The sequence below is a fragment of the Soonwooa sp. T0.1_25 genome, assembly GCF_057652215.1.
This window is the reverse complement of sequence record NZ_JBYFBZ010000005.1, coordinates 1-57,671: the sequence shown is the minus strand read 5'-3', so window position 1 is coordinate 57,671 and position 57,671 is coordinate 1. Positions and strand designations below refer to the sequence as shown.

At 35.0% G+C, this 57,671-nt stretch carries 55 protein-coding genes, 4 tRNA genes and 1 riboswitch (1 of these 60 running past the window's edge); of the genes, 26 read left to right on the top strand and 33 right to left on the bottom strand.

Translation table 11 applies throughout. The annotated features are described in order from the left end of the window. The 6 genes from porM to AC23MB_RS08495 all read right to left on the bottom strand — a co-directional run. Nucleotides 1-345: the beginning of a type IX secretion system motor protein PorM/GldM gene (gene porM, locus AC23MB_RS08520; RefSeq protein WP_312321886.1), read on the bottom strand. Its footprint begins 1,230 nt before the window's first position; the window shows 345 of its 1,575 coding nt (coding positions 1-345); its start codon is at nucleotides 343-345; its stop codon lies beyond the left edge, outside the window. 42 nt (nucleotides 346-387) lie between these two features. Beyond that, complete coding sequence (gene porL / locus AC23MB_RS08515; protein WP_313030844.1) at nucleotides 388-1,068, bottom strand: type IX secretion system motor protein PorL/GldL; 681 nt, start codon at nucleotides 1,066-1,068, stop codon at nucleotides 388-390. 48 nt (nucleotides 1,069-1,116) lie between these two features. Continuing rightward, on the bottom strand, nucleotides 1,117-2,544 hold the full coding sequence (porK, locus tag AC23MB_RS08510; protein WP_487786999.1) for a T9SS ring complex lipoprotein PorK/GldK: 1,428 nt from the start codon (nucleotides 2,542-2,544) through the stop codon (nucleotides 1,117-1,119). Between the two features lie 101 nt (nucleotides 2,545-2,645). Further along, the gene (gene glmS, locus AC23MB_RS08505; RefSeq protein ID WP_487786998.1) at nucleotides 2,646-4,499 is read right to left on the bottom strand and encodes a glutamine--fructose-6-phosphate transaminase (isomerizing); all 1,854 of its coding nucleotides are present in this window, start codon (nucleotides 4,497-4,499) and stop codon (nucleotides 2,646-2,648) included. A 25-nt stretch (nucleotides 4,500-4,524) separates the two neighbouring features. Beyond that, the gene (locus tag AC23MB_RS08500) at nucleotides 4,525-6,102 is read right to left on the bottom strand and encodes a DUF4270 family protein (protein ID WP_313030851.1); all 1,578 of its coding nucleotides are present in this window, start codon (nucleotides 6,100-6,102) and stop codon (nucleotides 4,525-4,527) included. Nucleotides 6,103-6,117: 15 nt separating this feature from the next. Then, nucleotides 6,118-6,888, bottom strand: coding sequence for a glycogen/starch synthase (locus AC23MB_RS08495; RefSeq protein WP_313030853.1), 771 nt, complete (start codon nucleotides 6,886-6,888; stop codon nucleotides 6,118-6,120). A 223-nt stretch (nucleotides 6,889-7,111) separates the two neighbouring features. On the opposite strand from AC23MB_RS08495, the gene panC reads away from it, so the two are divergent. Further along, a complete protein-coding gene (gene panC, locus AC23MB_RS08490) occupies nucleotides 7,112-7,960 on the top strand; it encodes a pantoate--beta-alanine ligase (protein ID WP_487786997.1) in 849 nt (282 codons plus the stop codon). Between the two features lie 119 nt (nucleotides 7,961-8,079). On the opposite strand, the gene AC23MB_RS08485 is transcribed toward panC, so the two are convergent. The 3 genes from AC23MB_RS08485 to AC23MB_RS08475 all read right to left on the bottom strand — a co-directional run bounded on the left by AC23MB_RS08485 (nucleotide 8,080) and on the right by AC23MB_RS08475 (nucleotide 8,390). Beyond that, nucleotides 8,080-8,152: transfer RNA gene (locus AC23MB_RS08485), tRNA-Lys, on the bottom strand. Between the two features lie 32 nt (nucleotides 8,153-8,184). Beyond that, nucleotides 8,185-8,267 (bottom strand) — tRNA-Leu (locus AC23MB_RS08480). A 50-nt stretch (nucleotides 8,268-8,317) separates the two neighbouring features. After that, nucleotides 8,318-8,390: transfer RNA gene (locus tag AC23MB_RS08475), tRNA-Lys, on the bottom strand. A gap of 119 nt (nucleotides 8,391-8,509) precedes the next feature. Between AC23MB_RS08475 and AC23MB_RS08470 the strand changes: the two genes are divergently transcribed. Next, on the top strand, nucleotides 8,510-9,028 hold the full coding sequence (locus AC23MB_RS08470; protein WP_487786996.1) for a shikimate kinase: 519 nt from the start codon (nucleotides 8,510-8,512) through the stop codon (nucleotides 9,026-9,028). A 17-nt stretch (nucleotides 9,029-9,045) separates the two neighbouring features. Here AC23MB_RS08470 and AC23MB_RS08465 read toward each other — a convergent pair whose 3' ends face one another. After that, on the bottom strand, nucleotides 9,046-9,489 hold the full coding sequence (locus AC23MB_RS08465) for an RNA-binding S4 domain-containing protein (protein WP_487786995.1): 444 nt from the start codon (nucleotides 9,487-9,489) through the stop codon (nucleotides 9,046-9,048). 55 nt (nucleotides 9,490-9,544) lie between these two features. On the opposite strand from AC23MB_RS08465, the gene AC23MB_RS08460 reads away from it, so the two are divergent. Then, on the top strand, nucleotides 9,545-10,279 hold the full coding sequence (locus AC23MB_RS08460) for a hypothetical protein (RefSeq protein ID WP_312323110.1): 735 nt from the start codon (nucleotides 9,545-9,547) through the stop codon (nucleotides 10,277-10,279). Between the two features lie 74 nt (nucleotides 10,280-10,353). Here the strand turns inward: AC23MB_RS08460 and mtaB are convergent, their stop codons facing one another. The 3 genes from mtaB to AC23MB_RS08445 form a co-directional block, all read right to left on the bottom strand. Continuing rightward, nucleotides 10,354-11,709: a tRNA (N(6)-L-threonylcarbamoyladenosine(37)-C(2))-methylthiotransferase MtaB gene (gene mtaB, locus AC23MB_RS08455; RefSeq protein ID WP_487786994.1), complete on the bottom strand. Its 1,356-nt coding sequence runs from the start codon at nucleotides 11,707-11,709 to the stop codon at nucleotides 10,354-10,356. Nucleotides 11,710-11,792: 83 nt separating this feature from the next. Continuing rightward, nucleotides 11,793-11,987 carry a DUF6496 domain-containing protein gene (locus AC23MB_RS08450; protein ID WP_409508608.1) on the bottom strand — a complete coding sequence of 65 codons (195 nt, stop codon included), beginning with the start codon at nucleotides 11,985-11,987 and terminating at the stop codon, nucleotides 11,793-11,795. Nucleotides 11,988-11,992: 5 nt separating this feature from the next. Beyond that, entirely contained in the window at nucleotides 11,993-12,469 is a 477-nt protein-coding gene (locus AC23MB_RS08445) for a hypothetical protein (RefSeq protein WP_313215340.1), read from the bottom strand. Between the two features lie 128 nt (nucleotides 12,470-12,597). Here AC23MB_RS08445 and AC23MB_RS08440 point away from each other — a divergent pair, with 128 nt between their 5' ends. The 8 genes from AC23MB_RS08440 to AC23MB_RS08405 all read left to right on the top strand — a co-directional run bounded on the left by AC23MB_RS08440 (nucleotide 12,598) and on the right by AC23MB_RS08405 (nucleotide 25,128). Beyond that, nucleotides 12,598-14,727 (top strand): S9 family peptidase, encoded by a 2,130-nt coding sequence (locus AC23MB_RS08440; protein ID WP_487786993.1) that lies wholly within the window; start codon nucleotides 12,598-12,600, stop codon nucleotides 14,725-14,727. Between the two features lie 69 nt (nucleotides 14,728-14,796). Next, nucleotides 14,797-15,444 (top strand): hypothetical protein, encoded by a 648-nt coding sequence (locus AC23MB_RS08435; protein WP_487786992.1) that lies wholly within the window; start codon nucleotides 14,797-14,799, stop codon nucleotides 15,442-15,444. A gap of 159 nt (nucleotides 15,445-15,603) precedes the next feature. Then, nucleotides 15,604-17,274 (top strand): oligopeptide:H+ symporter, encoded by a 1,671-nt coding sequence (locus AC23MB_RS08430; protein WP_409508605.1) that lies wholly within the window; start codon nucleotides 15,604-15,606, stop codon nucleotides 17,272-17,274. Nucleotides 17,275-17,458: 184 nt separating this feature from the next. Further along, on the top strand, nucleotides 17,459-19,171 hold the full coding sequence (locus AC23MB_RS08425) for a peptide MFS transporter (protein WP_487786991.1): 1,713 nt from the start codon (nucleotides 17,459-17,461) through the stop codon (nucleotides 19,169-19,171). A 114-nt stretch (nucleotides 19,172-19,285) separates the two neighbouring features. After that, nucleotides 19,286-20,761 (top strand): peptide MFS transporter, encoded by a 1,476-nt coding sequence (locus AC23MB_RS08420; protein ID WP_487786990.1) that lies wholly within the window; start codon nucleotides 19,286-19,288, stop codon nucleotides 20,759-20,761. 30 nt (nucleotides 20,762-20,791) lie between these two features. Beyond that, on the top strand, nucleotides 20,792-21,310 hold the full coding sequence (locus AC23MB_RS08415) for a thioredoxin family protein (RefSeq protein ID WP_487786989.1): 519 nt from the start codon (nucleotides 20,792-20,794) through the stop codon (nucleotides 21,308-21,310). Nucleotides 21,311-21,562: 252 nt separating this feature from the next. Then, the gene (recG, locus tag AC23MB_RS08410; RefSeq protein ID WP_487786988.1) at nucleotides 21,563-23,650 is read left to right on the top strand and encodes an ATP-dependent DNA helicase RecG; all 2,088 of its coding nucleotides are present in this window, start codon (nucleotides 21,563-21,565) and stop codon (nucleotides 23,648-23,650) included. Nucleotides 23,651-23,688: 38 nt separating this feature from the next. Next, nucleotides 23,689-23,781: riboswitch (SAM-I-IV-variant riboswitch) on the top strand. A 30-nt stretch (nucleotides 23,782-23,811) separates the two neighbouring features. Further along, the gene (locus tag AC23MB_RS08405) at nucleotides 23,812-25,128 is read left to right on the top strand and encodes a Na+/H+ antiporter NhaC family protein (RefSeq protein ID WP_312322682.1); all 1,317 of its coding nucleotides are present in this window, start codon (nucleotides 23,812-23,814) and stop codon (nucleotides 25,126-25,128) included. On the opposite strand, the gene AC23MB_RS08400 is transcribed toward AC23MB_RS08405, so the two are convergent. Both AC23MB_RS08400 and dapA read right to left on the bottom strand, forming a co-directional pair. Then, on the bottom strand, nucleotides 25,104-25,598 hold the full coding sequence (locus AC23MB_RS08400; protein WP_487786987.1) for a GNAT family N-acetyltransferase: 495 nt from the start codon (nucleotides 25,596-25,598) through the stop codon (nucleotides 25,104-25,106). The genes AC23MB_RS08405 and AC23MB_RS08400 overlap by 25 nt on opposite strands. A gap of 34 nt (nucleotides 25,599-25,632) precedes the next feature. Next, the gene (gene dapA, locus AC23MB_RS08395) at nucleotides 25,633-26,505 is read right to left on the bottom strand and encodes a 4-hydroxy-tetrahydrodipicolinate synthase (protein ID WP_374330524.1); all 873 of its coding nucleotides are present in this window, start codon (nucleotides 26,503-26,505) and stop codon (nucleotides 25,633-25,635) included. A 165-nt stretch (nucleotides 26,506-26,670) separates the two neighbouring features. Between dapA and AC23MB_RS08390 the strand changes: the two genes are divergently transcribed. From AC23MB_RS08390 to recO, 4 genes are read left to right on the top strand one after another with little or no spacing between them, the layout of a single operon-like run. Next, a complete protein-coding gene (locus AC23MB_RS08390) occupies nucleotides 26,671-27,414 on the top strand; it encodes a 5'-nucleotidase C-terminal domain-containing protein (protein ID WP_487786986.1) in 744 nt (247 codons plus the stop codon). 7 nt (nucleotides 27,415-27,421) lie between these two features. Further along, on the top strand, nucleotides 27,422-28,372 hold the full coding sequence (locus AC23MB_RS08385) for a bifunctional metallophosphatase/5'-nucleotidase (RefSeq protein ID WP_374330520.1): 951 nt from the start codon (nucleotides 27,422-27,424) through the stop codon (nucleotides 28,370-28,372). A 1-nt stretch (nucleotide 28,373) separates the two neighbouring features. Further along, a complete protein-coding gene (gene porZ / locus AC23MB_RS08380; protein WP_313031375.1) occupies nucleotides 28,374-30,617 on the top strand; it encodes a type IX secretion system anionic LPS delivery protein PorZ in 2,244 nt (747 codons plus the stop codon). After that, nucleotides 30,617-31,306 (top strand): DNA repair protein RecO, encoded by a 690-nt coding sequence (recO, locus tag AC23MB_RS08375; protein WP_313031370.1) that lies wholly within the window; start codon nucleotides 30,617-30,619, stop codon nucleotides 31,304-31,306. Before porZ ends, recO begins: the two co-directional genes overlap by 1 nt. Here recO and AC23MB_RS08370 read toward each other — a convergent pair. The 3 genes from AC23MB_RS08370 to mqo are packed head-to-tail and all read right to left on the bottom strand — an operon-like array spanning nucleotide 31,303 to nucleotide 33,809. Beyond that, nucleotides 31,303-31,920 carry a DUF1684 domain-containing protein gene (locus tag AC23MB_RS08370; protein WP_487786985.1) on the bottom strand — a complete coding sequence of 206 codons (618 nt, stop codon included), beginning with the start codon at nucleotides 31,918-31,920 and terminating at the stop codon, nucleotides 31,303-31,305. The two genes, recO and AC23MB_RS08370, sit on opposite strands and share 4 nt — an antisense overlap. Next, a complete protein-coding gene (locus AC23MB_RS08365; protein WP_313031363.1) occupies nucleotides 31,920-32,315 on the bottom strand; it encodes a hypothetical protein in 396 nt (131 codons plus the stop codon). Before AC23MB_RS08365 ends, AC23MB_RS08370 begins: the two co-directional genes overlap by 1 nt. Further along, nucleotides 32,316-33,809, bottom strand: coding sequence for a malate dehydrogenase (quinone) (gene mqo, locus AC23MB_RS08360; protein WP_313031359.1), 1,494 nt, complete (start codon nucleotides 33,807-33,809; stop codon nucleotides 32,316-32,318). Nucleotides 33,810-33,962: 153 nt separating this feature from the next. On the opposite strand from mqo, the gene AC23MB_RS08355 reads away from it, so the two are divergent. Both AC23MB_RS08355 and AC23MB_RS08350 read left to right on the top strand, forming a co-directional pair. After that, nucleotides 33,963-35,651: an ABC transporter ATP-binding protein gene (locus AC23MB_RS08355; protein WP_487786984.1), complete on the top strand. Its 1,689-nt coding sequence runs from the start codon at nucleotides 33,963-33,965 to the stop codon at nucleotides 35,649-35,651. A gap of 138 nt (nucleotides 35,652-35,789) precedes the next feature. Continuing rightward, nucleotides 35,790-36,125: a DUF3276 family protein gene (locus AC23MB_RS08350; RefSeq protein WP_312324532.1), complete on the top strand. Its 336-nt coding sequence runs from the start codon at nucleotides 35,790-35,792 to the stop codon at nucleotides 36,123-36,125. A 123-nt stretch (nucleotides 36,126-36,248) separates the two neighbouring features. On the opposite strand, the gene AC23MB_RS08345 is transcribed toward AC23MB_RS08350, so the two are convergent. The 7 genes from AC23MB_RS08345 to greA form a co-directional block, all read right to left on the bottom strand. Next, nucleotides 36,249-36,322 (bottom strand) — tRNA-Met (locus AC23MB_RS08345). A 44-nt stretch (nucleotides 36,323-36,366) separates the two neighbouring features. After that, complete coding sequence (locus AC23MB_RS08340; protein WP_374330511.1) at nucleotides 36,367-37,650, bottom strand: TlpA family protein disulfide reductase; 1,284 nt, start codon at nucleotides 37,648-37,650, stop codon at nucleotides 36,367-36,369. 48 nt (nucleotides 37,651-37,698) lie between these two features. Further along, nucleotides 37,699-37,947 (bottom strand): signal peptidase, encoded by a 249-nt coding sequence (locus tag AC23MB_RS08335; RefSeq protein ID WP_312324191.1) that lies wholly within the window; start codon nucleotides 37,945-37,947, stop codon nucleotides 37,699-37,701. Nucleotides 37,948-37,960: 13 nt separating this feature from the next. Beyond that, nucleotides 37,961-39,940 carry a T9SS type A sorting domain-containing protein gene (locus tag AC23MB_RS08330; RefSeq protein ID WP_487786983.1) on the bottom strand — a complete coding sequence of 660 codons (1,980 nt, stop codon included), beginning with the start codon at nucleotides 39,938-39,940 and terminating at the stop codon, nucleotides 37,961-37,963. Nucleotides 39,941-40,040: 100 nt separating this feature from the next. Further along, nucleotides 40,041-41,219 carry an ATP-dependent Clp protease ATP-binding subunit ClpX gene (gene clpX, locus AC23MB_RS08325; RefSeq protein ID WP_313031337.1) on the bottom strand — a complete coding sequence of 393 codons (1,179 nt, stop codon included), beginning with the start codon at nucleotides 41,217-41,219 and terminating at the stop codon, nucleotides 40,041-40,043. A gap of 72 nt (nucleotides 41,220-41,291) precedes the next feature. Then, nucleotides 41,292-41,681: an HIT family protein gene (locus AC23MB_RS08320; RefSeq protein ID WP_313031335.1), complete on the bottom strand. Its 390-nt coding sequence runs from the start codon at nucleotides 41,679-41,681 to the stop codon at nucleotides 41,292-41,294. Between the two features lie 49 nt (nucleotides 41,682-41,730). Continuing rightward, the gene (greA, locus tag AC23MB_RS08315) at nucleotides 41,731-42,198 is read right to left on the bottom strand and encodes a transcription elongation factor GreA (protein WP_079665972.1); all 468 of its coding nucleotides are present in this window, start codon (nucleotides 42,196-42,198) and stop codon (nucleotides 41,731-41,733) included. Nucleotides 42,199-42,302: 104 nt separating this feature from the next. On the opposite strand from greA, the gene AC23MB_RS08310 reads away from it, so the two are divergent. Continuing rightward, entirely contained in the window at nucleotides 42,303-42,761 is a 459-nt protein-coding gene (locus AC23MB_RS08310) for a hypothetical protein (protein WP_079665971.1), read from the top strand. Nucleotides 42,762-42,770: 9 nt separating this feature from the next. Next, entirely contained in the window at nucleotides 42,771-43,220 is a 450-nt protein-coding gene (dtd, locus tag AC23MB_RS08305; protein ID WP_487786982.1) for a D-aminoacyl-tRNA deacylase, read from the top strand. Nucleotides 43,221-43,302: 82 nt separating this feature from the next. On the opposite strand, the gene AC23MB_RS08300 is transcribed toward dtd, so the two are convergent. The 5 genes from AC23MB_RS08300 to AC23MB_RS08280 form a co-directional block, all read right to left on the bottom strand. Beyond that, nucleotides 43,303-44,037, bottom strand: coding sequence for an SIMPL domain-containing protein (locus tag AC23MB_RS08300; RefSeq protein ID WP_487786981.1), 735 nt, complete (start codon nucleotides 44,035-44,037; stop codon nucleotides 43,303-43,305). Nucleotides 44,038-44,097: 60 nt separating this feature from the next. Continuing rightward, nucleotides 44,098-44,460: a dihydroneopterin aldolase gene (folB, locus tag AC23MB_RS08295; protein WP_487786980.1), complete on the bottom strand. Its 363-nt coding sequence runs from the start codon at nucleotides 44,458-44,460 to the stop codon at nucleotides 44,098-44,100. 304 nt (nucleotides 44,461-44,764) lie between these two features. Beyond that, entirely contained in the window at nucleotides 44,765-45,781 is a 1,017-nt protein-coding gene (gene nadA, locus AC23MB_RS08290) for a quinolinate synthase NadA (protein ID WP_487786979.1), read from the bottom strand. Between the two features lie 18 nt (nucleotides 45,782-45,799). Then, nucleotides 45,800-46,363: a guanylate kinase gene (gmk, locus tag AC23MB_RS08285; RefSeq protein WP_487786978.1), complete on the bottom strand. Its 564-nt coding sequence runs from the start codon at nucleotides 46,361-46,363 to the stop codon at nucleotides 45,800-45,802. A 73-nt stretch (nucleotides 46,364-46,436) separates the two neighbouring features. After that, on the bottom strand, nucleotides 46,437-47,294 hold the full coding sequence (locus AC23MB_RS08280) for a YicC/YloC family endoribonuclease (protein WP_487786977.1): 858 nt from the start codon (nucleotides 47,292-47,294) through the stop codon (nucleotides 46,437-46,439). A gap of 248 nt (nucleotides 47,295-47,542) precedes the next feature. Between AC23MB_RS08280 and lpxK the strand changes: the two genes are divergently transcribed. The 4 genes from lpxK (at nucleotide 47,543) to dinB (ending at nucleotide 51,274) form a co-directional block, all read left to right on the top strand. Next, nucleotides 47,543-48,568 (top strand): tetraacyldisaccharide 4'-kinase, encoded by a 1,026-nt coding sequence (gene lpxK / locus AC23MB_RS08275; protein ID WP_487786976.1) that lies wholly within the window; start codon nucleotides 47,543-47,545, stop codon nucleotides 48,566-48,568. Continuing rightward, nucleotides 48,552-49,367 (top strand): purine-nucleoside phosphorylase, encoded by an 816-nt coding sequence (locus AC23MB_RS08270; protein WP_487786975.1) that lies wholly within the window; start codon nucleotides 48,552-48,554, stop codon nucleotides 49,365-49,367. The genes lpxK and AC23MB_RS08270 overlap by 17 nt, the downstream gene beginning before the upstream one ends. A 260-nt stretch (nucleotides 49,368-49,627) precedes the next feature. Continuing rightward, nucleotides 49,628-50,155, top strand: a complete 528-nt coding sequence (locus tag AC23MB_RS08265; RefSeq protein WP_374329578.1) for a TlpA family protein disulfide reductase — start codon at nucleotides 49,628-49,630, stop codon at nucleotides 50,153-50,155. Between the two features lie 33 nt (nucleotides 50,156-50,188). Continuing rightward, entirely contained in the window at nucleotides 50,189-51,274 is a 1,086-nt protein-coding gene (gene dinB, locus AC23MB_RS08260) for a DNA polymerase IV (protein ID WP_313031300.1), read from the top strand. Here dinB and AC23MB_RS08255 read toward each other — a convergent pair whose 3' ends face one another. After that, nucleotides 51,275-51,931 (bottom strand): hypothetical protein, encoded by a 657-nt coding sequence (locus AC23MB_RS08255; RefSeq protein ID WP_313031295.1) that lies wholly within the window; start codon nucleotides 51,929-51,931, stop codon nucleotides 51,275-51,277. It lies immediately after the preceding gene. Nucleotides 51,932-51,981: 50 nt separating this feature from the next. Here AC23MB_RS08255 and AC23MB_RS08250 point away from each other — a divergent pair, with 50 nt between their 5' ends. Together AC23MB_RS08250 and AC23MB_RS08245 are read left to right on the top strand one after the other, a co-directional pair. Further along, complete coding sequence (locus AC23MB_RS08250; protein WP_374329581.1) at nucleotides 51,982-52,428, top strand: hypothetical protein; 447 nt, start codon at nucleotides 51,982-51,984, stop codon at nucleotides 52,426-52,428. 41 nt (nucleotides 52,429-52,469) lie between these two features. Further along, entirely contained in the window at nucleotides 52,470-53,333 is an 864-nt protein-coding gene (locus AC23MB_RS08245; protein WP_312323084.1) for a glycoside hydrolase family 25 protein, read from the top strand. On the opposite strand, the gene AC23MB_RS08240 is transcribed toward AC23MB_RS08245, so the two are convergent. Next, nucleotides 53,310-54,209, bottom strand: coding sequence for a carbohydrate kinase family protein (locus tag AC23MB_RS08240; protein ID WP_374329585.1), 900 nt, complete (start codon nucleotides 54,207-54,209; stop codon nucleotides 53,310-53,312). The two genes, AC23MB_RS08245 and AC23MB_RS08240, sit on opposite strands and share 24 nt — an antisense overlap. Nucleotides 54,210-54,401: 192 nt before the next feature. Here AC23MB_RS08240 and AC23MB_RS08235 point away from each other — a divergent pair, with 192 nt between their 5' ends. Continuing rightward, nucleotides 54,402-56,297: an ABC-F family ATP-binding cassette domain-containing protein gene (locus tag AC23MB_RS08235; protein WP_313031281.1), complete on the top strand. Its 1,896-nt coding sequence runs from the start codon at nucleotides 54,402-54,404 to the stop codon at nucleotides 56,295-56,297. On the opposite strand, the gene AC23MB_RS08230 is transcribed toward AC23MB_RS08235, so the two are convergent. Next, entirely contained in the window at nucleotides 56,294-57,376 is a 1,083-nt protein-coding gene (locus tag AC23MB_RS08230) for a tyrosine-type recombinase/integrase (RefSeq protein WP_374329589.1), read from the bottom strand. The genes AC23MB_RS08235 and AC23MB_RS08230 overlap by 4 nt on opposite strands. Nucleotides 57,377-57,671 lie beyond the last annotated feature (295 nt).

The following is a 57,671-nucleotide window of genomic DNA, read 5'->3' as shown; positions in this document are numbered from 1 at the left end:
TTCTTCTGAAGGTAAGTTTGGATCATACTCCGCAGCAGTGCTCATTTTACCTTTCAATCCGTCGATAAAACTAACAAGATCATCAGTTTTAGCTTCTAGACCTTTGTATTGTTCCTGCAAAGGACCATATACTTCTGGAGAAGCAGCAGCTTTCGCAAATAAAGTTTTTTCGAAGATTTTATCATTCTTTTCTTCAACCATATTTCTTGTATCAGTAAGAGACTGGTTGGTGTCCTTATATGACCTGATGATTTCTTGGTCAATTTGCATCGCAAGCATCGCGATGAAAACCAAGTACATCAGGTTAATCATCTTCTGACGAGGCGTCTGTTTTCCTTGTGCCATTTTTAAAAAATTTTAATAATTAATAAATAAATGAACTGGAAATTAAGACTTCATAGCAGATAGCATTCCGCCGTATACTCTATTAAGACTAGATAAGTTAGAAGTTAAACCTTGTAATTCTTCGTTGAATTTCTCAGATTGCTCAGCAGATTTTTGAATATCTTCAACATATTTTTTGCTAAATTCTGATTGCTTTTTACCATGCTCTAATTGTAGTGCATAAAGCGCATTCATACTTTCCAGGTGACTAGCAGCAAGATTCATTTGCTCATTATACTTATGTGTAGAAGCACCAACATCAACAGTTTGGTTGATTTGATCTACAGAAGCACCGAATTTTTCGATTCCACCTCTCAATCTTTCAAACATGCTTACATCTAATTTAGCATCAGCAAGCATTTTGTCTAATTTATCAGATAAAGATAATTCTAATTCTTTGTTCTCAACAATTTGATTAACAACTTTCCTTGGTTTTCTTTCAGCAGATTCATCTAAAAGTTCAGGGTATACATTTTCCCAATGGTAAGCTTCCTCAGTTTTTGGTGGATCAAATGCGAACACGATAAATACAATCGCTTCCATAATTAGACCAGCCGCAAGAGCTACGTTACCAGAAATTGGACCTAAACTCCAGTGTGTCATTTTAAATAATGCACCTAAGATTACAATCGCTGCGCCAATTGAATAAAAGAAATTCATTCTGGCTTCTTTAGTTTTAAACATGGTAAAAAAATTTTAGTTAGTAATAGTTAGTAGTTGTGTATTTTGAATTTATTTTGTCGATTTCATCTTAAATTTGACTGACCCTTGTGCGATATCTTGAATTGTTCTGAATCCTACATAGCTTCTGGCAGAGTCCTTTCTTTCCCAATCTCTGTAACCTGTCATCAATAAATAACCAGCATCTTTCCAAGAACCTCCTCTTACAGTTTTTTTAACTTCTCTATAAGCTTGGTTGGATAAATTAGGATTTAGTGTTGAAGAAAACTCATACGTAGAATTATTATATGGAGATTCCGTCCATTCCGAAACGTTACCCGCCATGTCATAAAGACCATACCCATTTCTTGGGAATTTCTTCACAGGAGCAGTATATACATATGTACCCTTTTTCTCATCTTCAATATAATTTCCTCTTTTAGGTTTGAAATTAGCTAAATAGCAACCTCTATCATCTTGAAGATACGGCCCTCCCCATGGATATGAAGCATTTTCGATACCTCCTCTTGCAGCAAACTCCCATTCGGCTTCAGTTGGCAAACGGAAGCTCATTGGCTTTTGTTTCTTTTTCTTTAAGCTACTATTAAAATCAGACTTAATCTTAGTTTTAAAATTACAGAAAGCTCTTGCCTGATCCCAAGTAACCCCTACAACCGGATATTGTTTGTATGCTTGGTGCCAAAAATATTGATCAAATAATGGTTCGTTATATGCGTAATTAAAATCTTTAACCCAAACAGTCGTATCTGGATAAACTTTAATACTTTCTTTTTTAAGATAGCTAGCATCTCTGGTTTTATCTTTAACAGCAGAAGATACATCTTCCCACTGATAAGAATACATTAGTTTGTTAGTATCAATTAATCTTTCATTATTAATTCTCTTGTCTGGTGCTACATACATAGATTCTAAAACCTCAGCATATTGCTCATCTGGATATGCAGCTGTATTCCAATGCAAAGGAACTTTCCAATCTAATTTTTTAGATTCGTCATACCCATCTCTACCTCCTTGAGATTCAAGATAAGATTGATAAGGAGTAACATTATCACCGCCTTTTTTTGAAGCATAAGCGTAATCTGAAATACTTGCCCCCGTTGAACTTTCTGATCCGCCTGTTCCAGCAGCTTCAGCTAACAATGTTCTAGCAATAGAATCTCTAACATAGTTAATAAATTCTCTATATTCAGCGTTAGTAACTTCAGTTTCATCCATAAAGAATGATGATACAGTTACAGTTTTTGGATTTGCTTTTTCTGGCATATTGGTAAAATCCATATCTGTCATACCCATAACAAAAGAACCTCCGGGAATTGGAACCATCCCAAATGGACGCTCTGACATGAATGTTTTGGCATTTTTTGCAGGAATTAATTCTCCTTTCGTTTTTGCCCCTGGTCTACCTGCTGATTTACCTCCCCCTTTTGAGCAAGATACAACAACCGATGCAGATAATAATATTAGAAATATCCTTTTCATTCTATACTATGAAATTAAGCGGTAAATATATAATTTTTTTTAAAACTATTAATATTTTCCTTAACGCATTTTTTAAATTAATATTATTTTAATGTCGAAAATTATTCAACTGTTACCGATTTTGCAAGATTTCTAGGTTGATCCACATTTGCACCTCTATAAACTGCAATATAGTAAGATAATAGTTGTAATGGTATCGCAGCTACAATCGGTGAAAAACACTCTGAAGTCTCTGGCATTTCTATTACATGATCAGCCATTAACGCTACCTGTACATCACCTTTATTAACTACTGCAATAACTTGTCCTTTTCTAGCTTTAATCTCTTGGACGTTACTTACAATTTTGTCATAATGCCCTTGTTTAGGTGCAATAATAACGATAGGCATGTTCTCATCAATTAGCGCGATTGGTCCGTGTTTCATTTCTGCAGCTGGATAGCCTTCTGCATGGATGTAAGAAATTTCTTTTAACTTAAGTGCACCTTCTAATGCTGAAGGGAAGTTATATCCTCTACCCAAATATAGGAAATTAGTCGCATCAACGTATTGTTTAGCAATGTTTTTAGCAACTTCATGTGAAGATTGTAAAACCTCTTCCACTTTAGTCGGAATCGCGTCTAATTCTGCAATTAAACTCATAAATTCTGCATTACCAAGATTACCATTATGTTTTCCTAATTTAAGAGCTATTAATGATAAAATTGTTAACTGTGCAGTAAATGCTTTTGTTGAAGCAACACCAATTTCTGGTCCTGCGTGGGTATAAGATCCCGCATCTGTTACTCTCGCTATTGATGAGTCAACAACGTTACAAATACCATATACAAAAGCGCCCTTCTCTTTAGCAAGCTTGATAGCAGCCATTGTGTCGGCTGTTTCACCTGATTGAGAAATAGCAATAACAACATCTTTAGGTCCAATTATTGGATTTCTATATCTAAATTCTGAGGCATATTCTACTTCAACAGGGATTCTTGCAAATTCTTCAATTAGATATTCTCCAATAAGACCTGCATGCCAAGAAGTACCACAAGCGATAATTACAATTCTTTCAGCTTTGTTGATACGCTCAAGATGATCCCAAATACCAGCCATTTTGATGATTCCTTCATTTACAAGAAGGCGTCCTCTCATGGTATCAAGAATAGATTTAGGCTGCTCAAAAATTTCTTTTAGCATGAAATGTTCGTAACCTCCTTTTTCGATTTGCTCAAGATTCAATCTTAATTCTTGTATAGCTGGTTCAACTTTTTCGTTGTCTTTAATCGTGAAAATATTAACACCATTTTCCAAAGAAATAGTAGCCATGTGACCTTCTTCTAAGTAAACAGCCTCTTTTGTAAATTCAACAAAAGGAGAAGCATCAGAAGCAATGAAGAATTCTTTATCCCCAAGACCAATAGCTAAAGGAGACCCTAATCTAGCTACAATAAGTTCTCCTGGGAAATCTTCGTGCATTACAGTAATTGCATATGCACCATAGACTTCGTTAAGAGAAGCTCTAACAGCGCCTGCAAATCCTAACTCTGGATTTTTATCTGTAAAATATTGAATTAAGTTTACTAAAACCTCTGTATCAGTTTCTGAATGAAATTCGAAACCTTTTCCAATAAGCATTGTTTTTATAGTATCATAATTTTCAATAATACCGTTGTGGATTAATGCAATCTTACCATTATTTGATAAATGTGGATGTGAATTTCTATCACTTGGAACACCGTGAGTTGCCCAACGAGTGTGCCCCATCCCCACATGTGCAATACCTTGAAGTCCTATAGAAATCTCTGCTAAGTCATCAACTTTGCCTTTAGTTTTTTTTACTTCAAGCTTATTATTGTTATTATCGATTACAATACCTGCGCTATCATAACCTCTATATTCTAAACGTCTTAATCCGCTAATTACGATATCGTAAGCATCTCTAAAACCTGTATATCCAACAATTCCGCACATAATTTATGTTTTTTGTGTTATTAATTTATTTTATTAATTTTTTTGAATAAGCTACTCTTAACTGAATATTTTTATAGTCCTTAAGTAAGCTAGCTTCAATTTCTTTCCCAACATTATTTGCATCTGTACCTTTTAAAACAATTCTGTTAGGTGTATAAGCACGATCTGTATAATCTAGACCAAGCATCAATCCTGTTGACGAACTCGATAAATAACTTCCTAAATCGATTATTAAATCTTTTGGTTCTTTAGCTTGTTCAATAATGTCTTTTAAGGTTTTTGTAATACCAATATCGTAATATGCATCTTCCTTATCTAAATTATAAGGTCTAATTAAAGTATAAGTTGTATTCGCAAGTGCCGTCATATCACTTAAAAAATCGGTCGCATCTTTTTCCTTAACTGTAAAATAAGAAGGTTTTGCAAACGTATTTTTCCAAATAGATTCATCTGTATATAATCTAATTTTAGCTGTTACAATACCCACTTTTTGATTTTTATTTAAATCTCTTAAAGTCGCAACAGTCTGAGCAGGAATTCTAACCGTAAGACCGCTTCCTCCCATACCTTGAGCAAATAATTGTGATTGTCCAGCTTCAGTGATACCAGCAATTGCATCCGCATAAGGCGTCCCAGTTCTGTTGTATTCAATTTGGTTAAACTTCGCATTAACTCCACCTAAACTCAAATCATATTGCAACAACTCACTTCGCGTTACTGTGCCATCTGTCGCTGTTAGGTCATTTTTGTAATATAATTTAATAGCAACTGAAGAAGGATCAAATTTAAAAATATAACCATCGTTCTCTTCAACAGAAATTTGAACTCCTTTAAAATATCTAATAAAGTTTGCAGCACTCGTTAATTCTAGCTGCTTATTTTTAGCAATAATTTTAGTTTGGAAGAAATCTTTATCCAAAGGAATTCTTAAGCTAACATCTCTATTTAACAATTCGGAATTATCCGATTTTTTAGTAACAACAACTGAATTAATTGTTCCGTCGAATACTTTTGAACCTAGAACGTTTGATGCAACATTTACTGTTTTATTAGATAATTTTTCATCAGCATAAGCACCTAAGAAATCATTAACCTCCTTAACATTGATTTTAAAACTAGTTTTGTTCCCTCCAATTTTATATTTACCATATTTAGCAACTGGATAAGTATTAACAACTTTTTTTGCCTCTACATTTCCGATTGGATAAATGTAATCATCTTTGGTTGTCGTTGTAACAGAATCTTTCTCGTATAACGGATTAATAACTAAGACAGCAGAATCCAAAACAGCATTCTTACCAAAATCAGCGTTATCAGTAGACATACGTACTTGACTAACATAAGACGATTTTTGCATCCCGAAAACAGGCTCTGTGAAAGCTCCTAAAGTTCCATAACCTAATTTACCAGCATCTGTTCTTATAACATCTCCATAAGTATGATTAAACCCAACGATACTATAAGCCGTTTCAACACCTTCTGCACTATTCCCATCAAACAATTGCTCCCCAAGATTATCCAAATCCGATTCGCAACTTACAACAGCCAAAGTCAATACTAAAGCACTTCCTAATGTAATTAGGCTTTTTAATTTATTTATCATTCTTGTTTTTTCGATTTAATATAGTTGCGCGATTGCATCTACACTTAGATAATCAGATTTCTTTGCCGACGCTTGTCCATAAGCCTCTTCTAAAGATTCTACTAAAAATTCGTCTCCTTTTACAATAGAATCAACATAGTTCATACTATCATTAACAAAGCCTAAGAAACTTGGATTATCTAACGATGTAAGTTCTGTAATATTATCAAAAGTTAGAATTTCTTTACTATTGCTTCCAAGTTCAGAATTTTCTTCATTGTAAAGAGACAAAACTAACTTAGTATCGTTAAAATATGTATCGTCTTTATAAAAAGTTTTTAAGTAAATAGGAATAAGAGAAGCCATCCATCCATTGATATGGATTACATCTGGCACCCAGTTAAGTTTTTTGATAGTTTCGATAACACCACGTGCAAAGAAAACTGCTCTTTCGTTGTTATCCTCAAAAGCTTTTCCTTCGTCATCAAAATACAATTGCTTTCTTTTGAAATACTCTTCGTTGTCGATAAAGTAAACCTGAAGTCTTTCTCCTGGCAACGAAGCTACTTTAATAATCAAAGGTTGATCTAAGTCATTGATGATAATATTCATCCCTGAAAGCCTAATAACCTCATGTAGTTGGAATTTTCTTTCACTAATTTGTCCAAACCTTGGCATGAAAACCCTCACATCGTTACCTTCTTGATGCATTTTCAGAGCCATCTGGTGGACCATGTTACCCATGTTAGAATCTTCATGGTAAGGATACATCTCTGTTGTAACGTACAAAATCTTTTGATTCGGCATAATATATTTTATTGTCTAAAAAGTATAAACACTTTATTTTGCAAAATTACAAAAATTTATTGCAATTGTTTTATTTTAATAATTTTTAGCACGATTTGGTCAACCACCACACTTATATACGCACTAAATCAAGCATTTAACATTTAATTTTATAAATTTTTAACAAATAAAAAACTTTTGTACAGATACATTTTATAATTTTACATTCAATTTTAACAAGATTATGAAAATCCTAAATAACAGAGTCGAATTAGAACAATTTGTATCTGAAGCTAAAAAACAAAACAAAAGCATCGGGTTTGCACCAACAATGGGCGCCTTACACGATGGACATATTTCGCTTTATAAAGAAGCTAGAAAAGAAAACAACCTAGTTATTTCTTCAATTTTTGTAAACCCAACACAGTTTAACAATCCTGAAGATCTCGAAAAATATCCAAGAACAGTAGAAAAAGACATCGAAAAACTAGATGTTTCTGGATTAGTAGATGCAGTATACGTTCCTTCTGTAGAAGACATTTATCCTGGCAATCTTGAAAGCAAAAATTACAACTTCAATGGCTTGGAAAACGAAATGGAAGGTGCGGCGCGACCAGGACACTTCGATGGTGTCGGCACTGTCATCGAAAGACTTTTTGAACAAGTGCAACCTGACAATGCTTATTTTGGAGAAAAAGATTTTCAACAACTAAGAATTATCGAAGCTTTGGTGGACAATCTTAAACTTTCTGTAAAAATACATGGTGTTAAAATCCACAGGCAAGATGACGGTCTTGCGATGAGCTCGAGAAACATGCGCCTTAGCGAAGAAGAAAGAAATGCGTCCACTATTATTTATCAAACTTTAAAAAAAGTGAATGATTGGTTCCGAGTTATTACAATTCCTGAAATTAAAAATCGCGTCGAAGAAATTGTCGAAAACCAAAAAGGTATGGAACTCGAATATTTTTTAATTGCAGACGAAGAAACCTTGAAAGAAACAGACTTCTTTTATAAAGATAAAAATTATCGCGCTTTTATGGTTGTTAACGTCGGCAAGGTAAGATTAATTGACAATATGCATCTGGATTAAGTCCAGATGTTTTTTTTTGCAATAGATATAAAAACATAGAAGCCTCCTTATTCAGGAGGCTTCTAAACACCAAATCACAAAATATTAATATGAAAAAAATTTACTATGAGGTAAATTTGTGACCCGGCTGGGATTCGAACCCAGGACCCATACATTAAAAGTGTATTGCTCTACCAGCTGAGCTACCGAGTCTTGAATAATTGCTTATTCTAGTTTTTTGCTTGTGCCTGCGACTGGACTCGAACCAGCACATCCTTAGGAAACCACCCCCTCAAGATGGCGTGTCTACCAATTTCACCACGCAGGCTTAAAATCTTTGCTAAAGAGTAAATCTTTATTTCAAATTTTTTAAGCTAGTGACCCGGCTGGGATTCGAACCCAGGACCCATACATTAAAAGTGTATTGCTCTACCAGCTGAGCTACCGAGTCGGCCACTTCAACAAGTTGCGTTATCACATTCGAGTAACATCCCTTGTTTTTAGTGGTGCAAAGATATAACTTTTTTTTGATTCTCAAAATTTTTTTCGAAATTTGTTGAAAATAAAAACATGATAATTTCCCTTATCGGCTACATGGGAAGCGGAAAATCACACATTTCCAAACTCTTAAGCCAGAAAATAAATTTCAAATTAATTGACCTTGATCAGCAAATAATTTTGAAACATCAGAAAAAAATTTCCGAAATCTTCGCTGAGCGTGGCGAAATCTTCTTTAGGAAGGAAGAAAAATCAATTCTTGAAGAAATATTAAAACTTGATGATAATATTGTTTTGAGTCTTGGCGGTGGCACTCCTGTCTATTACAACAATATGGAACTTATCAACCAAAAATCGAAAAGTATCTTTCTACAAGCTTCTGTTGGTACATTAGCAGAAAGATTGTTGCGACAAAAGGCAAAACGTCCACTCATTGCAAGATTATCCGATGAAGAACTTCCAGAGTTTATTGCAAAACATCTTTTTGAGAGAAATACTTTTTACTCGCAAGCAAATTACACAATAAACACAAATAATAAGTCACCAGAAGAAATAGTTGATGAGATTATTACGACTTTAGATATAAGATAAAAACAAGAAGACGAGAATTAATTATCCTCGTCTTCTTTTATTTCAGTGAAAAACTGATCCCAAGATTCTTCATCCATCAATTCTTCTTCGTCTCCTTCCACATCTAGGAAGCCTTCAATCTCTCGTCGATCTTTTTTAGTTGGTCGACCTTCTCCTCTATTTCTGTAATAGTTTTGGGAGCTTTGACGCATTTTCAAAATTTCGTATTGTTCTTTATCCGTTCTATCGATAACATGCAAAGTCACAAACTTAGCGCCAATTCTACTTTTGGGAATTTGTAAAACTTCAATTTTATAATCGATTTGATTTTTTCTAATTTTTATAATATCGCCAACTTTCACCTCTTTAGAAGACTTTACAGGCGATGCACCAATGCTTACACGATTCTTTTTGATCTCGTCAGCGGCAATACTTCTTGTCTTATAAAATCGAACACTCCACAAAAATTTATCAATTCGCATATTTTTTATACTTTTGCTCCGTTAAATAATCGGCAATTTAAGATTAAATTCAAAAATGAAAAAAATATTATTCGGTTTTGCAGTATGTGCACTAGCACTACAGAGCTGTAAGAAAGACAATGCAGATGACGCTCCAGTCTATACGGAGCCAACAATTGATGTGCAAAATCAATACGATGACCAAGCGATTACCAAGTTTCTAGATAATAATTATTTCGATGCACAAGGTAATGTTAAAGCGTTTAGTACAACAAGTGCTGATGACGATAATGAAGCTAAACTTTCCACTTACCCAAAAGAAACGCTATCTAACGGTACTATCATTATTAAAAGAGCTAATGCGCAACCAGATCCAGGTAAGACGATCGCACCAACAGATAGTTTGAGAATAATGAGCACAACGACAACGTATTGGGCAACTAATGAGGATAATGAAGTTAAATTCCGTTACGGAACAGTTTTCTCAAATGACATTTTTGGGTCTGGAAACGTACAAGTTGACCCACCTTATTATTATGTAACTGAGAAGTTTATGGCTGACAACAATAATACAGACCGTAATTTTTATCAAATTGAAGGTTTTACAGAAGCTTTACAACATTTTAAATCAACTGAAGTGGATGATTCTACAACACCTAACTTACAGGGTATCATTATTGTGCCTTCTAGGGCTGCATTTGCAAGAGATAAATATTATCAAGCGTCAACATATCCTTTAGTTGATATGCGAAACAGAACTTTTGTATTTAACTTCCAAGTTTATAAAAGTATTACGAGACCAAAACCTTAATCTTTGGTTTTAAAACATAAAAAAAGAGAGTCAAATATTTGACTCTCTTTTTTATTTATCTAAAGTATATTTTTTTAAATCTTTGCTAAGAAATCTTCGAAAGCAGCCTCTACTGCAACAACACCTTCTTCATCGATCTTCGTAAGTTTTAACATTTCTATTTGATTAACAGAATTGATATCAAATGCTTTTCTAACACGAACATAATTCTCTGTAAAACCATACATAAAGTCATTTTTGTTTTCATGCTCCCAAAGAACTGGCAAGGTCTTACCCAATTGCGTTTGATAAAAAGCCATTTTCTTTTTCTCCGATAAAATACGAAGCATTTTATTACGCTTTTTACGTTCTGGGATTGGCACAACACCATCCATATCACTTGCTTCTGTATTTTCTCTTTCAGAATAAGTAAAAACATGAAGATAACTGATTGGCAAATCATTCAAGAAATTATAAGTTTCCATAAACTTTTCTTCGGTCTCACCAGGAAAACCAACAATAACGTCCACACCAATACAAGCATCAGGCATCACATCACGAATTTTTGAAACCCTATTTTGATAAAGACTCGTCAAATAACGGCGTTTCATCTTTTTCAAAATATCATCGCTTCCCGACTGCAACGGAATATGAAAATGCGGCACAAAACTTCTACTTTTCGATACCAACTCGATGCTCTCGTCTTTTAACAAATTTGGTTCAATAGAAGAGATTCTAATTCGTTCGATACCGTCAACTTTATCCAATTCTGAAATTAAATCCAAAAAAGTATGCTCATGTTTTTTGTTTCCGAATTCGCCTTTTCCGTAATCGCCAATATTAACACCGGTCAAGACGATTTCTTTAATATCTTTCGCTGCAATTTCTTTAGCGTTATTCACAACATTTTCGATAGTGTCGCTTCTAGAAATCCCTCTAGCTAAAGGAATTGTGCAATAAGTACATTTATAATCGCAACCATCTTGTACTTTAAGAAAAGCTCGCGTACGATCTCCAATCGAATACGAACCAATGAAAAAATCGGCTTCATCAATTTCACAAGAATGAATCTCTGCCGTACTTTCAGCCTTTTCTAAATCGTTGAGATAACTTAAAATATTAAATTTCTCTTTGGCACCAAGCACCAAATCGACGCCTTCGATATTCGAAATTTCTTCAGGTTTTAACTGCGCATAACAACCGATAACTGCCACCAAACCTTCCGGATTAGCCTTCATCGCACGTTTTACGTGAAGCTTACATTCTCTATCTGCATTTTCGGTCACCGAACATGTATTAATAATATAGACTTTCGCAGGTTGATCAAACTCCACTTTATCATAACCCGCGTCCGTCAATTGACGGGCGATTGTTGAAGTTTCTGCAAAATTAAGTTTACATCCTAAAGTATGGAAAGCCACCGTGTTAGGCTGTTGAATTCGTTCTGTCATAAGGTTGCAAAATTACTAATAAATTATAATAGTCGCAAAATGAGATTAGACACAAAAAAAGCCAACCAAAGTTGACTTTTACATTATTTTTTCTTGGTTGTAGAATCTTTGGGAACCTTCAACCTCTCATCACGAGCCTCCGATATGCCAATAGCAATCGCTTGTTGTCTATTAGTTACTTTTTTGCCAGAGCTAGATTTTAATTTTCCTTCTTTAAACTCGTGCATCACCTCACCAATTTTCTCTTGCGCTTTTTTGGAATATTTTCGAGTTGTCATTTTTTCTAAGATTTAGGAATTAAAACGCCAAGTTCGTAAACTTTCGTATGCATCAAATAACGCACACGTTCTCTTGAAGTTACTTTCTGGATTTCTCCTTTTTTATCAATGACAAAAACGCCATCTTCAGAGATTAAAGGATCAGAATCTGACAATAATTCTTCTTCGACGCTTTTATCTGTAATTTCGGAATCTCTTTTGACATATTTTGCTACAAGCTCTTTGAACAAGGGATTTCCAGAATGGATAATCTCATAATTCGGGTTAGGTTCTGCTGCGAAATAATCTTTTTTAGCGATTAAACCCGCTGAATCATCAAAAACAGGATTATCGTTACCATCGAGAAAACCAACTTCTGTTAATTTTCCGTTGTTCTCGTTTGCAAATTGTTCTGCCTCAGCATAAGAATTAAATTTAGTATAAAGCACTTCATTGTCAAACTCAAACTTTGTAAGACGACTTCTAATATCAGTATTTTCCATAGTACATTATTTTTGGTATTTTTAAAAACATACAAGAATTCTGCCAAGACTTATGGAAAACTATTTACATATCCTTAATATATTGGCAAAATCTGTATCTTTACGAAAGTTAATTCCAATTATTTATAATGAAAAAGATAATACTATCCAGTTTGGCGATTGCAGCATTCTATAACCTTAGAGCACAAGAAATTACATTAGACAAAATATATTCTGGTTACTACAGAGGAAAAGGTATTGCTGGAATTGCCTCGCTGAAAGATGGCGAAAATTATGCAACGATTGAAAAAGGTGGAATAGCAAAATATTCTTATAAAACATCGACAAAATCAGGAAATATCGTTGATGGCAATTTTGAATCTTACACTTTTTCTGATGACGAATCTCAAATTTTACTTCTAAAAGAAAGCGAGCCAATCTACAGACATTCTTTCTTAGGAAAATTTGATGTTAAAAACCTTAAAAACGGAAAGGTTGTTAGCTTAAACAATGGCAAATGGGTACAGGAACCAAAATTTTCTCCTGATGGATCCAAAGTGGCTTTTATCGCTGATAATAATTTATTTTATCAAGATTTAAACACTCAAAAAATTACGCAAATAACGACAGATGGTAAGAAAAACGAAATCATCAACGGTCTTGGCGACTGGGTTTATGAGGAAGAATTTAGCCACCCAGATTATTATCAATGGAACAAAGCTGGCGACGCCATTGTGTTTGTAAGATTTGATGAAACTAAAGTCCCAGAAATCAATATCCCGTTATACAACAACAATTTGTATCCGAAATCGATGACTTACAAATATCCAAAAGCTGGTGAAGAAAACTCTAGCATTACGGCACATTTGTATCAATTGACATCTTCAAAAATGTCAACACTTGATCTAGGCAGTTTTGAAAACTATTATATTCCTCAGATTTTCCAAACTAAAGCCAACAATGAGATTATTATAGCGACTTCTAACAGACATCAAAATAAAGTTGATCTATTAAAGATTAACACGCAAAATGCATCGGTACAAAAATTATTTTCTGAAACCGATAAAGCTTGGATAGAAACCGACAAACTAACCATGGAATTCTTAGATGACAACTCTTTCCTTTGGGCGTCTGAGCGCGACGGATATCGTCATCTATATTGGTATGACAGCAACGGAAAACTAAAAAAACAAGTTTCTAAAGGCGATTGGGAAATCACAGATTACTATGGTTATAATCCAAAATCTAAAGAAGTTTTTATACAAACTACACAAAACGGAAGCATCAATAAAGTTGTTTCAAAATTAAATATTAACTCCGGAAAAACTGAGATTATATCGGAGAAAGAAGGTACTAACAAGGCGGATTTCAGCAAGAATTTTAATTATTTTATCAACACAACATCAACTGCGAAAATGCCTTTTAAATATGTTTTAAAAGATGCTAACGGAAAGAATGTTAAAGAACTTCAAAACAACGACGAACAACTCGACAAATTAAAGAAAGACAACTTCTTAGCTAAAGAATTCTTAACCATTCCGAATGCTGTCGGCGACCAAATGAATGCCTGGATGATCAAACCAAAAGATTTTAATCCTAACAAAAAATATCCGGTTTTTATGTTCCAATATTCTGGTCCAGGATCTCAGCAAGTCTCTAACTCGTGGGACGGCGGAAATGGAATTTGGTTCGAAATGTTAGCCCAAAAAGGTTATTTAATTGTTTGTGTTGACGGTCGTGGTACAGGTTACAAAGGGACAGCTTATAAAAAGTCAACTTACAAACAACTTGGGAAATACGAAATCGAAGATCAGATTACCGCTGCAAAATGGCTTGGCAATCAATCTTATGTTGATAAATCTAGAATAGGAATTTTCGGCTGGAGTTTCGGTGGCTATATGGCAAGTTTAGCTTTAACGAAAGGCGCCGACGTCTTCAAAATGGGTATCGCTGTTGCGCCAGTTACCAACTGGAGATATTACGACTCAATCTACACCGAAAGATTTTTGCAAACCCCGCAAGAAAATAAAGATGGTTATGATCTTAACTCGCCGACAACTTATGCTAAATTGCTGAAAGGGAAATTTTTGATGATCCATGGCACAGCTGACGACAACGTCCATTTCCAAAATGCGATGGAATTTTCAGAAGCTTTAATTCAGAATAAGAAACAATTTGATTTTATGGCTTATCCTGACAAAAACCATGGCATCTATGGTGGACAAACAAGACCTCAACTTTACGAAAAAATGACCAATTATATTTTGGAAAATCTATAAAACAAAAATCCGCTTTCAACTTTTTGAAGTCGGATTTTTTTTATTTAGATTTGTCTTAAACCTCAAAAGATGATAAAAAAATTACTGTTAATACTTAGTCTTATAATTTTTGGGCACTCTTATTTTGCTCAAACAAAACCAACAGGAAATGAAGAGTTAGATTACATCCTTTATTACAAAAGACTCGTTGATGCGGCCGATTCTATCCAAACGCATAAAAAAACTGTTGAGTTTGATAGCAAAAAACTATTTGAAGAAACCAAAAAACTGGACAAGGAAAACTACCCTGCCGCTTACATTACCAAAGCCAACGACTATTATAAAAAAGGACAATATAACGAAAGCGGATTTTTGTATTATTTAACACAATTGCGTGCTGCAGATTTTAATGCTTCAACTTTAGGACATTATAGCAACGATGAAACCGCAAATATGCTGGAAGAAAGTTCTTATTTATTCTTATCAGCTAATGTTGAAAATTATCATAAAATCTTAAAAATGGCTATTGATTACTACGAAAAAGAACCTTATATCTATTTGGTTAAACATGATAAAGCTTATAAAAAACAATCAGTCACAGGACGTTATCGCGAGCTCCTAAAATTATTAGATACAAAAGATCCCAAAATGATCGCAGAAATACAAGCTGGTCGACAAGAAATGATTAAAAGAATAAATGAGTATTATGAAGCTTACCGATCGTCATTTGAAAAATAACAACTTAGGATTAATAATTTACAAAACAGACAGCTTTCAATGACTTGGAAGCTGTTTTGAATTAAAACTGATTGTTAAACAAAATTAAATTTGAAGTTAATATATACATTATCTATCGAATAAAAATCTTATTTTTGTCCAATTTGAAAAAATAAAATTATGAAGAGCAAGCATCCTAAAGGGCTTCCTTATCTTTTCTTTACCGAAATGTGGGAGCGATTTGGCTACTATTTGATATTGGGAATTTTTGTTTTGTATCTCATCGAGCCACAAGGTATTGGTGGCGGACTTGGTTTTCCTGATAAAGATGCAGATGATATTTTTGGAACTTTTATCGCATTAACTTATTTAACACCTTTTATCGGAGGTTTTTTGGCTGACAGAATTTTAGGTTATATTAAATCCATCTATCTTGGCGGAATCTTAATGGCTGCTGGATACATTGGCTTAGGTGTGTTCACAGACAAACCATTATTTTACACTTCTTTAGCCTTAATTATTATCGGAAATGGCTTCTTCAAACCGACTATTTCCACTCTTTTAGGTAATCTCTATTCGGAAGAACCTTATAAAGCAAACAAAGATTCTGGCTACAATATTTTCTATATGGGAATTAATATTGGAGCTTTTATCTGTAACATTATCGCAGCTTTTATGCGAAACAAATTCGGTTGGGGCGAAGCCTTTATCACGGCAGGTATTGGGATGTTGCTAGGTCTTATTATTTTTACCATTGGTAGAAAACATTACCTACATGCAGCACAGATGAAGCCTGTACAAGAAGGCGATACAAAGCTTTCAGAAATTCTTTTAAAAGTTTTTGGCCCTGCGATTATCGCTGGTGTTATTGGTTGGTTTTTACCGACAATGATCTTCGGAAGTAATATTTTTGGTAGCACCAATACAGATGCATTTATTTTTGCTTGTATCCCTGTTATCTACTTTTATGTTTCGCTTTATCTTAAAGCCAATCCACTTGAGAAACCATCAATCGGAGCATTGTTATCTATATTTTTGGTCAGTATGTTCTTTTGGGCAGTTTTTAAACAAAACGGAACCGCCTTAACACGATGGGCCAATTATTACACAGATCGTTCAGTATCAGAATCTGTAGAAAAACCTTTAGCCGCTTTATTTTTAGTTGAAGAAAAAAGTTACGAAACTAAAGAGGTTAACGTATACGATGATCAATTCCGATCGCAAAAGGCTGAAGATGGTTCAGCATTAAAAGAACAAGGAAAAGATATTTATTTCCGTAACATTTCTTCCGATGAGAAAGCCAAACTTGACGCCAAAAATGACAAGAATGTATTTCTTTACAACACAGAGCTATTCCAATCGATAAATCCATTTTGGGTCATTGCATTAACGCCTGTCGTTGTAGCCTTCTGGGCGATACTTCGTCGAAAAGGAAAAGAACCGCTGACGCCATCTAAAATTGTTTTAGGACTTTTCATTTCTGCGTTATCGTGTTTGGTTATGGTAGGCGCTGTATATGCTGGACAAAATGGCCTTGTAAAAGTCTCTGCACTTTGGCTATTTGCATCGTATGGTGTTATTACTGTTGGCGAATTATGCCTTTCTCCTATGGGATTATCCTTCGTTTCTAAATTGTCACCTGCAAGATTAACAGCTTTAATGATGGGAGGTTTTTTCCTTGCAAACTCTGTCGGAAACAAGCTATCGGGGATCTTAGCAAGCACTTGGTACAGTTATGAGAACAAAGCCAACTACTTTTTAGTGAACTTTGCATTGTTAATTTTTGCAACCTTATTAGGACTCTCGATGTTAAAACGTCTCAACAAAATTATGAAAGAAAAAGGGCACTAATCCTTTGACAATCAATATAAAAATCTCTGCAGCAATGTGGAGATTTTTTTATTTAATAAAATTCAAAAACGCAACAAAGTTTAGAAAAGCATCAAAAAACAGCATCTTTTTATGATTAGCATCATGCCATTTTCAAAAAAAAGCTATATTTGTCAGTCTTAACAAAAATTTAACAATAAAAAATATGGATACAGTACAGGCCAAAGAAAGGCATCCTAAGGGGCTGTGGGTTTTATTTAGCACAGAAATGTGGGAGCGTTTTAACTTCTACGGAATGCGTGCAATTTTAACCTTGTTTATGGTTAACTCCTTAATGTTAGGAGAATCGAATGCTTCAATTATCTATGGTGGATTTTTAGCATTATGTTATTTAACACCACTATTAGGCGGTTTTATCGCTGACAAATATTTAGGAAACAGTTATTGTATTATTCTTGGAGGAAGCTTAATGGCCATTGGACAGTTTCTTTTGTTCTATAGTGCCATAACTTTTGATACTGCTCTAGAGACTTCAAAAATGCTTTTCTGGATAGGCTTATTAATTATTGTTTTTGGGAATGGATTTTTTAAGCCAAACATATCATCAATGGTTGGTAGCCTTTATCCTGCGCAAGAAAAAAGCAAACTAGACTCAGCTTTCACCATATTCTACATGGGTATTAACATTGGTGCCTTATTAAGCCAATATTTTGTACCACTTATTGCAGACGTTGTTGTTGACGGACAGAGAGATGTACACGCTTTCAAATGGGGTTATCTAGTTGCTGGTATCGCAATGGTTTTAGGAACAGTTACTTTTATCATTCTTAAAAACAAATATGTTGTCGATCCAGAAGGAAAACCAATCGGAGACATTCCTAAGAAGTCTGATGCAAAAGATGCTGAAAACGAATCTGCTAAATTTGCATCTAGCGCTTTATTAGGTTCTTTAACACTATTCATCGTATTATTCTTCACATTCAGATATCTATCCGTTGATGAAATATGGTTTTCAAAATTTGAAATTGGTACGTTAGTAAAAGGGATCATCTACCCAATTATTTATTCTTCGGGAATTTCTTTAGCAATTCTTATCCTTTTAGATAAGGCTTTAACTAAAGTTGAAACGCAAAGAATTTTAGTAATCTACATTGTTTCGTTCTTTATTATTTTCTTCTGGGCAGCTTTCGAGCAGGCAGGATCTTCACTAACCTTCATCGCTGATAACCAAACAGATAGAACATTTTTATTTGGATGGCAAATGCCGGCATCGATGGTACAAATCTTTAATGGGATTTTCGTTGTAATGCTTGCTGTACCGTTCAGTATCCTTTGGGACAAATTGAGAGCTAAAGGTAAAGAACCTGTATCTCCACTGAAACAAGCGATGGGACTTATCTTGATCGCGGTAAGTTATTTCATCATTGCGCATAATGTAAAAGACTTAGGTAACGATGGATTACTTGCTATCAAATGGTTAGTATTATTATATTTCATCCAAACGTGTGGTGAGCTTTGTCTTTCTCCAATCGGTTTATCTCTGGTAGGAAAACTATCTCCAAAAAGATTCGCATCATTACTTTACGGCGTATTCTTTATTTCCAATGCTGCTGGTTATGCGTTAGCAGGTACATTAGGAGCAATACTTCCGGCAACCGGAGACAAGTATAAAATGGCACAAGAAAAAATTGGAGTTAACTTACAAGATGTCTTAGATAAGAAAATAACATTAACACCAGAGCAAGCTGCCAAATTTAAAGAAATGCATTTATCAACAGAGTATCCGACATTCGCAGGATTCGAAATCCATAATCTATATGAATTCTTTATGGTATTTGTTATTCTTTGTGGTATAGCAGGTATTTTATTGGCAATTATTTCTCCTAAATTAAAGAAAATGATGCATGATGTGAATTAATTTTCGTCATAAATAAATATTAAAAACCTCTGAGCAATCTGAGGTTTTTTCGTACATTCGCTTGATAGTTTTTTACAAAACTACTTACTGGGATTAATTTAATTCACTATTTAAATGAGTTTAACATTACAAGAAATTCAAAATTTTAAAGGCAAATATCCAAAACAACTTTGGTATCTTTTTACAATAGAAATGTGGGAACGCTTCTGTTTTTACGGTATGCGTGGGGTGTTGGTAATTTTCATGACCGATCAATTAGGTCTTTTTGAAAAAGATGCTAATCTAAAATATGGCACTATCCAAGCGTTTATTTATGCATTCACCTTTATTGGGGGAATCTTCGCTGATAAAATTCTGGGATTCAAAAAATCCTTGGTTTTTGGAGGAATTATTATGGCCATCGGAAATTTAATCATTGCCTATAACCCACATGACTTGTTCTATTTTGGGATAACGTGCTCTATTGTTGGTACAGGATTTTTCAAGCCCAATATATCTTCTATGGTAGGAGAGCTGTATAAAGAAGATGATGTTCGAAGAGATGCTGGTTATGGGATGTTCTATGCGGGGATTAATATTGGAGGACTACTAGGTGGTGCTTTATGTGTGTATTTAGGAAAATATTACTCTTGGAGTTTATGTTTCTTAGCCGCAGCAATTGTTATGATTATTGGTTTGATTACCTATTTCGTAATCAGAAAAACCATTGATCCAATTGGAAATTCTCCTTTAGAAAAAGATACCAAACCTGTTAGAACTCGTAAAGAATTGATGGTTATTGTTGGGGCAATTATCATGTTACCAATCATTTATTTCTTAATTCACAGCAGCAATTTCACAGACTATTTCATGTATGGGATTGGTACTATCGCCCTTATCTATTTAGGTTACGAAATTTCAAAACTAGATAATAGTTATCGTAAAAAAGTAATAGCAGCGTTCATTTTCATTGTTATGTATTTAATTTTCAATGCAATATATGAACAAAGTGGTGGCTCATTATCTTTGTTTGCAAAAGATAACTTAAGTACTGATTTATTATTTTTCAATATTGACCCGAATATTATCAATAATAGTTCTAACTCATTTTTCATCATTATTTTCAGCCCATTAGTTGGGTTACTTTGGGTTTGGTTAGCCAAGAAAAAACTAGAACCTAACACCATAATCAAATTCGGAATTGGATTTTTGTTCCTTGCAGCAGGATTCTTTTTATTCTATTCATTAAGATTTTTTGCAAATGATGACGGAAAATCATCACTCAATTTATTTACATTCACATGGTTGGTTATTACATTTGGAGAACTATGTTTAGGACCAATTGGGATGTCAATCATTACGAAACTTTCTCCTAAAAAACTATTTGGGATGATGATGGGAATGTGGTTTTTGGCAAGTGCATTTGGACAGTTTTTTGCAGGGAAAATTGGAGCAGAAATGTCTGAAGCCAACACAGGAGGAACGTTAATGTCAAAACTTCTTGCATATACAGAAGGCTACAAGATGCTAGGATTCTATGCGCTAATTGCCGGTGTGGTATTAATTTTGATATCTCCTATTGTTAAAAAATTAATGCAAGAAGTAAGATAAGTTGTCGAGCTTCTTCATAAAATAGCATTTATGATGAAGATTTTTTTTACACTATTTTTCATGTTGTCGTCTTATTTTTCTTTTGCACAAGTGCATTGGATAACGATTAACGAAGCGCTCGAAGCGCAAAAGAAAGTACCAAAAAAAATCTTCATTGCTTTTACAGATGACCACTGTGACCCTTGTCAAAAGATGGAAAAATTCGCTTTTGACAATCCTGTTATCGCAAAAATGATTGCAGACAAATTCTATGCAGTTAAGTTTTTTGCAGATAGCAAAGAGAAAGTCAACTTTCGAGGCCGCGATTTCGAATATAAGGACAACGCCACGATGCATTCTTTCGCGAAGTATATGAACATCTCGACGGTCCCGACCATCGTATTTTTGGATGAACATGCCGCTCCAATTACGAGTCTCATGGGTGCACTTTCCGCAAAAGATGTTGAACCTTACTTTTCGATGATTAGTACGCAGGACTACAAAAACATCACAAGTCGTCAACAGTGGGACGATTATCAACGAAAATTCAAATCAAAAATAAAAGATTAAACTTCAGCATTCCTGAAGTTTTTCTTTTTTTAGGAGCAAGAAAAACTCATGGTACTTAGAAAAGTGACTCCCGCTGTACGCTTTATCTTTGCGATGTGGCGTTCGGACGGCTCCGCTAGCGCTCCGCCGCCTCGCGCCACCCCACAAAGGATGCCGCTTCCATCTGGGCTAGAATAGAAACTTTGTCATCCCATTTCATTTTTTAATCCCTGCAAAAAAGCTTAAATTGCCAATTAATTTTTCGTAAAAACTTTGCATCTAGACACGCCCATAGAATTTATAAAAGGTATCGGACCAGAACGCGCCAAACTTATCAAAAATGTTTTGGGCATTCAGAATTTGGAAGATTTCATCAACTTCTACCCTATTCGTTATATCGACAAATCAAAAATCTATAGCGTTTCAGAACTTAATCCAAGTTTAGAACTTGATATTCAGTTAAGAGGAAAAATCACAGACATCCAAGAAGTCGTTTCACAAAAAGGAACACGACTAAGCGCAAAATTCCGTGACCAAACAGGAACAATAGATCTAGTATGGTTCCGATACAGCAAATGGATGAAAGAAAGCATCCCAGTCAATAAAGACTTATTCATCTTTGGAAAAATACAAGCTTTTAACAATAGCTTTTCCATGCCACATCCCGAAATAGAAACAGACGAAGCAAAAGCCATCTCGGGCACATTACTTCCGGTCTATCCAAGCAGCGAAAAACTCACCAAAAGAGGCATTAACAATAAGTTGTTTCAGAATGTTATCTATGAAATTCTTAAAAATCTTCCACAATTAATCGATGAAAATCTCCCTCAAAATTTAATAAAAGCCTTAAAACTTTTGGGAAGATTAGATGCGTTTTACAATATACATTTTCCGCAAAATCCACAGTTGGCACAAGAAGCTGACCGTAGAATAAAATTCGAGGAAGCTTTCTTTTTTCAGTTAGGTTTTGGTTTAAAAAAGCTACATCAACACACCAAATCTATCGGAAATCCTTTCCCTATTGTTGGCGATTATTTTAATAATTTCTACAATAACAATTTACCATTTGATTTGACGGGCGCGCAAAAACGCGTTCTGAAAGAAATCCGAACCGACATGAAGCGGTCCACGCAAATGAATCGCTTGTTGCAAGGCGATGTTGGATCGGGCAAAACGATGGTTGCGCTTTTGACCATGTTAATTGCCATGGATAATAACTTCCAAAGTTGTATGATGGCACCAACGGAAATTTTGGCGCAACAACATTTTAATTCTATTCAAGATTTATTAAAAGACACCAATGTTAGCGTCAAATTACTGACAGGATCTACCAAAACTTCCGAACGAAAAATTATTCACAAAGAATTATTATCTGGCGAACTTTCCATTTTGATTGGGACGCACGCCGTATTGGAAGACATCGTACAATTCAAAAATTTAGGATTGGTGATAATCGATGAGCAACATCGCTTTGGCGTGGCACAGCGTGCTAAGCTTTGGGCAAAGAATAAAATCCCACCGCATATTTTGGTGATGACAGCAACGCCAATACCAAGAACCTTGGCCATGAGTTTTTATTCTGACCTCGATGTGTCGGTTATCGACGAAATGCCAGTTGGGCGAAAACCAATCGTTACCGCGCATCGTCGCGAGAAAGACCGCGCTTATGTTTATAATTTCTGTCACGAAGAATTAAAGAAAGGTCGCCAAGTTTATTTCGTTTATCCATTAATCGAAGAATCCGAAACTTTGGACTACAAAAACTTACAAGATGGTTTTGACCACATACTTAATCATTTCAAAAGTTACAATATTGCGATGCTTCACGGACGAATGAAACCCGACGAAAAAGACCAAGCGATGCAATATTTTGCTTCGGGAAATGCACAAATTATGGTTGCAACAACTGTTATCGAAGTAGGCGTTAATGTCCCAAATGCGTCAGTTATGGTGATTGAAAGCGCTGAAAGATTTGGACTTTCTCAACTTCATCAGCTTCGCGGACGCGTTGGTCGTGGTGCCGAACAGAGTTATTGTATCTTAATGACGTCTGACAAACTTTCTGCAGAAAGTCGCAAACGCATCAAAACGATGTGCGAAACCAACGACGGTTTCAAAATCTCCGAAGTTGACATGGAACTTCGTGGTCCGGGCGATATTTTGGGAACCCAACAAAGTGGTGTTGTCGACTTTAAAAAGTTAAACCTCATGACGGATTCGCAAATTATAAAATTGGCGAAACTCGCTGTAGAACAACTTTTAGAGAAAGATGCACTTCTTGTCCATCCCAATCATCAAAGCATGAAAAACTTCTACATTAGACAATATAAAGGCAAAAACAAATGGTCTAAGATTTCGTAACGATTTGGTACTTTAAGTTTTTACACCTATTTTTGTCACACTTTTATCACGAACCTCAGCAGAGGTAGCAACCTGCAAAACAAGCAAGGTGCTAAAACGATAAGCCAATTTTTGGAAAAAATGTTGAACTATCTTCTGCTGACTTCGCCAAATAACGACGTATGACAACAGAACATAAACCTCGCGAAAGCTTTATCAGCTTGATTCCTTTTTTAGTATTTGTCCTAAGTTTTTTAGGAGCAGGAATTTATCTTAATGACTTTTATGCCTTGCCCTCTCCTATTGCCATGGCACTAGGAATTATCACTGCTTTTCTAATCATCAAACTTCCATTTAAAACAAAAATGGACGAATTTCTGAAAGGTTTGGGTGATAAAAATGTGTTAACTATGTGCGTTATTTATCTTTTGGCAGGCGCGTTTTCTACCGTTTCTAAAGCGTCGGGAAGCGTTGATGCTATCGTAAATTTAGGTTTAGAATATATTCCTGTTAATTATATTGCGCTTGGTATTTTTATATTGGCTTCGTTTTTATCTTTGGCGTCCGGTACTTCGGTTGGTAGCATTGTAGCACTTGGTCCCATCGCTATCGAATTGGCAACAAAAAGTGGCGCCGATGTTAACCTCATCGCAGCGTCACTATTGACAGGCGCAATGTTTGGAGATAATCTTTCGGTGATTTCTGACACGACAATTGCTGCTGCACAATCTTTGGGAAGTAAAATGTCTGATAAATTCCGAACTAATCTTTGGATTGCAGCGCCAGCATTTTTAATAACGATTTTTATTCTACTTTTTAATAATTCGGAAGTTACCCAAATACAGGATTTATCTAGACAAAGCGGCAGTTTTTATCTTTTAATTCCGTACATTTTGGTTATAGGTTTGGCATTTGCAGGCGTTGATGTTTTTTTCGTTTTATTAATTGGTGTTGTCGTGTCAGGAATTATCGGTCTATCAAATAACAGTATGGACTTGTTAAGTTTTGCAAAGGAAAGTTATAATGGTTTTACTTCCATGACTGAGATATTCCTTTTATCCTTATTAACAGGCGGTTTAGCTGCAATTATCGAATATGCGGGTGGTATACGATTTCTTTTAAATAAAATTTTAAAATCGATAAAATCGAGATTTTCTGCAATGTTGGGAATGGGCGTTTTGGTAAGCCTTGTTGATGCTTGTATTGCAAATAATACGATTGCGATTTTGATAACGGGAAAAGTTGCAAAACCAATTTCCGAGCATTATGAGTTTGAACCTCGAAAAATGGCTTCGGTATTGGACATTTTCTCATGTATTATCCAAGGTATTATTCCGTACGGTGCGCAGGTATTAATCTTGGTGAGCTTTGGAAAAAATAAGATTGACTACATCCAACTTATTAGCCAATCTTATTATATTTGGTTGCTTTTGATTTGCGTTTTAGTATTTATTTTCTTGAATAGAAATCAAACTTATAAATTAAATTCCATTAAATAATCGTCCATTACATAACCACTTCCAATATCGAAAACTGCTTCGCCGTAGACTTTGTAGTTTTGAGATTCGTAAAATTGACGCGCAACATTATTTTTATTCACTGTTAAAATAATACGATTATCTCCCACGGATTGGGTATGTTTTTTAACGAGATTAAGACCAAATTTTCCAGCGCCTTTTCCTTTAGCTTCTGGCACAAGATAAATGCGATGCAACTTGGTTGTGTTAGGTTCTAAATGATGTTCGAAACCAACAAATCCCAAAGGCGTTTCATCATCAAATATTAAAAAATAATGATAATTAGGATTTTGAAAATGTTCTAAAATTGCATGTTCAGAATACATCATATCGAGCATATATTCTAACTGCTCTTTTGATAAAATCTTTGAGTAAGTGTCTTCCCAAGAAATTCTGGCAAGCTTCTGTATCAACTCGATATCGAATTGCGTTGCAGGTTTAGTTGTAATCATATTTAAAATAAAAAATGGGCCAAAGCCCACTTAATTATATATTTTTCATTTCAGCTTTGATCCTGTCTTGTAGACCTTCCGAAGCTTTTGTTAAGGGTAATCTCAAAGTATTTTTAATAATTCCCATTTCAGCAAGAATAGTTTTAACACCGCAAGGATTTCCTTCTGCAAAAATTAGTCTTGTGATGTCCACCAACTTGTTATGGATGTCGTAGGCTTCTTTAACTTTACCATCGAAAGCTAGTTGTACCATCGTCGAAAACTCTTTTGGATAAGCTTGTCCAATTACCGAGATCACGCCATTACCACCAGCCAATGTTACTGGAAGCGTATATTCATCATCACCCGAAACCAAATTAAAATTAGCAGTTTTTTTTCTCACAATATCAAAATATTGCAGAATATTTGGCGCCGCTTCTTTAATCATAATCAAATTCGGGAATTCTTTAGCTAATCTTAAAGTCGTATCTGCTTCGATATTTTGTCCAGTTCTTGACGGAACATTGTAGATGATAATATTTTTACCAGTCGCAGCAATTGCTTTATAATGTTGATAAAGTCCTTCCTGATTTGGCTTGTTATAATATGGAGAAACCGAAAGAACCGCTTCAAAATCTGATAAATCTGTCTCCTCGATTTGTTTAACAACTTCCATCGTGTTGTTACCACCAATCCCAAGAACTAACGGCACACGTTTACTATTCACCTTTATGATATGCTCAACAACCTGTTTCTTCTCGTCATTAGAAAGTGTTGCAGCCTCAGCCGTTGTACCAAGAACCACAAGATAGTTAGTTCCGTTATCGATATTGTAATCCACTAACTTTGTTAGAGAATCGAAATCTATCGATAAATCTTCATTAAAGGGCGTTACCAACGCAACACCTACACCTTTTAAATTGCTCATATCTTAAATTAGAATTTACTTGTAAAGTTAAAGTTTTTGTTTGATTCTTTAATTAAATTTAATTTGAAAAAAATCAAAATTTGTTAGCTATAACCTAACATTTTCTAAACAATGCGCCTCGCAAAAAATTCTTAGCTTTGCTTTTTTAAAGTTAAAAGATATATGATGAGGTTTCAGATATATGTTTTAGGAGCGACTTTAGCTTTGCTAACTGCTTGTACATCGCGCCAAAACATTAGTAATATCCAAGCGTATCAAAACATTGTGATTGATAGTAATATTAATGATGATGCAACTTTCAAGGAAGTTATTGCGCCCTACAAAAACGAACTTGAGAAACAGATGAATATTAAAATTTCTCACACTTCTGTGGAACTTAATAAAACTGGTGACAACAGCAATTTGGGAAATCTTCTCACAGATTATACATATGAAGGCGCATTGGCTTGGGCAAAGGCTAACAACATCCTGAATATCGATGGGGCTGTTATCAATATTGGTGGTATCCGAACGATAATTCCTGCAGGTGATATTACGATAAAACAAATTTTTGAAGTAATGCCTTTTGAAAATGAAGTTGTTATTGTTAAATTAAAAGGAAGCGATTTACAAGGACTGTTTGACTATTATCTTAAGGAAAAAACGAATAATCCAGTTTCTCACATCACGATTATTACGCAAGGAAATAATATAAAAACTGGACTTATTTCTGGGCAAAAAATTGAGAAAGACAAAACTTACTACATCGCAACTTCCGATTATCTAGCAATGGGCGGCGACAGAATGTACTTTTTCGGGAAAGGAGAAATGATCGGCACAGGTATCAAATTACGAGAACTTTTCATAGAAAAGTTTAAAGAAAATAAAGAAGTTAAAGTCCCTGCAGATCTGCGTCTTGACCTAAAATAATGATGTTATGAAAAGAAAAGAATTTTTAAAATATATTGGTGCAGGTAGTTTAGGACTTAGTTTAACGCCTAATTTAGTTTTAGCAAATACGTTTACGAAACCTACTCTATCGCAAGATATCAAACTTACAATCTTACATACCAACGACCAACATAGTCGTATTGAGCCTTTTGATGCATCTTATTCAAAAAATCCGAATCAGGGAGGTTTTGCAAGACGAGCGAGTTTGGTACAACAAATTAGAAATCAAGAAAATAACCTTTTACTTTTAGACTCTGGAGATATCTTCCAAGGGACGCCATATTTCAATTTTTTCGGTGGCGAATTGGAGTTTAAACTAATGAGTATGATGAAGTACGATGCGTCGACAATGGGGAACCACGATTTTGATAATGGACTAGAAGGTTTTTTTAAAGTTTTACCAAATGCAAAATTTCCATTTATTTGCTCAAATTATAACTTTAAAAATACTATTTTAGACGGCAAAACAGAATCCTATAAAATATTTGACAAAAACGGCATAAAAGTCGGAATTTTCGGAGTCGGTGTTGAGCTAAAAGGTTTGGTTGGAAAAGCCAATTATCAAGAAACGGAATATATTAATCCAATCGAAATTGCTCAGCAATACAGCCAGTTTTTAAGACATGAAAAAAAATGTGACTTGGTGATTTGCCTTTCGCACCTTGGCTACGATTACGAAAAAGAACCCGAAAAAATGTCCGATTTGATCTTAGCAAAAAAGACATCTGGTATCGATCTCATTTTAGGAGGTCACACACATACTTTTCTTCCTGAGCCACAGGTTTTGAATAATAGTGAAGGAAAAAAAGTGTTGGTTAACCAAGTTGGTTGGGCGGGACTTTTGTTAGGTCGAATAGATTTTTATTTCAATAAAGATAAAAGCGTGAAAAATATTTCTTGGATAAATCAAGTTATAGATGAAAGCATAATTGCGTAATATGAGAAAAGCTTTATTATTAACATCCATGCTGTCTATTGCAGCATTTAATGCTCAAAACACTTCTAGATGGAGTGATTTGTTTTCATATAATAATGTATTAGCCATTAGAGATGATGGGCAAAAGCTAATAGCTGCGACAGAAAACGGAATTTTCTACTACAACCCAACGTCTGGGGAAGTTAGTAAATTATCGAAAGCCAATGGTCTTCACGAAGTAAAAATTACTGCTTTTGATTACAACCCTGAGACTAAAATCGGACTTGTTGGTTACAAATCTGGGGCAATGGACGTTATTACACCTGAAGGCGTTTTTCTGATTATGGATATTCCTATTGCCAATGGGTATTTAGGTGATAAAAAAATTAATCATATTTCGATTTCTGGTAATAAAGCAGTTATTTCTGTAGGTTACGGTGTTTCTATTTTTAATTTGGATAAAAGAGAATTTGGGGATACAGCATTTTTTAATACTGGAGGGGCATATAATGCGGCTTTAGAAGCTGGAATTTTTAACGATAAAGTCGTTGTGGCAACTCAAAATGGACTTCTAACACATACGATAGACACGACATTCCCTGTTTACAATACATGGACAACTCAATCTACAGGTAGTTTTACAAATATAGCATCAAAAGATCTTATTGCGTATTCCACTGCAAATCAAGTAAGATTTGGTAACAATGTCACATCAACTACGGCTTTACCACAAAGTTTTAGTAATGTGAAAGATGTTGTCATAACAGATCAGAACATTATTGTTGCTGATAATTCAAAACTATACAGCTTTACTAAAACTGGTGCATTACAAAAAACAATTGATTTCACAGAAGAACTTAATTCTGGCTATGTATTTAATAATCAGATATTTTCAGCAACAAAACTAAATGGTTTATTAAATGAAAGCAAATCAAGCTTCAGACCTGATGGACCTTATAATAATTTTTCATATAAAGTAAGCCTACTTAATAATCAAATTTGGGTTTCATCAGGCTCAAGATCCGAATACGACGTACCAACTCCTAATGGATTAGGTTATTATCATTTTGATGGTCAAAAATGGAATTATCCTGATTATTTCATTAACAATCCAATAGTTTTTAATATTATGGATGTTACACCAAATCCGAATGATATGAGCGAAGTGTTTTTCGTGAATTATTCGATGGTTAATACGCACAAAGGTATTTACAAAATGAAAAATAATCAATTTGTTAAATCCTACATGACTACTGATGGGAGCTCTGGGTATAATAGACCTACGGGACTTACTTTCGATGACAAAAATAACTTATTTGCTAGTATTAGTACCTTGTTCTATAACGACCCGTTAGTTGGTTATGTTGGATATTATTATTACAATAGATCTAGTGACAATTTTTCAACAATTCGATTAGTCAATGGAAATAGAGCACAAAAACCTATGACAAAAGATAATATACTTTATATACCTTGCCCTCGAGAAGGCGCAGGAGGTCTAGTAATGTATGATTATGGGACACAACCCGGGGCATCATCCAATCCAATAAAATTCTTAACCAAAGAAAACAATCTTGCAACGAGCGATGCAATTTCTGCAGCAATAGACAAAAATGAAAATGTATGGATAGGAGGACAGAAAGGAATAAGAGTCCTTGCTAATCCTAGAGACGCTTTTGGAGATACAAAACCACAAACGGAGCCAATAATAATCGAACAAAATGGAATTGGCGAAGAGTTATTTAGAGATTCTGAAATACTTCAAATTTCGGTAGACTCTGGGAATCAAAAATGGATATCCGTACGAGGTGGAGGCGTATATTACCTAAGCTCAAGTGGAGAACAAACTTATTTACATTTTACTAAAGCCAACTCACCGCTCCCATCCGACAATATTACAGATATTCAAATCGATGAGAAAACTGGTAAAGTATATTTTGCGAGTTCCGAAGGTTTAATGGTATATCAAGGTGATGTAGCTGACGTTAACGAAAATTTCGGTAATGTTGTGGTATATCCTAATCCTGTAATTTATGCAAGCTATAAAGGAAATGTCCGTATCAAAGGTTTAGCTGAAAAAACAAATATCAGAATTACTGATGCTGCAGGTAATGTCGTACATAGCGCTGTGGCAAGAGGTGGTTATTACGAATGGAATCTTAACAACCAAAAAGGATCTCGTGTTGCTTCAGGTATTTACTTTGTTTTGATGACAAATGCTGACGGTACCGATACCAAAACTGCAAAAATCGCGATCGTTAATTAATGAATTCTTATAAGGGCTTTCTTCTGTCATACATCAGATATGGCGACAGCGATGCTATTCTCCGTTGTTACACGGAAGAAAGTGCTTATCTTAGCTTTTATATCAGAGGAATATACTCTGTTAAGAACAAGAAAAAAGCCTATCTTTTTCCGTTGAATGAGTTGCAACTCTCTACAAATAAAGGAAAATTCAATACCGAATTGTTGATTGCTTCGAATATCGAATCGGTTTCTAAAAAGGATTTATACCAAGACATAAAAGCCAACGCCGTTATCTTTTTTGTTGCAGATTTACTAAATCAAATTCTTAGACACGAAAACGAAGCACATCCAAAGCTTTATACTGTCATTGCTGAATTTCTACAGGAAGTAGAATTATCCAATATGCAAGCGCATTTGGTTTTGATGCTTAAAATTATCAAAATCCAAGGTTGGGCGCCATTAGAAAGTGAAGCCAATTATCTTAATCCCGAGACAGGAAATTTTGGAAATTCGGAGGTTCATTATCTTTTTGACAAGGAGAATTCTATGACTTGGAAAGCCTATCTAAATAAAGAAAATCCTTACGATTTAATCCTAAATCGAGAACAAAGGCAAAAGTTTTTAGATAGTCTTTTGGTATACTATCATTTCCATTTTGTCGATTTTAAAACACCAAAATCCTTAGAAATTATTCAAGATATTTTTTAATGATGGTACACATCATTATACTTTACGCCAGCTTTAATCGCAACATCTAAAATATTTTCGGTCGGAATTAAAGGACAACTATAATCGAACGCATTATAAGCACAATACGGCTGATAAGCTTTATTAAAGTCAATAACAATAGTATTTTTGTCCGTTTTTTCTAAATCTATATAACGTCCACCACCGTAAGTTTGCTTGCTATTTGTTAAATCTCCAAAAGGCATAAATACAAGATTAACATATTCGGGATTAGTTTGCAAAGCATCATTTGTATATAAAGTCACCACCAAATCTTTTCCATTAAGTTTAAAATATGCTTTTCCATATTCTGTAAAAGATTTTGATTTTCCAGAAGATGTTGGCATTATTAATTTTTGGTCAGATGTTGATTTCTCAAGTTTTGCAACAATTCTGTATTTTTTACTAATTGGGAAAAAGGGATGTTCAATAAACTTTGTAAAATTATCGCCCCTCAAAGGCGATTCACCCTCAGTTTTATATTCTCTATTTAATTCTTTTTTAAAATCTAAAACACTCTGTTTCCAATCTTTTGTAGATTGTCCATTAATGTTTAAAAATCCAAAAAGCATTAAAAGCACTAAAAAATATTTCATCAATCAATAATTATGTTGTAGACATCGCTTTTGTTCCGTTTGATATTTGGAACAAAAAATCCATTAGATTCGGGAATAATTTCTGCAAGTGTAAAACTCTTACAATCCGGTGGCAACCCCGAAAAATACAAAGTAAATAAAAAAGTTTTACCCGGCGGCACATCTGTCCATTCCGGGTAATAACTTATATTTTCACAATGAATTAATTCACTTAGCAGATTAGAATTGGCATCGTCATACAAAAAAGTTGACTGCCAAATTCTTATTTTCTCCTCAAAAAAACCAACCGATTGAAAACGACAATGCACAATCACAATCTTGTCCATCAAGTGCAATTCTTTGTTCGCTTCTTTTAGCGATGCATCGATAAAAGGTTTGGTTTTGATAGTGTTCATTTAATAATCAAGTTCTAGCTTAGCTTTGCTAAAATTACGAACTTTTTCTGTCAAATTTTTATCTGTCGCCAAAGAAACGCCATAGCTTGGGATCATTTCTTTAATCTTAGAACTCCATTTTCCTCCGTCTGTCATTCTGTCAGGGAAACAACGTTCCAAAACATCCAACATTGCATAGACAGATGTACTTGCACCTGGCGAAGCACCAAGTAATGAGGCGATTGTTCCGTTTTTGTTAACAACAACTTCGGTCCCAAACTCTAACTTACCACCATCTTTTGCATCTTTTTTAATAACCTGAACACGTTGTCCAGCAACTTTTAATTCCCAATCTTCTTCTTTTGCATCTTTAATAAAATCTCTCAAATGCGCTAGACGTTGAGACTTGGTCATTGCAACTTGCTGAATAAGATATCTTGTCAACGGCAAATTATGCCACCAAGCTCCAAACAACGAACGTATGTTCTTGAAATTGACACTTTCTGGTAAATCTAGATAACTTCCTTCCTTTAAAAATTTAGTTGAAAAACCTGCGAAAGGCCCAAATAAAAGCGCTTCTTGACCATCAATAATTCTTAAATCCAAATGTGGAACGGACATTGGCGGCGCATCAACTGTTGCTTGCGTATAAGCTTTAACTTTGTGCTGCGCAATTAATTCTGGGTTGTGAGTCACCAACCATTGCCCACTAACTGGGAAACCGCCATAGCCTTGACTTTCTTCGATATCAGAACTATCCAAAAGCGGCAAAGCATAACCGCCAGCTCCGATGAAAACAAATCTTGCATCAACTTCCTGCGTGTGAAGATTTTTTCTATCTTTTACTTTTATACGCCATTCACCGTCATCTTTAAGATCAATATCTTTAACTTCGTGGTACGTAAAAACCTCAACGCTACTGTCTTCTTGAAGATGATTAAATAATTTTTTAGTTAAAGCGCCAAAATTAACATCTGTTCCCAAATCCATTTTAGTCGCGGCTAATTTGTCTTGCGCACTTCTTTTTCTCATAATCAACGGCACCCATTCTTGAAGTTGGCTATGATTGTCAGAGAATTTCATCCCTTCAAAAAGGTGAGATTGTGTCATCGCCTCGTGACGACGACGTAGATAATCCACATCACGATCGCCAAAAACAAAACTCATGTGCGGACAAGAATTGATAAAATCTTTAGGATTAGAAATGAGTCCTTTATCGATAAGATAAGACCAAAATTGTTTTGAAATTTCAAACTGTTCAGCAATTTTTTCTGCTTTTTTGATATCAATACTACCATCTTTTTTCTCTGGCGTATAGTTAAGCTCACAAAAGGCTGAATGTCCTGTACCAGCGTTATTCCAAGCGTCAGAACTTTCTTTAGCGACGTCATCTAGTCGTTCAAAAATTGCTACTTTAAGATTGGGTTCTAATTGGTGGACAATTGTCCCCAATGTTGCACTCATAATACCACCGCCTATTAGTACAAGGTCGTATTTTGGTTTGGGAGTATCCATTATATAGTATAATTGTTTATTGCAAAAGTTTGCAGAAAATATCATACCAACAAGGGCATTGTCGGTAACGAATTTGCCCAAAATCTTGAAAAATATTTTTCGTAAATTTACGGCCAAGTTTAGTCAGTTTTAATGCCTAAACAATTTTAAATAATGAATGCATTAAAAACCCTAAATCCTTATTTCTGGAAGCACAGAGTCCTTCTTTTTTGGGGATTTTTATTTATCATCCTTAGTAACTTTTTTACAATCTATAAAGTACAATTTGTTGGTCAAACGATTAACATCATCGAAGGTAATTACGACAACCTTAAACTTTCTAAAGAAGCAAGTCTTATCGACAATGTAAAAGCCAATTGGAGTTATTTCCGCATTATTTTTATCAATTCTGGGATATTGCTGGTTTGCTCCCTGTTATCTGGTTTTTTCACTTTTATGATGCGTCAAACGATTATCGTTGCATCTCGTCGAATCGAATATGAATTAAAAAATAAAATCTTCCGTCATTACGAAGATTTATCACTAACCGATTACAAGAAAACCACCATCGGCGATCTTATGAACCGCCTGAGCGAAGATGTTGTGGCCATAAGAATGTATCTAGGCCCTGGTGTTATGTATGTTGTCAACCTAGCAATTCTACTTATTATCACAAGTAGTTATATGTTAATGACCGATGTTGAAATGACATTTTGGACTTTAATTCCGTTACCGATTTTATCATTTGTGATCTACAAAGTCAGCAACATTATTAATCAAAAATCGAAAACCATGCAGAAGAGCCAATCTGCAATTTCGACTTTTGTCCAAGACAGCTTTTCGGGAATTCGTGTGGTTAAATATTTTAGCAAAGAAAAATATATTGAAAAAAATTACGGTATTAAAGTTAAAGATTATCAAGACAAAGCCTTAGATTTAGCAAAGACAGAAGCCTATTTTTTCACCATTATTTTATTTGTAATTGGACTTCTTAATGTCGCTATTATCTTTATTGGTGGCCAAAAATACATCGCTGGCGAAATGAGCGTTGGTACTATTGCAGATTTCTTTTTATATATTAATATCCTTATTTGGCCGTTTTCAATGGTTGGTTGGGTAACGTCAGTCAATCAACGTGCAGAAGCGTCTATGCAGCGTGTTAATGAGTTTTTAGACATGAAATCTGACATCGTCAATACAAACCATGAGAATTATTCTATAAATGGCGATATCGAATTCAGAAACGTTAGTTATACTTACCCGAATACAGGTATCAAAGCTTTGGACAATTTAAGTTTTAAAGTTAATGCCGGCGAAACTTTGGCGATAATGGGAAAAACAGGAAGTGGAAAATCTACCATCGCACTTCTTCTTGGTCGATTGATTGATCCTGATGAAGGAGAAATTTTGATTGATGGTAAAAATCTAAAAGATCACAATCTTGAACTTTACAGACAAAAAATAGGTTACATTCCGCAAGAGAGTTATTTATTTTCGGACACCATTGCATACAATATTGGCTTCGCGATCGATAATCCGGGAGAAGATTTGATTATTAAATATGCGAAAAAAGCAGATGTTCATAAGAATATTGTTGAGTTCAAAGATCAATACGAAACAATAGTTGGAGAACGCGGTGTAATGCTATCTGGTGGGCAAAAACAGAGAATTTGCATTGCTAGAGCCTTAATAAAAGACCCGCAAATTTTAGTATTTGACGATAGCCTATCCGCTCTAGACACAGAGACGGAGGAAAATATTCTACAAAACATTGAAAACGACCTACAATCTGCAACTTCAATCATTATAACGCACAGAGAATCAAGTGCAAAACGTGCAGATAAAATTCTTTATTTACCATAGAAATACTCTTAATTTATCAAAAAAAAAGAGTTTTTTTTTATGAAATTTCATTTTTATTTATAAATAATTCAAAAAACATTTTGAATTAAGCAGAATTCTATTATATTTGTTTACACAGATTTCAAAAATATCGTACAAATGAGTGAATACAAGGAACGCCACGAAAATGAAATTTTCACAAGGGTATTGAAGGCAGGTAGAAGAACCTATTTCTTTGATGTGCGCGAGACAAAAGCTGGAGATTATTATCTTACGATTACTGAAAGTAAAAAGAATTTCGGGGAAAACGGAGAGGCAACTTTTGAAAAGCACAAAATCTACCTTTACAAAGAAGATTTCAAGAATTTCCAAGACATGTTTAATGAATCAACCGATTTTATCATCGAGCAAAAAGGTGAAGACGTTATTTCTGAAAAACATGACAAGGATTACAAATCCAAATCTTACACTTTGGAGTCAGACGAAGAGGTCTAAGAATTACAAGAAAAGAGTTAAAGGCATCCAAAATCAAGTTTTAGGATGTTTTTTTATGCTTTTTCTGAAAATAAATTTCATCATACTGAAATAAAAAAAGACACTCTAAGAAGAGTGTCTTTGTAGCGAGGACGGGAATTGAACCCGTGACCTCAGGGTTATGAATCCTGCGCTCTAACCATCTGAGCTACCTCGCCGATTTTGTGGTGCAAATATAGAAAAAATTTGCACTCACACAAAATTATTTTAGATTAAAATATTCAAAAACTTGTGATAGTTGATCTGGCTTAGCCACAATTTTATTAGAACTATCTAATATAAAGTAAGTTGGCGTTGCATGCACATTGTAATTTTTTGCATACTCGCTGTACCAACCTTTACCGTCTGCAGCACTTACCCAAGGAAATTTCGATGCTAAATCCGAATACGATTTAAGATCTGCATCAATTGACAAACCGATAACTTCAACTTTTTTAGATTTTAAAGCTTGATATTTTTCAATAATCTTAGGAAGCTCCGCTGTACAATGCGAACAAGTTGATGACCAAACAATGATTACTTTATGATCAGCTTTAACGTCAGAAATCGATTTAGCTTTGGTATTATAGGCATTATAAAGTTTCGAATCTGGCAGTTTAGCACCAATTTGCAACTCTTCTTGACCTTTGATCGTACTCGCTAAACGATCATTAATAGTACATTTTAATTCTTTAGCTTCTTTAAGGTATTTATCCTTCATGTCCGCCATGCCATAAGTATCAAAAATATCGATTAACTCTGACAAAACAGTTTGTCCTCTTGGTGTTTCAATATCAACATTTTTTAACAGCTTATCGATGTCCGCATTAATATTGTCTTTACCCGCAGTGTTAAGATACGAGATCAAAATAGGTTTTAATAAAGAAGAAGTTTCTAAAAAGCCACCTGACTTTACAATAAAGTCGCTGTATTCTTGTAATGGTATGTTTTTATAGTCTGGATTATTAACATATCTAGACGCTGTCTCGTTATAATAGTTAATAAATGGAAAATTACCTCCAGTTTCAGGCGAAGATGACAAAGTTGCTATCTCTTTTTCTAAAGCTGAATAAAATGGATCTGTCGGCTTATAATAGTCTTTAATCTGTAAAAGTGCAGGATAGATTAATTCTTTTTTCTTTTGACCATTCTGTGACGTTTCAAAATACTTGTTAGCAGGATCTAAAAATGTCACTTGCTTTATGGCTTTATTTTCGACTTTATCGACAGTCAAGTTAATATCTTGATTTTCCGATGCCATTTGGATACTATTATTAGAAGGGAAAAGTACCAAACGCAACATACCTTTATAACTTTTAGGAACCGAAATACTAAGACTGTTGCCTTTTTTAGCTCCTTTTCCTAATAAAATATCTTTAGATCCGTCATACGCGAAAAGATATGCGTCATCGACTTGAAAATCAGAAGGCAAATTCGCATTAACTTTGAATTGTGCCGAAATGCTAGATGCTCCTAATAAACAAAGAGCCAATACGATGTTTCTCATCTTACAAATATAAAAAACTCACTGTAGATAAAGTGAGTTTTTATAATATTAAGACAATTTTAATTTTTTGCTACGTTTATAAAAGTAAAATACTAATAAAACCGCTGCTATAATTAGAATATATTCGTACATGTCAATTGGGTTTTTGGGCTTGCCTCCAGGACCAACGCCTCCGGCTCCACCACCTCCTCCTGCACCTGGTCGGGCTTCTGGCACAGGCGGCGCCATCTGCGCTAAAACGAATTGATTTGCACAAAAAAGCACCAAAGCAAGATATTTAAAAAAAATATTTTTCATATGTGTTTGTGTTTTACCTTATAATTTTACCATTAAATACTTCACCTTTTTCAGATGTTGCAGTTACAACATAGGTTCCGTTTAACTTCTGGATATCTAATATCAAATCTTTTTTCGTTGAAACTCTATTTTTTGATACTATCAATTTGCCACTTATGTCATACACCTTAACGTCTGCTTCATTCCATTTTGGATCAAAAAGCAAAACGTATTCATCAATACTTGGATTGTATGCAATCTTACATCTAGACATTTTAGTCTCATAATTTCCTAAAGTAGCATCATTAGGTTTATCATAATAAAGATTAAACTTATCTCCTGTTATGTCTAATATTTTCCCTTGAGAAATAGTTATCAATTCTGAAGAATCACTTTTCCGGATATAAAAAGCTTTACCTGATGATAATAAACTCTCGTTATCATCGATCATTTCGGCATCTTCTAGAATTTCGAATTTTAATGATTTAATATCATTGCTATACAGCTCCATTACAACTGGCTTTCCAGCAAAGTTAGTTTCGTTAGCTTCGTTAACATACAGCCAATATTTGTCGGACAAATTAGTATCCATACCTCCGTCTGGCTTTTCCTCATAGGTACCAATAATATCTATAGGTCCTGCTGTTACCTGAGAACTCACTTGGTTTAAATCCAACATACCTGTCTTAGCATCTGCATAGACAACATAATAGGTTCTTGACAATTCTTTCCCGTTAGCATCTAAAGCAATAACACCAAGTTGCTTAACAGTTGTTGCGGAAGCTCCTCTATCTGCGGTAACGTGATAACTGACATTTGCTGCGCGGGCTGTATATTTAAAACGTCTTAGGCTTTTAAAATTCAAATTATAAGACGCATCATCCGCACTACTTGCCAACTTTACGACAAAGGTTTGCATTGGTTTAATAATAGCATTATTAACATCCGCTACAGGAATCCCTCCAGCATAGGTAATATATCTTGCGTTAGTAGAATAAGTTGCACCATCGCTATCTGAAGTAACTTCTCCTGGATCGAATCTAATACCTTGTATGTTTGGAATAGCATTACCATCTCCTGTAGTAGCCGATTCTACAATTCCTATTTGACTTAAATCTAGGTTGGTTAAATATGGGTTTCCATATTGATAAAGATTTTTACCGAAGTTGGCTTTCAACCATGGATTGGTTCCAGAGGCATCAAAATTATCCTGAAGATAAGAATTATAAGTTTCTCCATGCAAATTTCTAACCTGTCCGCTGGTTCCATAATTAATACCAAGTCCTGCGCCATACAGCCTTGCAGTCTTAATTTCTGTATCGGCGATAGGTTTCCCTCTTACAATATAGACGCCATTTGTATAGCTAGGAACTGTTGCGTTATTCGCAGCATTTGGATTCTGAATTCCTACAGTTGGATTACTCGATGCGTCAAAATTACCTGAACCTAATGCAATATATTCTAATCCAGTTGAAGTTTGTTGATTTACTGAAAAAATATCGAATCTTGGTTTTGGGTTATTCCATTTTAGGATTTCATTTTTTGACCATCTTACATCAGAAAAAGTTTTTCCAAATTCAGTATTTAATGTCGATAAAATTTTCCCATAAAATGGCAATGATAGTTGTTGATAAGTACCATGTTTTCTCTCACGATACTCTTTATCTACTATACCTTTTATATTATCTTGTTTAAAACCTTCTATATACAACTGCCCATAAGTATTGTTGGAAGCATTATTCATTCTCAGAATTATATTCCCTCCATTACTCTTGACACTTCCGTTGGTATCGAATGTCTCGAAAGTATTATTGACTCCTCCCTCAATCATAACATTGCCAGACACATCGAGAACACCTGAACCAACCGTACGCATACTAAGATCTTTGCTATACACTAATGCGCCTTCACTTACTTTAAAATAAGCTTTATCTCCAATATATGTGAAGTTATCTTGAGCTTGCATCTGCCCTATAGATACTAAAGCGCCTATAGTTAATAAGGTTTTTCTCATGATCTACAAAATTGTGTTATGTGTTTTTATCAATTGCAAAATTATGTTTTTTTTTCTACTTCTTAAAATTATCTACCTACAAATCAATAGATTTAATAGATTATAATTTTATATCATCTTCCTCAACGACAATCTCATTTTGAGCATCAATATCGTACATATAATCTTCTAAAACTTTTTCCGTTGTACCACGAAGTCCTCTAGCGCCAAGTCCCTTTTCTACGGTATCATCAACTATTTTTTCAATAGCTTCATCTGTAAAACTTAGCTTAACACCATCCATCTTAAACAATTCTACAAATTGATTAATAATAGAGTTTTTTGGCTCTTTCATAATTCTAACCAAAGTCTCCTTAGTCAAGCTATCCAAATACGTAATAATCGGGAAACGTCCCAACAACTCTGGGATAAGACCAAAGGACTTTAAATCGATTGCATTAATTTGACTTAAAATATAATCGTCTTCCTCAACTTTGTTAAGTTTTTCTGAACTAAAACCAATAGCTTGTTTATTAAGTCGTCTTTCGATAATTTCTTTAATACCATCAAAAGCTCCACCTGCAATGAAAAGGATATTCTGCGTATTAACTTGAATGTATTTTTGATCAGGATGCTTTCTTCCTCCTTGTGGCGGAACATTAACAATACTTCCTTCCAATAGTTTTAATAAACCCTGCTGCACACCTTCACCAGAAACATCTCTTGTAATACTAGGATTATCAGACTTACGCGCAATCTTATCAATTTCATCGATAAAGACAATACCGCGTTCTGCTTTTTCAACATCATATTCTGCAACCATAAGAAGTCTAGACAAGATACTTTCCACATCTTCCCCAACATAGCCTGCTTCTGTCAAAATCGTTGCATCTACGATACAAAAAGGAACGTTAAGTTGCTTTGCAATCGTTTTAGCCAAAAGTGTCTTCCCTGTCCCAGTCTCACCAACCATTAAGATATTTGACTTTTCAATCTCTACTTCACGATTTTCGTCTTGCTTATGAAGAAGTCTTTTATAGTGGTTGTAAACGGCAATAGACAATTGCTTTTTCGCCTGATCTTGCCCAATAATATATTCGTCTAAGAATTCTTTTATCTGTTTTGGTTTTGCAAGTTCTTCCATTGTAAAACCAGCATCGCCCATTTGCTTTACACTATCTTTAATAATGTTATGCGCCTGCTCGATACAGTTTTCGCAGATAAAACCATTTTGTCCAGAAATCAGTGTTTGTACTTCATTTCGTTTTCTTCCACAGAAAGAACATTGATTAGGATTCATATAAAATTGTGTACTTTTCTTTTTAATAATTAATGAAAAAAAAGAAGCATTTGCGCTTCTTTTAAAACTGATTTATGCGTTTTTAATCGCGTCTTTTATCGTTTGATATTCTTCGGCAGAAAGCTTAAGTCGCTCATTTCCGAAGTTAAGGTCTTGCATAGCGTTGAGTGGCACAAGATGAATGTGCGCATGCGGAACTTCCAGTCCAATAACCGCAACGCCTACTCTTTTGCAAGGAATTGCTTTTTCAATTTTTTTAGCAACTTGCTGTGCAAAAGCCCAAAGATTTTTGAATTCTTCTGAATCTAAGTCAAAGATTAAATCCACTTCTTTTTTAGGAACAACCAATGTATGTCCTTTTACTAAAGGCATTGCATCCAAAAAAGCGATAAAATTGTCGTCCTCTGCTACTTTGTAACTTGGGATTTCTCCGTTAATGATTTTTGTGAAAATTGAACTCATAATTTTAAAAGTATTTTACTTCTACAAATATCAAACCGTTTAATAAAAATTACAGGCTAATTTCTAAAATATCAAAAGTCAACTTATTCCCGTTAGGAAGTGTAATCTCAGCAACATCGCCCACAGCTTTCCCTAAAAGACCTTTTGCGATTGGTGTATTAACAGAAATCTTCCCTGTTTTCAGGTCGCTTTCATTATCTGGAACTAAAGTGAATTTTTGCTCCGCTTTAGTAGCATGATTTTTAAGTCTAACTGTTGTCAAAATTGAAACTTTTGACGTATCTAGCTGGCTTTCATCGATAATCTTTGAAACCGAAATAATATCTTTAAGTTTAGAAATACGCATTTCTAACAGTCCTTGCGCCTCTTTAGCTGCGTCATATTCTGCATTTTCAGAAAGGTCACCTTTATCTCTTGCTTCTGCAATCTGTTGGGTAACTTTTGGTCTTTCAATAGTTTCCAATTGCTCAAGCTCTGCTTTCATTTTATCTAAACCTTCTTTCGTAACATAACTCATGTCAATAATTTTTTAACGTTGATATAAAAAAATTATCCGACCTTTGCCGGATATAATTTTTGTTGTGTTGATTCGTTTTGACAAATATATAAATTAATTTTGATATGAAAGTGAATTTAAGATATTTTGGGCTAATTATTTTTCTGGTTTTCAGTAATTTATTCATTATCAACTCTTGTAGCGACAGAGCCGAAACGGTTTCTTGTTTTCCGCAATCTCAGATTAATGTAAGCATCAACACTAACCTACCTTTATACTATCCAGTTACAATACAAGGTGGATGGGTTTATGTTAACGAAGTGGGCGCTGGGACACGAGGTCTTATCATTGCAAACACCGCAAATGGTTACAAAGTCTATGACAGAAACGCACCTCATATTTGTCCAGATGGCGACTCAACGGTGTTACGAGTTAAAGACAATACAACTATTGTTTGCGATAAAGATGGCGCTGAATGGATGTTGAACGGGACACCTATTAACGACAAATCCAAAGGTCTTCCTCCCAAAACCTATCCTTTTCATTACGAACCATCAACAGGCGTTATTTCTATTTATTATTAAACTTAAACTATGAAAATTGTTATCCAGCGTGTGTCTGAGTCTTCTGTAAAAGTTGACGAAAAAATTGTTGGCGAAATCGGAACGGGATTCATGCTTCTTTGCGGGATTGATGAAGTTGATGAAAACGAAGACGCAGATTGGCTTGTTAAAAAGATTTTGGATTTAAGAATTTTTGGGGACGAGGAAGGCAAACTGAATCTTTCTATAAAAGACATCCAAGGCGAAATCCTTTGTATCAGCCAATTCACTTTAATTGCTGATTATAAAAAAGGAAATCGTCCCTCTTTCATAAAAGCTGCAAAACCAGAGAAAGCCATACCATTATTCGAGCATTTTAAAGATGAATTAAAAAAATCTGGCTTAAAGATCGAAAGCGGTATTTTCGGCGCCGACATGAAGGTTGCTCTCATCAATGATGGACCTGTTACGATTGTCATGGACAGCAAGACGAAAATCTAGTTGCTGGTTTTTAGTTTTTAGAAAAATCAATTCCTAATTCCTAATTCCTAATTCCTAATTCCTAATTCCTAATTCCTAATTCCTAATCAACCTGATATTCCAGTTTAATGGTGATTGTCGCTTCTTTTTCTTTTGAAGACGTGTTAAATGTACCGCCATAAGAATAATCCTCGTTAGAATTAGGTGCCGTAATTTGGATAACGCCCATCGTCGCTTTTTTCAAGCTTCCGAGTGAGCTTCCCGCGTTGTCGGCAATTTTTTCGGCGCGTTCTTTAGCATCTTTGGTTGCATCTGCAATCATCTGCTGCTTAACTTCAGCTAATTTGGTATAAAAATATTGAGGTGTTGAAGAAGTGAATTCAATGCCACGATTGATAATTTCGGTGATGTTTCTAGAGATATTTTCAATTTTTCCAACTTCTTTGGATTCGATGCTAACGCTTTGTGTAAGATTGTATCCGGAAAATTCTCCTTGAACATAATTACCATTGGAGTCGTTATAACTTCTAAAATTCTTTTGAATATCAACCGCCGAAAAAACCATTTCGTTGTCCTTAACGCCTTTTGATTTTAGATATTGAGCAATCACATTTTTATCAACCGCTAACTCGTCATACGCCGATTTTAAGTCAAAATTATTTTTTGAAAAACTTCCTGACCAAGTAATTAAATCTGAAGTAAATTTCTTAGAACCCAAACCAGTAACCGAAATCGTATTGTCTGCTTTGTTCCTATTTTTGATGGCGTTGCCGAAGAAGATCGTTGCGATAATCAGGCCTAAAGCAGCGATACCAACTGTGATGTATTGTGGTTTCATAACTTAATATTTTTAGTGCAACATGTTAGCAACAAAGTTTGTTCCATTAAAAAAAAAATGTTAAGAAATCTGTTTTTCCATTTCGATGCTGACACCTTGCATTTCGCCACGCATTGGTGGACGGGTTTTGGTTAATTTTATTTTGATAAAACTGAGTTGTGGAAAAGCAATCTCTAACTTTAAAATAATTCTGCCAATAACATGTTCGAGTAATTTTGAAGGAATATTCATCTCTTGATGAATAATCTCGTTGATTTCGGCGTAGTTAATTGTATCAAGCAAATCATCGGATTGCGAAGCTTTTTCTAAATCGGCATGAAGTTCGGCATTGACAATGTAGTTGGTTCCCAAAATTGTTTCTTCTGGCAACACGCCATGAAATGCGTAAATTTTTATGTTCTCAAGAATAATTTTTGAATGCATAGTTTTTTAGGGTTTGGTTGTTGGTTGTTGGTTTTTAGTTTTTTGCTTAAGATTAAAATAATTCATAATTCATAATTCATAATTCACAAATCTTAATCATCGTAAAACTAAACAAGTTTTGTCGATTTCTCAACAAAACTTGTGAATTTTCCTACTTTGGGACGCAATAGGGATGGCAGCGGCATCCTTGGGAGCGGAGCGAGGCGTCGGAGCGTAGCGGAGACGACCGAGCGAAGCGCTCCAAGATACAGCGAACAGCCCGACCGCTAGCTTGGATAAAGCCTTGGTGCGGGATTGCCCAAATTTATTTTATCGTTTTCGAAAGTTCTAGCATCGCCTCGATTGGCTTTAGCGCTTTCAGGCGTAATTCTTCTTCAATTAAAATCTCTGGAAGTTCGTACTTCATGCATAGATAAAGTTTTTCCATCGTGTTGCGTTTCATGTAAAAACACTCGCTGCAATTACAAGATTCGTCAAACACCAAAGCTGGAATCAAGTCTTTATGCGGCGCACGTTTTTTCATCTCGTGAAGAATTCCTTCTTCCGTCGCAATGATGAATTTTTGACAATCGTCCTTCTCAACATAATTAAGCAAAGCCGAGGTCGAACCGATGAAATGCGCCAACTTTAGGACAGCTTCTTCACTTTCTGGATGCGCAATTAATTTTGCATCTGGATTATCTGCCAACTGTTTTGCAATTCGCTCCATCGAAAATGCTTCGTGAACGATACAACTTCCGTCCCACAAAATCATATCGCGACCTGTCTTCTGCGCAAGATAACGACCTAGATTTTTGTCTGGTGCGAAAATAATTGGTTGGTCTTTTGGCAACGCATTGATAATGGTTTCAGCATTAGAACTTGTCACGATAATGTCACTTTCTGCCTTGGTTTCTGCATTACAATTGATGTAAGTCGCCACCAAAGCCCCTGGATGTTGCTCGCGCATCGCACGAAGACCTTCGCCACTACAACCGTCTGCCAAAGAGCATCCCGCCAAAGTATCTGGCAAAACTACTTTTTTGGTTGGGTTAAGAATTTTTGCTGCTTCTGCCATGAAGTGTACACCACAGAAAACAATCATATCGGCATCCGTATCTTTTGCCTGACGTGCCAATTGAAGCGAATCACCCAAAAAATCTGCGATGTCTTGAATCTCAGCAGGCTGATAATAATGCGCTAAAATGACAGCGTTTTTTTCTTCTTTTAGTTTTAAAATAGCGTCCACCAAATCTTGACCTTGTGGAATCGCAATATCTTTTATATCCAAAAAACCTTTAATTGGCATGCTGGATTTTGCTTTTTCTAATGTGTTTTCCATATCTTTTTGTGTGATTAATTAAGAATTAATAAAGTCCTGCAAAATGCTTTCCATTTCTTGCGTCGCTATTTCTAGATTATCGTTGACAACAACTTTATCAAATTGAGTTTGGTAAGTCAATTCTTCTTCAGCCTTTGCTACACGAGTTTTGATAACGTCTGGCGCATCGGTTCCGCGTGTTGTTAATCGGCGTTCTAGTTCTTCGATACTTGGTGGTGCAATGAAAATTGACAAAGCTTGTTCTCCAAAAATCTTTTTTAGGTTAACGCCGCCTTTAACATCGACATCAAAAATAACAACTTTTCCGTTCTTCCAAATACGTTCTACTTCTTCTTGCAACGTCCCGTAAAACTTGTCAGTGTAGACTTCTTCAAACTCTACAAAAGCATTTTCGGAAATCTTTTGACGAAACTCATCTGGGCTTAAAAAGTGATAATCAACACCATGTTTTTCTTCACCACGTGGCGCTCTTGTTGTGCACGAAATCGAGAATTGCAAATCTGGAAAATGTGCTAAACAATGCTTTACCAATGTGGTTTTTCCACTTCCTGATGGTGCCGAAAATATAACTACTTTATTCATTTTTAAAATTATGAATTATGAATTATAAATTAGGAGCTGACTTAAAAATCACTCATAATTTATAACTTATAATTTACAAAACATTAAGGGTTTGTTCTTTAATTTTTTCGAGGTCGTCTTTCATTTCGACAACCAATTTTTGAATGGCTGCGTGATTAGCTTTCGATCCTAAAGTATTGATTTCGCGTCCCATTTCTTGAGAAATAAAACCTAATTTTTTACCATTAAAATCTTCATTCTCCATCACATCCAAATAATATTTAAGATGTTGCGCCAATCTCACTTTTTCTTCAGAAATGTCTAACTTCTCTGTGTAATAAGCCATTTCTTGGTAGAAACGTGTTTCGTCAACATTTTCAAATTCCTTTAAAGTATTCTGATAACGTTCTTTTACAGCCGTAATTCTTTCTTCTTCATATTGCGGAACTTGCGATAATTTAGCTTCTATACTTTTTACATTCTTTCCTAATTCATCTTGAAGAATTGAACCTTCTGTTGTCCGAAATTCCAAAAACTTAGAAATCGCCTCATTAACGATTTTTAATAAGAAATTCCATTCTTCATCACTAAGATCAGCAGTTTTGTTACTAATAGCTTCTGGCATTCTAACCGCCATTTGCAAATAATCTATTGCATTAGCACCAGGCGAAATCTCGCCAAGTTGCGTCATATACGATTTTACAATCTCTTTATTAATATTAACATCGTTGCTGTCTTCGAGATTTTCGCAATTGATGTAGCAATCAACTTTTCCGCGAAGTAATTTATCATTCAGCAATTTTCTAATATCAAACTCTTTTTCTTTATAACGAATCGGCACTTTAATATTAAGGTCGAATGTCTTGCTGTTGAGCGACTTGATGTCGATGGTCAGCTTTTTTCCTTCGAAAACACCTTCTGCACGACCAAATCCCGTCATTGATAATACCATATCTGCTTTTCTTATTATAATGCAAATATAATGATGTTAGTTGAAAAGGCTTCTAAAGATTATTTTAATTATTAAACTTAATAAACCTTTATATCGAATGATTTGCTAATTAAACATTTAACAAGAATGTTAACCAGCAATTAAATAACCATAGTATAATTTAATTTTATATTAAAATGACAAATATTAACCTCTAAACGACATTTTCCTATTGATAAAACCAATCGATTATTGTATTTTTGTCGGCTATGAAAAGATGGTATCTTTACCCTTTTTCCCTTGGTTATCATCTCGGAACTTCGATTAGGAACCGAATGTTTGATTGGGGATTATTTTCTTCGAAACGATTCAAAACTCCTATCATTGGTGTAGGTAATCTTTCTGTTGGCGGAAGTGGAAAATCGCCAATGGTGATGTATTTGGCAGCTTATCTGTCCAAATATTATCGCACGGGTGTACTTTCGCGTGGCTATGGTAGGATGACAAAAGGCTACAATGTGGTTAACTACGAAAGTAACTACAAAACTGTTGGTGACGAGCCCATGCAATTGTTCGAACGTTTTAAAAATCGTTTCGTTATCGGCGTTTGCGAAGACCGTGTTTTCGGTGCAAAAAAATTGATCGAAGACATGGACCTTAATGTTTTAGTTTTGGATGATAGCTTTCAGCATCGTGCGATAAAACCAGGACTTAATATTTTGTTGACAGTCTATAATGATCCGTATTTTAAGGATTTCATTTTACCAGCTGGTGATTTGCGAGAAAGTCGCCGTGGTGCAAAACGTGCCGACATTATTATGGTTACCAAATGCCCAGATAATTTAACGGAGGAAAAAAAACAATATTACATTTCAAGAATAAAACCACAACATTATCAGAAAGTATTTTTCTCCTCTATAGAATATGACGAAAATGTCATGAGCATTGATAAATATATGCCGGTCAAAAATCTGGATTATTACGATGTACTTTTGATAACTGGTATCGCCAACCCCACACAAATTGTAAAAGAAGTCGGCAAATATTCTAAAAAAGTAAAACATCTTAAATACAAAGACCATCACAATTTCTCCGATGATGACATCAAAAAAATTGTGGCAGAATATAAAAAACTTGGCGAATATAAGATGATTTTAACCACAGAAAAAGATTATGTAAGACTCAAAACGTTTGATTACTTACGTGACAAAATCTTTTATTGGCCAATTAATGTAGAAATAGACAATCAAGAAGCGTTTAATCAAATAATCAACGATTATGTTAGAAAAAATTAAAGAAACTGCAGCGTTCGTAAAAAATATTATCCAAGACACACCAGACTATGCAATCGTATTAGGCTCTGGCCTTGGGAAACTTCAAGACGAAGTACAACCGATACACACAATCGAATATTCGGACATTCCTAACTTCCCGCAAGTAACTGTTGTTGGCCACGGTGGCAAGTTAATCTACGGAATGCTCGAAGGCAAAAAAGTCTTGATGATGAGTGGTCGTTTCCATTATTACGAAGGTTATCCGATGGAGACTGTGACCTTTCCTTTCAAAGTTTTCCATTTATTAGGAATCCAAAATCTATTGTTATCAAACGCTTCTGGTGGCGTTAATCCTAACTTCCAAGTTGGCGACATAATGCTCGTAAAAGATCACATCAACATGATGCCAGAACATCCATTGCGAGGCAAAAACATCGACGAGCTAGGCCCTAGATTTGTGGATATGAGCGAAGCTTACAACAAAAAAATGTTACAAACCGCTAACAACGTCGCTAACGAAAATAACATCAAAGTGCACGAAGGTGTTTATGTAGGATTACAGGGTCCAACGTTCGAAACGCCGTCCGAGTACGGATTAGTACGTTTCATCGGTGGTGATGCCGTTGGTATGAGCACGGTGCCGGAGGTTATTGTTGCAAAACACATGGGGATGGACGTATTCTGCATTTCGATTATTACAGATTTGGGCGGTCCCGAAATCGCTTTCGCAGTATCGCATGAAGAAGTGCTTAATGCGGCTAACAAAGCCATGCCAGACGTTATCAAAATCGTAAAAGGTGTGGTTAAAAACTACAACTAAAAGTTTTTAAATCATAATATAGATGTACTCACATTTTTGGGTGCATTTTTTTTGGGCGCCATTTCCGCCTACGGTTCCCGCTTTTGTAGTCTTGATGCGCGGCGACGAAGTCGCCGCGCATCAAGACTACAAAGAGCTCCACCTACGTCGGGGCGCATATCCCAGGTTCTTACCCAATTTGGGTGATAGAATTTAATTATCATTTAATAAGAAATATCAATCCAATAATTCTTTAATTTTGCAGCACAACAATTATAGCAATGAAGAAGATTTTTAGCATCTTAAGTATATTTATTCTCGTTTTGGGCTACTCACAAAAGATACCAGCAGTTAACAAAACTATATTTAGCAAAGAAGCTTTAGCAGAAAAGATGCAAGACGAAAACGGAAATTCAATTTCTGTTAAAGACATTCTAGATCAGTATAAAGGAAAAGTTATCGTCATTGACTTTTGGGCAAGTTGGTGCAAAGATTGTCTTTTGGCCATTCCAAAATCTAATGAATTGGCAGAGAAAAATCCAAATATTCAGTTTTTATATTTTTCGTTGGAGCGTAACAAAGAAGCTTTTGATCGCAGCATCGAAAGATTTAACATGAAAGAAAAAGAAAATTTTTGGTTCTCATCTGGCTGGAAGAATTCATTTAATGATTATATCGAGCTTAACTGGATTCCGAGATTTATGGTGATTGACCAAACTTCCAACATTGCAAAATATTATGCAATTTCACCTGAAGATCCAGACATTCAAACTACAATTGACAAACTCATAAAACCAAACTCAAATTAACATTTGAGTTTTTTTATTTTCTAAATTTGCGACATGACTTCAAGCCAACGAAAAATTATTCACGTTGACATGGACGCTTTTTATGCGTCTGTGGAGCAACTCGATAATCCAGACTTGAAGGGTAAACCTATTGCCGTTGGTGGTGGACATCGCGGTGTGGTTGCTGCTGCCAGTTATGAAGCACGAAAATTTGGCGTTCGATCGGCGATGCCAAGTAAAACGGCGAAAGAAAAGTGTCCACATCTTATTTTTGTACCGCCGAGATTTCCGCGATACAAGGAAGTTTCAAAAAAGATTAGAAGCATTTTCTACGAATACACCGACCTTGTCGAACCTTTATCTTTGGACGAAGCTTACCTAGACGTCACCGAAAACAAAAAAGATATCGAATCTGCTAACCAAATCGCTAAAGAAATTAGACAACGCATTTTTGAAGAAACAGGACTGACGGCTTCCGCTGGAATTTCTGTGAATAAATTTTTAGCTAAAGTCGCTTCGGACATTAACAAACCAAATGGACAAAAAACCATACATCCACAACATATAGAAAAATTTTTGGAAGAACTTCCCGTAGAAAAATTTTATGGTGTTGGAAAAGTTACTGCTAACAAAATGTTTGGTCTGTCAATTTACAAAGGTGCAGATATCAAGAAAAAAACATTGGAAGAGTTGACCAGACTTTTCGGAAAGTCGGGACAATATTATTACAATCTTGTGCGAGGCATCCATCGTAGCGAAGTCAAACCTAATCGAATCCAAAAAAGCGTTGCCGTAGAACGAACATTTTTTGATGATTTATCCGACGAGCAACAGATTGACGACAAACTAAAGAGCTTGAGCGAAGAATTACAAAACCGACTTTCGAAACATCAAATTCTTGGTAAATCTTTAACTTTAAAAATTAAATACAAAGACTTTTCTTTGTACACAAGAAGTTTTACTAAAACCGAATATTACCAATCGAAAGAAGATTATTATCGCACCGCAAAAAATTTGTGGAAGCAACGACCTTTTGACCGTGCTGTACGACTTTTAGGATTGTCACTTTCTAATCTTAATACCGAAGAAAAAAAGCAAGTTTCTATTCAGTTGAAAATTCCGTTTGAGGATTTAGATTAATTATTGCAAATCATCATAAGTCACTTCTCGATTCACGAGAATATTTTGATAAGTCAATTCTGATGTTTTATTTTGTCCGGTCGTGATGATTTTCGTCGGTAACAAAATCCCATCAAAGCTTTTATAATCCCAGAAATTTTGATTGCCTTCCGAGGTTTCAATTTTACAAAGAAGCTTTGTTTGTTTGTCAAAATAGATGTTGGAATCCGATTTTACAAGAACATAAAATTGCTGTTGTCCGCTCTTTGCTTCTTCAACTTTATTAAATTCATTAGCATCAAACTCTAACGCTGCAATCAATTTTCTTTTTTGTAATTTTTGAACAACAGGCTCCGACATGGCTTCGCGATGATCACCTTGACTAACATAACCGAATTTCCCATCAAAGAACTGGATTACTTCCTCATGTCCCAATTTCTGTGTCTTCTTAAAAATATTCGGAGCAATCCAAACTTCAGTTCCAGCATAACTTTTAGAATCAACCGTCAAGATGGTTTGCATTTTCAGATATTTAACTTGCTCTAGCTTTGCAAGTCCGCCCAAGGCTTTATAATATTCAGAAATTATTTCGTTAGAAGTCGGAAGTTTTTGGCTGAAAAAACTACAACTAATTAGCAAGAAAAGAACAATTTTAAGTTTAGAAAAATAGGAATTCATAGAATCATTAAGTAGTTTTGTCGGTCAAAAATCTTTCAAATTTATAAAAAATGTCCATTAATAAGCCCGAACTTCGTCAACATTTATTGGAAATTTTAACCCAAAAAATTCTAAAACTCGAACAACTTATCGAGGATACTCGGGCATCTAACAACGATACCAAAAGCAGTATGGGCGACAAGTATGAGACAAGTCGAGAGATGTTGCAACAACAAATTAACAATCTTCAACTTCAATTGAACGAGCTTAAAAGTCAACATAATTTAGTAAAAAACTTAAACATTACTGATAAAAAAGTAGTTAGTCTTGGCAGTTATGTTGTGACTTCTTTATCAAAATTTTTCATCGCCGTTTCTTTGGGAAAAATAAAATTTGAGAACGAAAAACTTTATGTGATTTCTGATAAAAGTCCGATTGCGTTGGCGCTTCATAATCATAAAAAAGGCGATGTCATTTCGTTTAATGGACAAAAAATTTCTATCACCGAAATTTCTTAATTCAAAATGTCAATCAAGAATTCTTTCGTAGTTTTGCGCCGATGAAAAAAGCGATTCCTAACCAACGAAAATCACGAAAAAAACAACTTGAACGCCGCCAATTGAAAAAGAAAATCATGTGGTGGTCATTGGCTTTTGCGATACTTGGGCTTTTAGGAACAGGTTTTTATTTAAAGGAGAAAATTCACTTTTATTATTCTTCTTACTTTAACAAATTTCATCACAAAAAACTAAAAAACACGAAAGAGGAAGAAGCGCGCATCAACCGAATAATTGGTGATTATGCAACGCAAACTTTTGGATTTGATATATCACATTATCAAAATAAAGAAGATATCAAATGGGATAGTTTGAGCATTGGCAATAAAACGATTCCTTTAAAATTTGTGTTACTTCGCGCCACAATGGGCAATAAAAAATCGGACAAAAATTTTGAACATTTTTGGGAACAAGCTAAAAAACATGAGCTTCTTCGTGGTGCTTACCATTTTTATCGACCAGATGAAGATCCTATTTTGCAAGCCAATTCTTTTGTTTCGGTTGCTAAATTAGAATCGGGTGATTTGCCGCCAGTTTTGGACATCGAGAAAATGCCTCGTCACAAATCGAAAGAACAACTTATTAAAGATTTAAAACTTTTTGTGAAAATTTTGGAAGATGCTTATGGTGCAAAACCGATTATTTACACCTATTATCATTACAAAAAAGATGTTCTCGCAGACGAATTTGATGATTACACACTTTGGTTAGCCAACTATAACGACGTCCCAGCGCCTTCTCCCGAAGACAACTGGAAATTCTGGCAATTCACAGAAAACGGAATTGCGTATGGCATCAATGTAAAAGTCGACCTCAATGTCTACAACGGAAGTTACTGGTCGCTACGACAACTGACCTTGGATTAATTTTAAAACTTCGTCCTTACTTATTTTGGAAGTTGGTCCTTTTTTAGTGGCTGCAACGGCACCAAGAGCATTCGCAAAAGTTAAAGCTTCGTTGTAATCTTCTTCGGTTTCACAATCCATAATTTTTGAAAGTAGCGCTGCTAAAAAATTATCACCAGAACTTATCGTATCAACGATATCAACTTCGAAACCTGGATGAGAATAAAGTTGTTCGCCTGTCAACAAAACCGCGCCATTTGTCCCACGAGTAACACAAATTTGTGCTGTCTCGGAATACTCTGACAAAAATAAAATATTAAGTTCCAAAGACTCATTGTCAGCGCCAAGATGTTTAGCGAGATAGCGCAACTCAGCTTCATTCAATTTAATAAGATCAGCTTTACGCATCAATTTTACAATCTCGTCCATATCGCAAAACGGATTCCGTACATTAACATCAAAAACTTTATATTTCGCAATATCAAGGAGTTTGTACAAACTATTTTTAGAAACTTCGCTGCGCGCTGCCAAGCTTCCGTAAACAAAAATATCAGCAGCAGAAACCGCATTTACGATCTCATCTGTCAATTCGATATGATCCCACGCTGCAGGCGATTTAACATCGTAGACCGCTTCGCCATTATCATCAAAATGAACAATTGCTTCACCAGTTGGGAAGTTTTGATCAATCTTGACATAGACACCAGTAAGATTTAGATTTTGAATATTTTGTAAAAGTGTACGACCTTCGGCGTCATTACCGATTTTAGAAACGATACGCGACGGTACACCAAGGCTAGATAATCTAGCAGCAACTTGCAAAGGAGCCCCACCAATTACTTTCCCACTCGGGAAAATATCCCACAATACTTCTCCGAAACAGATGGCTTTTCTCATAGGTTAAATTTATTCCTAAGATAGCATTTTTAAAATATGTTTAGCATTTAATCTTTCAATTCTAACATTTTTTAACAATTTTAAAGATAATTAAACATTTAATAACAGAAATAATAAACAAGTATCGTTTTTACTAAGACTAAATACTTTATAAAGCCGAATTAAAACAATTCTTATTCGTATTTTTGGGCTATGAATTACGTGACGGCAGAACATCTTTCGAAATCTTATGGTTTGAAAGTTTTATTTGAAAACATCAGTTTTAACATCAACGAAGGCGAAAAAATTGCGATTGTTGCCAAAAATGGTAGCGGAAAATCGACACTTCTCAAAATATTAATGGGAAAAGAAATTGCCGACCAAGGTTCTGTCCTTATCAATAAAGACATCCAAGTCGTGCTTTTTGATCAAGAAATTAGCTTTAATCCAAATCTCACTGTGGAAGAGTTTATGATGACTTTGGATTCGGCACCGATTGTTGCGCTCAAAAATTATCATTTGTCTTTAACGTCTACCGACCACGATTTCATTGAAAAAGCACTTCTCGAAATGGAAGCGCATAAAGCTTGGGATCTAGAAAATGAGATGAAACAAATCTTGTCTCAGCTTCAGATTACGGATCTTTCTGTCCAGATGGGAAAACTCTCTGGTGGACAGGTGAAACGTGTTGCGCTTGCAAAATTATTGACAGAAACAAGAGCCGAACATCGTCACGTTCTTTTGATTATGGATGAGCCAACCAACCACCTCGATGTAGAAATGGTCGAATGGCTGGAGAATTATCTGTCTAAACAAAAGATTACGTTGCTGCTTGTAACGCATGACCGCTACTTTTTGGATTCGGTTTGCGATACGATTTGGGAAATGGAAGACGCGCAATTGTATATTCATAAAGGTGGTTATGCTACTTACTTGGAGAACAAAATGATCCGTGAAGAAAACTTGGACGCGACCATCGATAAAGCCAACAACCTTTATAGAAAGGAACTAGAATGGATGCGTCGTCAACCAAAAGCTAGAACTACAAAATCTAAAAGTAGAATCGATGCTTTCTACGACACCGAAAAAGTTGCTAAAACCGACACTAGAAAACAAAGTCTAGAATTGGATTTTGAAATGCAACGACTTGGAAAAAAAATTCTTGAACTTAAACATATTGACAAAGCTTACGGCGATAATGTGCTTTTAAAAGATTTTAACTATCAATTTCAAAGAAGTGAAAAAGTTGGAATTGTTGGTAAAAACGGTGCCGGAAAATCGACATTGTTAAACATTATTCAGAACCTTGAAAAGGCTGATAGTGGAACAATAGAGACTGGTGAAACGATAAGTTTCGGTTACTTTTCGCAAAAAGGATTAGCCTTTAAAGAAGATGAACGTGTTATTGATTTTATTAAAGAAAAAGCAGAATATTATCCTTTAGCAAATGGTAGAAGTCTTTCTGCTTCTCAGTTTTTGAGACTGTTTTTATTTGATGATCAAACGCAATACTCGCCAATTTCAAAACTGTCTGGCGGCGAAAAACGTCGTCTACATCTTATGTATGTTCTTTATCAGAATCCAAACTTCTTGATTTTTGATGAGCCTACTAACGATTTGGATTTGCCTACATTAACGGTTTTAGAAAACTTCTTGTTGCAATTCCAAGGTTGTTTAATTATCGTTTCTCACGATCGTTACTTCATGGACAGAATCGTTGACCATGTTTTAGCATTTGAAGGAAAAGGTAAAATAAAGAACTTTGTCGGCAACTTCACAGAATATCGTGAATGGAAAAAAACGCAAGATTCTGAAACTAAAAAACTAGATGAAGCTAAATCTAAAGTGAGTGTAGAACCTGTTTCTGCGCCATCGCAACCAAAAGTTTCTAAAAAGAAATTATCCTTCAAAGAGCAACGTGAGTTAGAACTTCTGGAAAAAGAAATGCCAGAATTAGAAAAGAAACGTGATATCATTTTAGAAGCTCTAAATAACGAAACCGATTACGATAAAATCGCAGGACTTTCTAAAGATTTAGAAGTAATTTCGGAAAACCTAGAGACGTCGGAAATGCGATGGTTAGAGCTACAAGAGATGTTAGAATCTTAGAGCTTTTTATTCATCCGATCCAAAGGCGAAACAACATTAGAAATGCTCTTATCCGTAACTTCGGTATAGATTAACGTCGTTTTGATACTGTTATGTCCAAGTAATTTTTGTATTAAAGAAATATCCGTTCCGTACTCTAACAAATGCGTGGCGTAGCTATGTCTCAAACTGTGTATACCAACTTGCTTATTGATTTTTGCTTTTGTCATTGCTTGTTTGAAAACCGATTGTGCACTACGTTTCGAGTACTGACCGCCATGCTCACCCTCAAAAAGATAATATTTAGGACGAAAATCCTTGTAATATTGACGTAGCTCATTAAGAATAGATTCGGGCAAATTAACATAACGATCTTTCTTACCCTTACTTCGCTCGATAAAGACTTTAAGCTTGACACCATCAACATCTTGAACTTTTAGATTAATGATTTCACTAACCCGAAGTCCCATTCCATAACATAGTTTTAAAATTAAAAGATGTTTAATATTTGTCGTAACTTGGAATAGTTTGTTAATATCTTTCTCATTCAAAGCCTTAGGCAAAATAGATGCTTTCTTTGGTCTAGGTATGTCAACGAAAAATTTAGTTCGGCCAAGTACTTTCTCAAAATAGAATTTAATTGCATTCATCCGACTATGTATCTGGTTTTCGGATAGCCCTAAAACTTTATGACAATAAAGAAAATAGCTACGTAACTTTTCCTCACTAAGATCTTGCACTTGGTAATCACCAATAACCTTCAAAAGTTGAGAAAACTCACCTGTATAGGTACGAATGGTACTTTCAGAAAAGGCCTTTAAAGCAAGCTGATCTTGTAAACGGCACAACTCAACTCTATTATTAAAACTTAAAGATTCTACCAGCTTTCTGCCATTATAATTCGATTTAAAACCAAGCAAAAATCGTGAATAATTACAATCTTCAACATAGAACATATTAGACTCGAGGTCAATACTATATTCAATCCTATCTTTCAGAGCTTCACTCACAACATCGGTAACATAACTCCCTAGCCAAATAACTTTAATATTGTTAAGGCTACCATAACGAGGAAATTCATTAAAATTGTGAGATTTCATTTTATACAAAATATTATGACTAAAGATAATGAAAACCAAACAATTAACAAATGACTTCTTGATTATTCTCTAGTAGCTCTTTCCCGCTTTCACTACTCGCTTTTTTATGCCGAGCTATTGCATCTGCTTACAAAAAGAGCTCGAACAAGCCGTTCAATCGGGGCTAGTTTTTTTAGTTAGTGTAAGCTCCCCATTTTCAGTACACTTCAAAAGTAGAATTTTTTCTTGATTTTTTACTGCTGTTGTTGTCGGATGTAGAAAAGTGAGCAGGAAAAGTGCTGGCCTTAGCCTGGGC

Excerpts from the sequence above, each read along its gene's own strand:
- porL (WP_313030844.1), bottom strand. The coding sequence starts at position 1,068 with ATGTTTAAAACTAAAGAAGCCAGAATGAATTTCTTTTATTCAATTGGC.
- porK (WP_487786999.1), bottom strand. The coding sequence starts at position 2,544 with ATGAAAAGGATATTTCTAATATTATTATCTGCATCGGTTGTTGTATCT.
- glmS (WP_487786998.1), bottom strand. The coding sequence starts at position 4,499 with ATGTGCGGAATTGTTGGATATACAGGTTTTAGAGATGCTTACGATATC.
- AC23MB_RS08500 (WP_313030851.1), bottom strand. The coding sequence starts at position 6,102 with ATGATAAATAAATTAAAAAGCCTAATTACATTAGGAAGTGCTTTAGTA.
- AC23MB_RS08495 (WP_313030853.1), bottom strand. The coding sequence starts at position 6,888 with ATGCCGAATCAAAAGATTTTGTACGTTACAACAGAGATGTATCCTTAC.
- panC (WP_487786997.1), top strand. The coding sequence starts at position 7,112 with ATGAAAATCCTAAATAACAGAGTCGAATTAGAACAATTTGTATCTGAA.
- AC23MB_RS08470 (WP_487786996.1), top strand. The coding sequence starts at position 8,510 with ATGATAATTTCCCTTATCGGCTACATGGGAAGCGGAAAATCACACATT.
- AC23MB_RS08465 (WP_487786995.1), bottom strand. The coding sequence starts at position 9,489 with ATGCGAATTGATAAATTTTTGTGGAGTGTTCGATTTTATAAGACAAGA.
- AC23MB_RS08460 (WP_312323110.1), top strand. The coding sequence starts at position 9,545 with ATGAAAAAAATATTATTCGGTTTTGCAGTATGTGCACTAGCACTACAG.
- mtaB (WP_487786994.1), bottom strand. The coding sequence starts at position 11,709 with ATGACAGAACGAATTCAACAGCCTAACACGGTGGCTTTCCATACTTTA.
- AC23MB_RS08450 (WP_409508608.1), bottom strand. The coding sequence starts at position 11,987 with ATGACAACTCGAAAATATTCCAAAAAAGCGCAAGAGAAAATTGGTGAG.
- AC23MB_RS08445 (WP_313215340.1), bottom strand. The coding sequence starts at position 12,469 with ATGGAAAATACTGATATTAGAAGTCGTCTTACAAAGTTTGAGTTTGAC.
- AC23MB_RS08440 (WP_487786993.1), top strand. The coding sequence starts at position 12,598 with ATGAAAAAGATAATACTATCCAGTTTGGCGATTGCAGCATTCTATAAC.
- AC23MB_RS08435 (WP_487786992.1), top strand. The coding sequence starts at position 14,797 with ATGATAAAAAAATTACTGTTAATACTTAGTCTTATAATTTTTGGGCAC.
- AC23MB_RS08430 (WP_409508605.1), top strand. The coding sequence starts at position 15,604 with ATGAAGAGCAAGCATCCTAAAGGGCTTCCTTATCTTTTCTTTACCGAA.
- AC23MB_RS08425 (WP_487786991.1), top strand. The coding sequence starts at position 17,459 with ATGGATACAGTACAGGCCAAAGAAAGGCATCCTAAGGGGCTGTGGGTT.
- AC23MB_RS08420 (WP_487786990.1), top strand. The coding sequence starts at position 19,286 with ATGAGTTTAACATTACAAGAAATTCAAAATTTTAAAGGCAAATATCCA.
- AC23MB_RS08415 (WP_487786989.1), top strand. The coding sequence starts at position 20,792 with ATGATGAAGATTTTTTTTACACTATTTTTCATGTTGTCGTCTTATTTT.
- AC23MB_RS08405 (WP_312322682.1), top strand. The coding sequence starts at position 23,812 with ATGACAACAGAACATAAACCTCGCGAAAGCTTTATCAGCTTGATTCCT.
- AC23MB_RS08400 (WP_487786987.1), bottom strand. The coding sequence starts at position 25,598 with ATGATTACAACTAAACCTGCAACGCAATTCGATATCGAGTTGATACAG.
- dapA (WP_374330524.1), bottom strand. The coding sequence starts at position 26,505 with ATGAGCAATTTAAAAGGTGTAGGTGTTGCGTTGGTAACGCCCTTTAAT.
- AC23MB_RS08390 (WP_487786986.1), top strand. The coding sequence starts at position 26,671 with ATGAGGTTTCAGATATATGTTTTAGGAGCGACTTTAGCTTTGCTAACT.
- AC23MB_RS08385 (WP_374330520.1), top strand. The coding sequence starts at position 27,422 with ATGAAAAGAAAAGAATTTTTAAAATATATTGGTGCAGGTAGTTTAGGA.
- porZ (WP_313031375.1), top strand. The coding sequence starts at position 28,374 with ATGAGAAAAGCTTTATTATTAACATCCATGCTGTCTATTGCAGCATTT.
- recO (WP_313031370.1), top strand. The coding sequence starts at position 30,617 with ATGAATTCTTATAAGGGCTTTCTTCTGTCATACATCAGATATGGCGAC.
- AC23MB_RS08370 (WP_487786985.1), bottom strand. The coding sequence starts at position 31,920 with ATGAAATATTTTTTAGTGCTTTTAATGCTTTTTGGATTTTTAAACATT.
- AC23MB_RS08365 (WP_313031363.1), bottom strand. The coding sequence starts at position 32,315 with ATGAACACTATCAAAACCAAACCTTTTATCGATGCATCGCTAAAAGAA.
- mqo (WP_313031359.1), bottom strand. The coding sequence starts at position 33,809 with ATGGATACTCCCAAACCAAAATACGACCTTGTACTAATAGGCGGTGGT.
- AC23MB_RS08355 (WP_487786984.1), top strand. The coding sequence starts at position 33,963 with ATGAATGCATTAAAAACCCTAAATCCTTATTTCTGGAAGCACAGAGTC.
- AC23MB_RS08350 (WP_312324532.1), top strand. The coding sequence starts at position 35,790 with ATGAGTGAATACAAGGAACGCCACGAAAATGAAATTTTCACAAGGGTA.
- AC23MB_RS08340 (WP_374330511.1), bottom strand. The coding sequence starts at position 37,650 with ATGAGAAACATCGTATTGGCTCTTTGTTTATTAGGAGCATCTAGCATT.
- AC23MB_RS08335 (WP_312324191.1), bottom strand. The coding sequence starts at position 37,947 with ATGAAAAATATTTTTTTTAAATATCTTGCTTTGGTGCTTTTTTGTGCA.
- AC23MB_RS08330 (WP_487786983.1), bottom strand. The coding sequence starts at position 39,940 with ATGAGAAAAACCTTATTAACTATAGGCGCTTTAGTATCTATAGGGCAG.
- clpX (WP_313031337.1), bottom strand. The coding sequence starts at position 41,219 with ATGAATCCTAATCAATGTTCTTTCTGTGGAAGAAAACGAAATGAAGTA.
- AC23MB_RS08320 (WP_313031335.1), bottom strand. The coding sequence starts at position 41,681 with ATGAGTTCAATTTTCACAAAAATCATTAACGGAGAAATCCCAAGTTAC.
- greA (WP_079665972.1), bottom strand. The coding sequence starts at position 42,198 with ATGAGTTATGTTACGAAAGAAGGTTTAGATAAAATGAAAGCAGAGCTT.
- AC23MB_RS08310 (WP_079665971.1), top strand. The coding sequence starts at position 42,303 with ATGAAAGTGAATTTAAGATATTTTGGGCTAATTATTTTTCTGGTTTTC.
- dtd (WP_487786982.1), top strand. The coding sequence starts at position 42,771 with ATGAAAATTGTTATCCAGCGTGTGTCTGAGTCTTCTGTAAAAGTTGAC.
- AC23MB_RS08300 (WP_487786981.1), bottom strand. The coding sequence starts at position 44,037 with ATGAAACCACAATACATCACAGTTGGTATCGCTGCTTTAGGCCTGATT.
- folB (WP_487786980.1), bottom strand. The coding sequence starts at position 44,460 with ATGCATTCAAAAATTATTCTTGAGAACATAAAAATTTACGCATTTCAT.
- nadA (WP_487786979.1), bottom strand. The coding sequence starts at position 45,781 with ATGGAAAACACATTAGAAAAAGCAAAATCCAGCATGCCAATTAAAGGT.
- gmk (WP_487786978.1), bottom strand. The coding sequence starts at position 46,363 with ATGAATAAAGTAGTTATATTTTCGGCACCATCAGGAAGTGGAAAAACC.
- AC23MB_RS08280 (WP_487786977.1), bottom strand. The coding sequence starts at position 47,294 with ATGGTATTATCAATGACGGGATTTGGTCGTGCAGAAGGTGTTTTCGAA.
- lpxK (WP_487786976.1), top strand. The coding sequence starts at position 47,543 with ATGAAAAGATGGTATCTTTACCCTTTTTCCCTTGGTTATCATCTCGGA.
- AC23MB_RS08270 (WP_487786975.1), top strand. The coding sequence starts at position 48,552 with ATGTTAGAAAAAATTAAAGAAACTGCAGCGTTCGTAAAAAATATTATC.
- AC23MB_RS08265 (WP_374329578.1), top strand. The coding sequence starts at position 49,628 with ATGAAGAAGATTTTTAGCATCTTAAGTATATTTATTCTCGTTTTGGGC.
- dinB (WP_313031300.1), top strand. The coding sequence starts at position 50,189 with ATGACTTCAAGCCAACGAAAAATTATTCACGTTGACATGGACGCTTTT.
- AC23MB_RS08255 (WP_313031295.1), bottom strand. The coding sequence starts at position 51,931 with ATGAATTCCTATTTTTCTAAACTTAAAATTGTTCTTTTCTTGCTAATT.
- AC23MB_RS08250 (WP_374329581.1), top strand. The coding sequence starts at position 51,982 with ATGTCCATTAATAAGCCCGAACTTCGTCAACATTTATTGGAAATTTTA.
- AC23MB_RS08245 (WP_312323084.1), top strand. The coding sequence starts at position 52,470 with ATGAAAAAAGCGATTCCTAACCAACGAAAATCACGAAAAAAACAACTT.
- AC23MB_RS08240 (WP_374329585.1), bottom strand. The coding sequence starts at position 54,209 with ATGAGAAAAGCCATCTGTTTCGGAGAAGTATTGTGGGATATTTTCCCG.
- AC23MB_RS08235 (WP_313031281.1), top strand. The coding sequence starts at position 54,402 with ATGAATTACGTGACGGCAGAACATCTTTCGAAATCTTATGGTTTGAAA.
- AC23MB_RS08230 (WP_374329589.1), bottom strand. The coding sequence starts at position 57,376 with ATGAAATCTCACAATTTTAATGAATTTCCTCGTTATGGTAGCCTTAAC.